We start from the raw sequence: 57671 nt of genomic DNA, 5'->3' as shown, positions 1-57671 counted from the left end.
GCGATCACGTGACGCGGTGGCGGCAGGAGCGCGACGGCGGTGCAGGTGTTCATGGTCGAGGCCAATCGGAGGAGGAGTCGTCCGGGTCGTCGGGGTCGTCGTCAGGTTCGGCGTCGGGATCGTCGTCGGACACGAGTCGTGCGGCGATCAGGTCGCCGAGCGGGTCCGTCACGCTCCAGGAGTGCGGCGCGGCGTGGCGGTCGAAGAACGCGCACCGCTGCACGACACCCGTACGGAGGTGGTGGAGGAGGGCGGGACACCAGGGTGCGGTCGCGACCCGGTGGACGCGGTCCGCGCCGCTGCCGGTCCAGAAGAACCACAGCGCCGGCGCGCTCGGCGTCTCGGCCGACCGGAGGTGCGCGGCGTGCTCGGTGCGCTCGTCGTGCTCGCCGAGGTCGCACAGGAGGTAGGAGCCCGGCTTGGGGCCGTCCTCCAAGGGGGCGGTGAGGGCGGCGGCCGGTACGTCGTCGAACGGGAGAAGGGTCACGGCGGTGCACTGGAGTACGTCGTTCATGTCCGTGTCGTGTCCCGGGCCTACCGGTCGGCCAGACGCCCGCGCCACCCGGCGAGCGTCACGCTCAGTCCGACGGCGGGGTCGAGGACCGTGAACAGCGCGGGAAATCCCGCCTCCAGGGCCCGTATCGCATGGTCCTGGTGCGCGCTGCCGGTGGCCCAGAGGCGCAGTACTTCCGGCGCGTCCGAACTGTGGAAGCGGACCGGTCGTACGTCACCGGTCGGCAGCCGCACGGGATCGGCGGCGGCCGGGAATCCGTGCCCGTTCGCCAGTCGGAGCGCCTGCCTGCGGAGCCACAGGAGCACCAGTCGGCGGTTCCGTACGGTGACACCGCCGAGCGAGGCGAACCGCTGTCCGTCCGTGACGGTGACCTCGGCGGCGTAGCTCGCGCGCCTCACGCGGCACGCTCGTGGTCGCCGCACGCGATCAGGGCCCGGAGCCGGTCGGCCGCCGCCTCGATCTCCTCCACCACGGCCGTGCGGGTGGCGAACCGGTTGTCGAGCGAGGCGTCCAACTCGGCGAAGAACAGGGCCCGGTAGGCAGGGTCGGACTCGATGCGTACGAGTTCGTCGAAGGGAGCGCTGCTCTCGGCCGGAGTCCGGGTGAGGGCCCACATCAGGCGCGGAAAGCGGAGCCGCAACCGGACTTCGGCCGCGCCGAGGGCGAGGGAGAGGGCAACCCGCAGTGGTGGGCGGGTCCGGGCGCTCACAGCACCTCACCCCGGCTCCGGGCGTTGAGGCGTGCGGTACGGGCCCGGAGCTGTTCCATGAGGAGCGCGGGGCGTACGTACCGGGGCTCGACCTCCCACTCGATCCCGCCGCCCACGGGGCGCAGCGACCAGTAGAAGCCGGCGACCCCTCGGAACTCGCCCACGCGGTTGTCACGGCTGGTGTCCACCATGAGGGTGCCGAGGGCGGGGGAAGGGGCGGGGCTGGGAGTGGGCGGAGGTTGCCGTGTATTCGGGCGTGCGTTCTCGTCGTACACCTGTCGCTCCTCTCTGTAGTCGTTTGACTACGAGGAGATTCAGGGTGGCCTAGGGTTGGTCTGTCTTCAACCTGCACGCTTTGCTCGAAGAATTAGGGGTCTCGACATGGTCAACCGCAAGGAACTCGACCCCGAAGACCCGGGGGTAGCGTTTGGCCTGCAACTGCGACAGCTCAGAGATGTGCGTGGCTGGACGCAGGATGAGCTAGGGGCGCGTATGGGGTGCTCGGGGACGCATATTTCTGCGGTGGAAACTGGTCGGCGACCCTCAACTCCTCGCTTTGCGAGGAGTGCTGACAGGGCCCTTGGAACGGTGGACAGGTTCCAACGGATGGTCCAGGCCATGAAGAACACGGCACTGCTTGAGGGATTCCCGGAGTTCGTGCGGCAAGAGACCCGGGCCGCAGAGATCAGGCTCTTCGAACTCGGGATCGTCCCAGGGCTGCTTCAGACTGAGGAGTACGCCGCAGCTATCGCCATGGGTGCAACGCGACGGGGAGCGATCACGGAGCAGCAGGCAGAGGAATGGCTCGCTCTGCTAGCGGAGAGGCAAGACTCCCTCGCCAGGACCCCACCGCCGATGGTCTATGCGGTGTTGGACGAAAGTTGCATCCGGCGATCCGTCGGCGGGTCCTCCGTCATGAAAGCACAGTTGGACAAGCTCGTGGCATTCGCTGAGTCGCCTTCCACAGTTCTCCAGCTCGCTCCGTTCGAGCTCGGAGAACGGCGGGCGTTCGATCTACCAGTGACCCTGCTGACTCTTCCGGACCGGTCGCAGGTCGTCTACTCCGAATCTGCGCAGCAAGGGCGGCTGGAGCGCGATACACACTTCGTCCAACCCTTGATGACGGCCTACCATCAGATGCAGGCCGAAGCTGCCTCACAGGCCGAGTCTGTGGCCATGATCAGCAAGTTACGAAAGGGTGCCTTGTGACGACCGAAACCTGGCATTGGTTCACGTCCTCCTACAGCAGCAACGGCGGCCAGTGCGTAGAGGTCGCCGCCAACCTCGCCGCCTCGCGCGGCATCGTCCCGGTCCGTGACTCCAAGAGCGTGGACGGCCCGGTCATCGACGTTGCGGCCGGCGCGTTCACCGCGTTCGTCGCGGGCGTGCGGGCTGGCAAGTTCGACACCGTCTGACGAGCCGACAACAGCGCTGCCCCACCATGCCCGGCATGGTGGGGCAGCGCTGTTGTCCGGAGAGAGGGAACCGTAGACGGCCCCCGACGCGGGCGGGCGTGAGCCTGAGTACCGCCAGACCGCGAACGCCACAGTGGGGTTCGGGGCCGAACCGCCTTCGCGGAGGAGGCTGCCGCCCGGTGGAGGCCAACGAGATGCCCTGGACGCGGCGGCCTGCATCCTGGAGTGCGACTTCGACGCGTGACGGCTCGGCGTTGTCCGAAAGGCGGGTCTGGCGTCGCTCTGCCGCGTCGTGCATGGTGGTGCTCCGGCTACGAAAGGGCACTCCCATGAAGGCTGACTCCCCTCGTTGGTTCACGTCCTCGTACAGCTCGAACGGCGGTGCCTGCGTCGAGGTGGCCGCCAACCTCGCCGCCTCGCGCGGCGTCGTCCCGGTCCGTGACTCGAAGGACCGGGGTGGCCCGGTGCTGAGTCTGCCTGCTGCCGCGTTCGTGGATTTCGTGGCGGGCGTGCGGGCCGGTGGGTTCGACACCGTGTGACGATCGGATGGAGCGCCGCCCCACCGTGTCGCGCCTGGTGGGGTTTCCTGCGACGAAGGAGTATCCCGTGACGACCGTATCCGCCCGTTGGTTCACGTCCTCGTACAGTGCGAACGGCGGCAACTGCGTCGAGGTGGCCGCCAACCTCGTTGCCTCGCGCGGCATCGTCCCGGTCCGTGACTCGAAGGACCGGAGTGGCCCCGTGCTGAGTCTGCCTGCTGCCGCGTTCGCGGATTTCGTGGCGGGCGTGCGAACCGGTGGCTTCGACACCGTGTGACGATCGGATGGAGCGCCGCCCCACCGTGAGGTGCATGGTGGGGTTTCCTGCGACGAAGGAGTATCCCGTGACGACCGTATCCGCCCGTTGGTTCACGTCCTCGTACAGCGCGAACGGCGGCGACTGCGTCGAGGTGGCCGTCAACCTCGTTGCCTCGCGCGGCATCGTCCCCGTCCGCGACTCCAAGAACACGGTCGGCGGCCCGGTGGTCGAGCTTCCCGCCCGCGCGTTCACCGCTTTCGTCGCGGGCGTGCGGGCCGGGAAGTTCGACGCTCCCTGACCGGCCGCTCCAGCGACGTACCGAACGCGCAGCCGTACACAACGAACCGCTGCCCGACCGACAGGGCATCCTCGGCGTCCTGCCGGCCCCGCCGCTCTGCCGCAGCGGTGGCGGCCTTTGCGGACCGGAGGCACCGTGGTGGCGACCACGGCCGAAGCTACGGTCGAAGGAGTCCACCGTGAGTGATCCCATAGTCGTTCCAACCGGCGGCAGGTCCTTGACCGGCCCTACGGGCAATCCGATGACGGTGAAACTCGGAGCGGAGGCAACCGGCGGCGCGTACTCCCTGATCGAGTACACACATGCCCCGCACACCGCCGGCCCCCCGCCGCACGTGCACCACGAGCACGAAGAGGCGTTTCACGTCACGGCCGGAGAGCTGACTCTCGACGTCGACGGAACCACGCTGACCCTGGGCCCGGGAGACTACGCGGTGGTGCCGCGCGGTGCCGTGCACCGTCCGTACAACACCGGCGACGTCCCGGTGGCGTTCTTCTTCCTTGCCTCCCCTGCCCTGGACGGCTTCTTCGTGGAGATGGCCGACCTGAACGCGGCGACGGACGGCTCCCCGAGCCCGGAACGGCTCCGGCGGATCGGAGAACGCTGGGACACCGAGTTCACCCGCCTTCCCGCGGCGCGCGTCGTCCGCCTGTTCAACGAGGAGTAGTCGGCGGCCCGAAGGGTCGCGGTCGCGATCAGCTTCGGGCGGAACTCTTCGCGCGCAAGGAACTCGACCCGGCGGCACCCCTGCGGCACCCCTGCGGGTCTGGCTCAATCCGGAACATGGGCGGGTTGCTGCTCCGGCTCGGTTTCGAGCGGCGCTGGGCCTCCCGGCGCGCCCTGAAGCGAACTCGATGATCAACCAACCGCACCACCCCAGACGTTCAAGCCATCCACGCCCCTGTGGCCTGCGGATAAACACGGCGAAAAGGGTTCGGTGGCGCACGCCGTCCGTTTGCCACGCTCCGGAGACGAGTACTACCGTGCGTAGTAGATCGTTATCTACGTGGGAGGCTGGACATGCTGCTCTGGATCGGGGCGGCGTTGGTCGCCATCGGCGCCTTCGAGTTCGCCCTGTTCTCCTACATGGCTCCACGCAACCCCGGCATCGCCAAGCGGAAGCGCTTCCTGGATCTCAACGCGGGGTTCAACGCTGTCCTCGGTGTGGTCCTCATCGTCGTCGGCTTCTAGGGCGCGCGAGCCGCGGGTCGTAGGCGTAACCAACTCCCCGCCGACCGGTGGTCCTCCTCGCGCGTCGCCTGCCGTCCGTCCCTCCGACCTCAGGCTTCAGGCTTCAGCGGGCGGGATCGCCGCCGCGCGAAGGAACGCCTCGGTGAAGGTCTCGATGGCGTCCTCCGGGTTCGGGAGGCTGACCTGGTTGAACCGCTCGTAGATGGGGCTCAGCAGGAAGTAGCTGAAGACGGGGCCGACCATCTGCTGGACCAGCGGCAGCAGGGGAAGGTCACGGAGGCGACCAGCGGCGATCTCAGCCGTGATCCACCTGCCGACGTTCTCGACCATGCGGCTGATGGCCTTGTGGTAGACGGCCTGAGCCGCAGGATCGCCCGGGCGGGCCAGGGCGTCGGCGATGATGGCCGGCAGGACGCGGGGCTCATGCTGAAAAGCGTCTGCCACGATGCGGAAGATGCTTCGCACGGTTTCCCTGAGTTCCTGCTGTGGGGCGTCAAGGACGATGTCCACGTCGACGTCGGGGCTGTACCGCTCGTAGACCGCGTACAGCAGTGCGTCCCGGCCTCCGAAGGCGGCGTAGAGGCTGTGAACGGAGCACTGGGCCCCATCGGCCACTCGTTCCAGAGTCACCGCCTTCAGGCCGTCGTGTCCGAGTAGTCCCGCGGTGGCTTCGATAGCGCGTTCCCGCACCGACAGCTGCCCCCCGGGGTCCACTCCCGCCGCGCGTACCGCATCGTCGAGGGCCGCGCGGCTCCCTCCGATGCGGCGCAGCAGCGTGCTGCGGGAGATACCTGCCTCTTCCGCCACCGCGACCAAGGGGACTTCGGCCACGGGAACGCCGCGCATCTGGGCAGCGCGCAGAGCTGCCTTGACCACATCTTCGGGCACCATCGTGCATCCCAATCTGAACTTGACACATGCTTCAGTGTTCATTGTAATGGAGTACCAAGAGCCTGGAGGGTCCGAGCGTCCCCGATCCTCGGGTCTTCCCCGTGGCATGGCAGTCGAGCCTGCCTCTCTTCATTCTCCTCGAAAGGTGTGATGACTGTGATCCCTCCTGCTTCCGCGCGGACAGGTGGTCCTTCGAAGTTCGGCAACAGCTCCGAAACCGTGGTGTGCGGCGAGTTCGAACCTGGATTCGAGCGCGTGCGTGATGCGTTTGAGGCGAACTTCCGCACCCGTGGCGAGGTGGGCGCCGCAGTCTGCGTGTACAGCAACGGGCGTAAGGTCGTGGACCTTTGGGGCGGCTTCGCCGACCCGGAGTCCCGCACGCCCTGGCACCGCGACACCATCGTGGGCATGATGTCCGTGGGCAAGGGCATGGCGGCGCTGTGCGTTCTCATGCTCGCTCAGCGAGGGCAGCTGGAGCTGGACGAACCCGTCGCGTCCTACTGGCCGGAGTTCGCGCAGGCGGGCAAGGCCCAGATCACCGTGCGGACCCTGTTGCAGTCCAAGGCGGCCCTGCTGTTCGCCGACGCGGCGCCCGACGGTTCCGGCTTCGACTGGGACACCATGATCCGCGCTTTCGAGAGTCAGGCTCCCGAGTGGGAACCGGGCACCAAGGGCGCCTACCACACGATGAGCGCGGGATTCCTGCTCGGCGAACTCGTCCGTCGCGTCGACGGGCGCCCCCTGGAGACGTTCTTCGACGACGAGGTCGCCGGCCCGCTGGGAGTCGACTACCGTTTCGGTCTTCGCCGCGCGGATTTCCCTCGAACGGCCAAGATCAGCGCCCCGCTCGATCAGACGCTCATCGAGCAGATGACGACACCGGGCACCAATCTTCATCGGGCATGGCGTATCCGCCCTCGCCCCGCGGACCTCCGGGCGAACCCGAGCAACGACCCCGACTACCTCATGGCCCGATTCCCTTCGGCCAACGGGCAGGGCAACGCGCGGGCCGTCGCGCGCGTCTACGCCGCGCTTGCCGAATCGGGCGAACTGGATGGCGTCCGCCTCGTCTCTCAAGAACTGGTCGACCAGGCCCGGATGCCGAGCTGGGAGGACGTCTGCCCGATGACCGGTACGTACACGCGCTACGGTGCGGGCTTCGTACTTCCGGACGAGACAACGGTTCCCTGGCCCGGTCGGCGGGCCTTCGGCCATCCGGGACTCGGAGGCGCTTTGGGAATCGCCGACCCGGAGGCGCGCCTCTCCTTCGCCTACAGTCCCAACCACCTCGACAACGGCTCGGGGCTCGGAGAGCGCTGTACTGCCCTCATCGACGCGCTCTGGAGCGACCGAGCCCAGTAGACCCGATGGCTCCCCGCCCGGGGCGACGGCATCAGCCCGTGCCCGCACAGCCGAGCGGCCCCCCCCCGGGCGGGGCGAGCCCGTCGGAGGGAGGGGGAAGGGGGGAGCGAGGCATCGTGCGTAGAGATCTCCATCGTGCGTAGAGATCTCCATCTTCCATGCTCAACGACAAGTCAGGTCCGGTCATGCCCCCATCCCCTCCGCCGCAGGCGGCCACCTCGCCGTCGGCGACCACGCCACGGATCCGACCGCGTCGGGACCGCGGCGGCCCGCAGCCCTCGCGGTCACGAACAGCAGACCTGCTCAAGGCCGTGCTGATGCCCCTGGTCACCGTCGTGGCCACCGGCACCGTCTTCGTGAGCGTTTATCTCGCCGCCTTCCACGCCCCCACGCCGCGCGACCTGCCGGTGGCCGTGGTCGGCACCCCGCAGCAGGCCCGGCAGATAGCCGACGACCTGGATCGGAGCATGGCCGACGGATTCCAGGTACGGCGCTTCGCCACCGAGGGGGCCGCACGCGACGCGCTGAAGAACCGCTCGATCTACGCGGCCTACGTCACCGGCACAGGAAGCTCCGCGGAAATGCTCTACGCGGGTGCCAACGGCCCGTCGGTCACCGCGACGGCGGGCGAGGCGTTCGCTGATGTCGCCTCGGCACGAGGTGATGCCCTCGGCCGGCAGGACATACTGCCCGCGCCTGCCGGCGACACCCGCAGCATGTCGGTCTTCTACGCCTCCTTCGGTGTGGTTCTCTCCGGTTTCCTCTTCGGGACGGCCACCTACCAATCGGCTCCCCGTCTGCGGTTCCCCTGGCGCATGGCCGGCCTCGGGCTCTTCGGAGCCGTCGCCGGAACGATGGTCGCCCTGCTGACCGGAAGCCTGGGTTTCGACGCCCTTCCCGGCCCGTTCCTGGGAATCGCGGGGGTCGTGGCCCTTCTCGGGACCGCCGTCGGCGGCGCGACGATGGCGCTCACCCGGCTCCTCGGCCCAGCCATCGGCACACCGGTAGCCTCCGTGCTCCTGCTGACGTTGGGCAACAGTACGAGCGGCGGCAGCATGCCACCGCACTACCTGCCCACATGGCTCAACCCCCTCTCGGACGTCCTGCCGGTGGGCGCCGCGGTCCGCGCCGTCCAAGGCATATCCCATTTCGAGTCCGACGGGCTGGTGTCGGGCGTCATCAACCTGACCCTGTGGACCGTGGTCTGCGTGGGTGTCGTCTACGCATGGGAGACACGCTCTCCGCGAGAAGGGCGGTCGCCATCTCCGCGGCGAACACCCTCGGCAGCCTCGGGCTGAAGCCGCTCGTCGCACGGATTGCCCGACGCGAGACCGTCGCGGTCCCCGCCGCAGACGGGCCGTCAGGCGCTTCGGAGGCGAGACCCCTTAGCTCCCGATCGCGGATCCGATGCTCAAAGGGACGGCAAAATCAGGGGACTTGAAGCTTTCTTGACCATGATCGACAGGTCACCCGAGGGTCCGCGAGGTGAACACCGGGGATCTTCACGGTTCCTCGCGAGAAACCATTGATCAGCCAATTCCCTTACCTTATCGTCACGTTCATCGCACGGCCGTTCCCGGTCGCGAGTGCACCACCAGGAGCCCAGCCGCCCCTCGGACGGCGTGGAAAAAGGGAGACCCGTCATGGTCAAGCACTACGTCAAGTACGCCTTCAGCACGCTCACCGCGACGATGTTCGTCGGCATGGTCTAAAGCTCCGCCCCGGCCTGGACCGGGAAGACAACCCGGTCCAGGCCCCAGGAGACACCTTGTTCGGTACCGCTCTCAGCCAGCTCCGCTACGGTATGGCGATCCTGCGCAACCGTCGCATCCGTCCGCAGGACCTCGAACGCATAGCCCGCGACCTCGTCGCGACCCTGGCCGAGTTCGGCGAGCCCGGGGCGGACTCGGCTCTGCTGCCCGGTCAGGCCGGGGCCGTCGACCCCGCCGTACGACGGACCGTCATGGAGCGCAGCCTGCGGGCCACGGCGCAGGCCGCCGGCCGGCACACGGCCTACTACCGGCGGACCTTCGACACCCTGGGAATCGACCCCGGCACGCTCACGCCGGAGACCTGGGACCGCATACCGGTCACACCGAAAGAGGCCCTGCGCGGGCTGCCCGCCGCCTTCGTGTCCGCCGCGGCCACCCCCGCCCTGCTGGCCCTCACCACCGGGACCAGCGGCACCCCCACCGGCGTCTGGTACTCCAGGGCCGAGGTGGAGGTCTCCGTCGCCATGAGCACCATCTCGGCCGTGCTCGGCATGGGGCTGCGGTCCCACCACACCATGGCGTACGCGGGCTGCTCCCGGGCGACCCTGCCGCTGCTCAACGTGGAGGAGTCGGTGACCCGGATCGGGGCCTCGTTCGTCCAGATCGGCACCGTGGACCCGGCCGTGGCGCTCGACCGGCTGGCCGCCCCGCTCGGCCTGCGCGGCAAGGCCCCGCAGATCACCCACCTGACCATCTCCGCGTCCTACCTCTCCGCCCTCGTCGAAGAGGCGGAGAGGAACGGCTGGCAGGCGAAGGACTTCGGCCTGGAGTCCATCGGCGTCGGCGGCGAAGTGCTCTCCGAACCGCTGCGGGAACGGGCCGAAGCCGCCCTGGGCGCACGGATCTCCACGCCGTACATGATGACCGAGGCCGTCCCCTCCGGCGGCACGCCCTGCACCGAGGGACATCTGCACCACACCACCGAGTTCGGACACATGGAGATCGTGGATCCCGTGACACACCAGCCGACGCCGCCCGGTGCCGTGGGCATCATCGTGCAGACGCCGTACGTCCCCTACCGGGACTGCACCCTGCTGCTGCGCTACGCGACCGGCGACCTGGTCCGGCGTCCCGAGGCCGAGCCGACCTGCGAGCTGGCCCATCTCCCCGCGACCTCGCTCATACTCGGCCGCTGGTCGGGTCCGCGCAGCGTCGCCGTACCCACCCGGTCGGTGCTGAACCTCCTGGAGTCCGAGCCGGACATCCCACTGCCCGCCCGTTACGCCCTCGTCGACCGGCCCGCGGGCCCCGTCCTCCACGTCCTGGTCCGCCGAACGCCCGCCGCCGCCCTGCTCGGCAGGCTGCACGAGCGGGCCACGACGGCGGGCCTCGCGCTGGACGGCATCGTCCTCCACGACGATCCGGCCACCCTGCCGCCGACCGGGCCGGTCCGCGCCGACCTGCGCGAACACACCTTCGAGTCGGTCCGCCCCGCCGCCGTACGCGTAGCGAGGTCGGCATGAGCACGCCCCTGGCCCTGGTGGTCCTCAACTGCGCCGTCGCCGCGATCGTCGCGGCGGGCGTCGGCTACTTCACGCGGGTCCGGATGCCCCGCCCCCCGGTCGGCCGGTACGAACTGCCCGACGTCGCCGTGATGGGCGCCGTCGTCGTGGCCGCGCCCCTGGTCTACCTGGCCGCGCCCCGGACCGCGGTGGCCGTCGTCTTCGGCCTGGTCCTGTGCGCGGCGCTCCAGTTCACCCTGGCCCCGCTGATCGGCGCGGGGCGGGCCTGGCCGGCCGCCGGGGCGCTGGTGGCCGTCACCGCCGGATGCGCCTTCGCGGACCTGCCGGTGGCCGTGACCGCACTCACCGACGTACTGCTCGGCGTCGCCGTGGTCGGGGTGGCCAACATGTGGGCGCAGAGCGGGATGCGCTCCGTCCACGCGGCGTGGTTCGCGGGCATGCTCTGCTGCTACGACCTGGTGGCGACGGGACTCACCTCCCTCATGGACCGGTTCGCCGCCCAGGTCATGGGACTGCCGTTCGCCCCGCTGCTCGCCGTCACCCAGGGCAGGCCGCCGGTGGCCCTCGGGCTGGGCGACCTGCTGCTCCTGGCACTCTTCCCGCTGGTGGCGCTCAAGGCTTTCGGGCGGGCCGCCGCCCTGGTCGCGGCGGGGGTCGGAGTGGCGGTGTCCTCGGGCATCAGTCTCCTGTTCGGCCTGGGCGTGCTGACGGGCGCCTTCCCCGTCCTGACGGTGCTGGGGCCGCTGATCGTGCTCCAGCACGTGCTGTGGTCGCGGGCCAAGTCCGGCGAGCGGACCACCGCCGAGTGGCGCGCGGGCGCACCGCGCCCGGCGGCGGCCGACACCTCGACGGACCCGGACCCGGCGCTGCTCCTGGCCCTGGAACCGGCCGGCGCGGACGATCTGCGGGCGGAGCCGGCCCCGGGCGACTGGCTCGCGGTCGTCGACGGCCGGGCGGTGGGGGCCGGGACGTCACCCGGTCAGGCGCGCAAGGACGCCCGGCTCCGCGGCTGCGGACCGGTGCCCGTGGTACGCCAGAACTGACCCGGGGAGCGACCTCTCCCCGTAAGGGCTGTCCCGCACTCCTCAGGGCCGGCCGTCATCGCAGGCCGTCATCGCAGCTCGTCGCTGACGAGCTTCGCGACATGCGGTGCCATCTTGGCGGCTTTGGCGCTCATCAGCCACCGCACCCTCTGCGATCCGTAGACGACGGTGCCGTCGTCCCCGTCGAGATCATCACTCATGAGGGAGCGGCAGTCCTCAGCGGCCGTCGCGGTGGGAATGAGCTGAGGCATGCGCTGCCGCACCAGCTGGTCGGTGAGAGGCCGCACCCGCGCTCGCCAGTCGGCGGCGGACACCTCGTCCACGCGCGGGGCCGCGAGGGAGTCGGAGAGCCCCACGGCATAGCCTCCGTCCGGGACGGGCAACGCGTAGAACCCCTGAGGTCCAGCACCGGAATCCCGGTGAATCCAGGCACTCCAGTCCGAGACGTCCACCCCCGGCCGAGGGCGATACGTGAACCGGGTGTGCCGATGCCACGTGCCGGGAATCGACAACCCACTACGGGAGGCGAGCTCCTGCGTGGCGCTTCCGGCGGCGACCACGGCGGCGCCTGCCGTCCAGGACTGTCCGCACGAGGTGTGGACCGTAACAGCGGAAGAGGACTCCGCGACGCGCGTCACGGTGGCTCGGCGAACAGTGAGCCGGGCCGCCAGCGCGTCCACCGCAACCCTCAGCGCCAGAGCCGCTCCGGACTGATCGGACAACAGGGTCCCTTCGACGGGACCGGGCAGCCGAGAGCCCAGCGTCTTGCCGTCCACCATCTCCGCGGGTGCGTTCGCTTCGAGGAGGCGGGCGTAGCGGGCCGCGGCGGCAGGCCCGCTGACGAGAAGACCGCACTGGCGCAACAGCGGTCTGCCGAACTCCGACTCCCAGGCCCGCCACCCGGTGAGCGCGCTCCGGGCCTCCGCGACGTGTCTGCCTCGGTCGTGCGCGAGCCGGAAGACGCGGGAGTCGCCGCCGCTCTGCCGAGCGCCAGGAGAGTCGGCTTCCAGGACGACCACTCTGAGCCCCCGGCGCGTGAGCTCGTAGGCGATTCCGAGGCCGATGACGCCCGCACCGACGGTGACCACATCCGCATCCCTGTCCATACCGCCACGCTACGTCCCAGCCGCCGGGGCCGGCGGGCCCATCGGGGAACGGTACGACTCTGGACGGACGTGACCAGGGGAGGGGCTATCCCTCCTCCCACGGGTCCGACGGCGGCTGCAATCCGAAGGCGCGGCGGAGTCTCGCTTCGGTGGCCTTGAGGCTCTTGAGCCCCTGGTCGAAGGTGTGCCACCCCCGTAACGCCTGTCCTGTCTCCGCGGGCGACTGGAACGTCCTGCCCTCCGGCGCCGAGTCCAGGACCTCACGCGTGCCTTCGTCGAGGCGTTCGATGGCGGCCGACCAGGTCTTCTGGGTCTTGGGGTCGGGGATCGAACCGAACAGCCGGGCTGTGCTCAGCGCATCCTGGAGACCGCCGAAGTCCAGGATCACGAGGTCGAATTCCTCTTTCTCGCTGGGACGGCCGGACTGGGCTTTGCCGGCTTCCTTGATCAAGCTGACCATCGCCGTCTCGCCTCCGTACGCGTACCACTGATTGACGGCTTCGGTGATCTCGGCGGCCGTGCTCGGTGTCGGGGAGGCGGTCGGAGACCGGCGGGCCGGACTCGGAGTCGGAGACGAAGCCGCTGTCGGGGTCGGGGTCGGGGTCGGTCGTGCGGACGGCGTCGCGCCGCTCGCGGCCGGGCCGGAGTCGGCTCCCGTGCAGGCGGTGAGCAGCCCGGCAGTGACGACCGTGAGCAGCAGCGGCACGAGGACGCGTTCCGGGCGGTTCATCGCAGCCTCCTGGCGGTGATCGGAGCAGCCGGTGCACGGCCGCCCGGTCGACGGTAGGGGGAGGTGGCGCGATCCACCAGCGACCGGGTGGCATGTGTGCCATGCGGGAGGGGAATGGGTCGGTACGCGGTGGTGGCCGCCGAGGTACACGGCCCGAGCCGCCGGAGCCCGCCACCCGTCCGGCGTACGCGACAATGGGGCCATGACCACGCTCGCCCCCGCCCTCCCGCAGCTCAGCATCGGCCCGCACACCGTGGAGCCGCCGGTGGTGCTCGCGCCCATGGCCGGCATCACCAACGCCCCGTTCCGGACGCTGTGCCGGGAGTTCTCCGGCGGCAAGGGGCTGTTCGTCAGCGAGATGATCACCACGCGGGCGCTGGTCGAGCGCAACGAGAAGACCATGCAGCTCATCCACTTCGACGCGAGCGAGACACCGCGCTCGATCCAGCTGTACGGCGTCGACCCGGTCACCGTCGGCAAGGCCGTCCGCATGATCGTCGACGAGGACCTGGCCGACCACATCGACCTGAACTTCGGCTGCCCGGTCCCCAAGGTCACCCGCAAGGGCGGCGGCTCGGCGCTCCCGTACAAGCGGCCCCTGCTGCGGGCCATCCTCAACCAGGCGGTCTCCAACGCCGGTGATCTGCCCGTCACCATCAAGATGCGCAAGGGCATCGACGACGACCACCTCACGTTCCTGGACGCGGGCCGCATCGCCGTCGAGGAGGGCGTCACCGCCGTCGCCCTGCACGGGCGGACCACCGCCCAGCACTACGGCGGCACCGCCGACTGGGAGGCCGTCGCCCGCCTCAAGGAGCACGTGCCGGAGATCCCGGTCCTCGGCAACGGCGACATCTGGTGCGCCGACGACGCCCTGCGCATGATGCGCGAGACCGGCTGCGACGGCGTGGTCGTGGGCCGTGGCTGCCTGGGCCGCCCCTGGCTCTTCGCCGACCTGGTCAGCGCCATGGAGGGCCGTGCGACCCGGCACGCGCCCGCCCTGCGCGAGGTCGCGGACGTGATGGTGCGCCACGCGACGCTGCTGGGGGAGTGGATCGGCGACGAGAAGCGCGGCGTGATCGACTTCCGCAAGCACGTGGCGTGGTACCTGAAGGGCTTCGCGGTCGGCTCGGAGATGCGCAAGAAGCTGGCGATCACCTCCTCCCTGGAGGAACTGGCGGGCCAACTGCACGAGCTGGACCTGGACCAGCCGTGGCCGGAGGGCGCCGACGGGCCGCGCGGACGCACCTCGGGCAACAACCGCGTGGTGCTGCCCGACGGCTGGTTGAAGGACCCCTACGACTGCGCGGGCGTCGGGGCCGAAGCGGAGCTGGACACCTCGGGCGGCTGAGCGGCGGCCCCTCAGCCCGGCGGGACCCTTCAGCCTCTGGCGACGCCGCCTCAGGCACCCGGACGCCGTCTCCGGCGCTCGAAGTCGGACGCCACCCCCGGCACTGGGTGCCTGCCCTGCTCGACTGCTCATCTGAGCGCAATCGATACGGAACCTCGGGGTCGTTTTCCTCCCGCGCGTCCTCGAACACGCCTCGAATCGCTCGGCTGATCGATCATGTCGCGAGAAGGCTGCTGTAAGGAGTCATGTCATTACCCGGAGTGTCCGAATGGGCGTCCGGATGGTGACATCTGAGCGCGGCCGGTAGCGTGATTCGCGCCACTCCTGAGGGGCTATCGGCTCAGATGAGCAGGAAGAGGGCCGGTGCACTACTCAAAGGGTGGCACTGGGTGCCAAGGTGCTGTGTTGTGATCGATCGACGCTATTGCTACGCAGAGTCGATGATTGAGGCGTAATGGCGCACAGTGCGTAGCTTTTCGTTCAAGTAATGAAAGCATCGTCCAGCCGGTAGAGCGCACCCGTGACTTTCGATCTGCTGGCGGACGAGTGGTTGCGACCGCATGACGACCAAGTGGACGTACCCAGGCACCTTCGATCTGGGTATGTTCCTCGCCGTCAGGGCAGCCACCGCGTCCTCAGGGAGTCGAGACCCGTGTCGGAAAACAAAGATCCCCAGAAGTTCGTCTACGACTTCACCGAGGGCAACAAGGATCTGAAGGACCTGCTCGGTGGCAAGGGTGCGAACCTCGCCGAGATGACCAACCTCGGGCTGCCCGTCCCTCCGGGCTTCACCATCACGACCGAGGCGTGCAAGGTCTACCTCGACAGCGGCGAGGCGCCGACCGCGCTGCGCGACGAGGTGAGCGCGCACCTCGCGGCCCTGGAGGAGCGGATGGGCAAGCGGCTCGGCCAGGCCGACGACCCGCTGCTGGTCTCCGTCCGCTCCGGTGCGAAGTTCTCCATGCCCGGCATGATGGACACGGTCCTCAACATCGGCCTCTCCGACGCCTCGGTGGCCGGGCTCGCCACCCAGTCCGGCGACGAGCGCTTCGCCTGGGACTCCTACCGCCGGCTCATCCAGATGTTCGGCAAGACCGTCCTCGGGGTCGACGGCGACCTCTTCGAGGAGGCCCTGGAGGCGGCCAAGAGCGCCAAGAAGGTCAGCGTCGACACCGACCTCGCGGCGGCGGACCTCCAGAAGCTCGTGAAGCGGTTCAAGAAGATCGTCGAGGCCGAGGCCGGACGCGCGTTCCCGCAGGACGCGCGGGAGCAGATGGACCTGGCCATAAACGCGGTCTTCGACTCGTGGAACACCGACCGCGCCAAGCTCTACCGCCGCCAGGAGCGCATCCCCGGCGACCTCGGCACGGCCGTCAACGTCTGCTCGATGGTCTTCGGCAACCTCGGCCCCGACTCCGGCACGGGCGTCGCCTTCACCCGCGACCCGGCCAGCGGCCACCAGGGCGTCTACGGCGACTACCTCCAGAACGCCCAGGGCGAGGACGTCGTCGCCGGCATCCGCAACACGGTGCCGCTCGCCGAGCTGGAGTCGATCGACAAGAAGTCCTACGACCAGCTGATGCAGATCATGCGGACGCTGGAGACCCACTACAAGGACCTCTGCGACATCGAGTTCACCATCGAGCGCGGCCAGCTCTGGATGCTCCAGACCCGGGTCGGCAAGCGCACCGCCGGCGCCGCCTTCCGTATCGCCACCCAGCTCGTCGACCAGGGCCTGATCGACGAGGCCGAGGCCCTCCAGCGGGTCAACGGCGCGCAGCTCGCCCAGCTGATGTTCCCGCGCTTCGACGACGACGCCGTCACCGAGCTGCTCGGCCGGGGCATCGCCGCCTCGCCCGGCGCGGCCGTCGGCAAGGCGGTCTTCGACTCGTACACCGCGATCAAGTGGTCCCGCTCGGGCGAGAAGGTCATCCTCATCCGCCGGGAGACCAACCCCGACGACCTGGAAGGCATGATCGCCGCCGAGGGCATCCTGACCTCGCGCGGCGGCAAGACCTCGCACGCGGCGGTCGTCGCGCGCGGCATGGGCAAGACCTGCGTCTGCGGCGCCGAGGACCTGGAAGTGGACACCAAGCGCCGCCGGATGACGGTCGGCGGCCGGGTGGTCGAGGAGGGCGACCTCGTCTCCATCGACGGCTCCACCGGCAAGGTGTACCTGGGCGAGGTGCCCGTCGTACCGTCGCCGGTCGTCGAGTACTTCGAGGGCCGGATGCACGCCGGGGCCGACGACGCCGACGAACTGGTCGCCGCCGTGCACCGGATCATGGCGTACGCGGACCGGATGCGCCGACTGCGGGTGCGGGCCAACGCCGACAACGCCGAGGACGCGCTGCGGGCCCGCCGCTTCGGCGCCCAGGGCATCGGGCTGTGCCGCACCGAGCACATGTTCCTCGGCGAGCGCCGCGAGATGGTCGAGAAGCTGATCCTGGCGGACACCGACGACGAGCGCGAGAACGCGCTGGCGGCCCTCCTCCCGCTCCAGAAGGCCGACTTCATCGAGCTGTTCGAGTCGATGGACGGGCTGCCCGTCACCGTACGGCTCCTCGACCCGCCGCTGCACGAGTTCCTGCCCGACATCACGGAGCTCTCCGTGCGCGTGGCGCTCGCGGAGTCCCGCAAGGACGCCAACGAGAACGACCTGCGCCTGCTCCAGGCGGTGCACAAGCTCCACGAGCAGAACCCGATGCTGGGCCTGCGCGGCGTACGCCTCGGCCTCGTCATCCCGGGCCTGTTCGCGATGCAGGTACGGGCCATCGCCGAGGCGGCGGCCCAGCGCAAGAACGCCAAGGGCGACCCGCGCCCCGAGATCATGATCCCGCTCGTCGGCACGGTCCAGGAGCTGGAGATCGTCCGCGAGGAGGCGGACCGCGTCATCGCCGAGGTCCAGGCCGCCACCGGCACGAACCTCAAGCTGACCATCGGCACCATGATCGAGCTGCCCCGCGCGGCTCTGACGGCAGGCCAGATCGCCGAGGCCGCGCAGTTCTTCTCGTTCGGCACGAACGACCTGACCCAGACCGTGTGGGGCTTCTCCCGCGACGACGTGGAGGCGTCGTTCTTCACGGCCTACCTGGAGAAGGGCATCTTCGGGGTCTCCCCGTTCGAGACGATCGACAAGGACGGGGTCGGCGCGCTGGTCCGCAGCGCCGCCGAGGCCGGCCGGGCCACCCGGCCCGACCTGAAGCTCGGCGTCTGCGGCGAGCACGGCGGCGACCCGGAGTCGGTGCACTTCTTCCACGAGGTGGGCCTGGACTACGTCTCCTGCTCCCCGTTCCGCATCCCGGTGGCGCGCCTGGAGGCCGGCCGCGCCGCCGCCCAGTCCCGGGGCAGCGACAGCCGCTGACCCGAGCCGACCACGCGGAGCCACGACTCCGGAGCCGCTGAACGGATGTGAGCCCGCACCCTCACCGGCTCACCGGTCCCTCACCGGCTCCGGAACACCCGGAAGCGGCGGCGCCCTGTGCGGGGGCGCCGCCGCTTCGCCATGGGTGGGCGGAATACGCGGCGACCGTGATTGGTGTGTCCTATCCCACATTGCTTCGTTTAAGCCGCAAAGAATTTCGGGTGACCGGACGGTGTACGGGGACCGGGGTGCGGCCCAAGGGTCCCCACCCTTGGGCCGCACCCGGCTTACCCCCGTCGGGTACGGAGCCGCACCGTCGCCCACCGCCGCCGAACACATAAAGCCCCCCACGGCCTTCACATGCTCATCCGGCGGGCACCGGATGCGTACCCGACGTCGTACAGCCTTTCGGGTGAAGAGGCGTGGGGCGAGACGTTTCACTTCTGGCCGAAACCCCGTGGTGACCTCCTGTGACGGTCCGCATACCCTTTGGTGGGGGCAATTGCGGATGCAACAGCTGGGGGAGCGGTGTTACGGATCCATGTGTCCAGGCTTGACCTTTCGCGCGTGCGGATGGCCACGAGACCGGACGCGCTGTGGGAAACCGTTCTCAGTTTTCACCGGCTCAGGGACCGGCGCGCTTCGACGGTGTTCGGGAAATGGCGTACGGAAACCCGGGCCCGGCTGAATGGCGAAGTGCGGCTGCTCGCGGCGCTCGTTCCGCCCCGCGGCTATTTCCCGGATTTCCTGACGCCTTCGCAGGAAGGCTCCGAGCCCTTCGGGCTGGACGTCGGAATGGAGGCCCTGCGCGACACCCCCGCCGACCGCATACGCCACGAGCTGGAGCTGCTGGCGGACGGGCGGCAGAGGCAGCGGGCCGGACGGGCTCCCGGGCCCCGGGACGACGGCGCGGGCCGCGCCGCCCTCGCCCTGCCCGCCGCGCTCTCCGACGGGCGCACCGAGCCGCTGGCGCGGCTGATCAGCGCCCTGCGCGGCTACCACCACGCCGCCGTCGAGCCGTACTGGCCGCACATACGGGCCAGCGTCGAGGCCGACCGCGCCGTCCGCGGCCGGGCCCTGCTGGACGGCGGGGCGGACGAGCTGCTGGCCACCCTGCCGCCCATGATCCGGTGGCGCTCGCCCGTGCTGGAGGCCGACTACCCGGTCGACCGCGACCTCCGCCTGGACGGCCGCGGACTGCTGCTCCAGCCGTCGTTCTTCTGCCGGGGCACCCCGGTCGTCTACCGCGATCCGGTGCTCCCGCCCGTCCTCGTCTACCCGGTGACCCACCCCGGCGCGCCGGTCTTCGCCGAGCCCGGACCCTGGCTCGGCCGGCTCGTCGGGCACACCCGGTCCGCCGTCCTCCAGGCCATCGGCAACGGCTGCACGACATCCGAACTGGCCCGCCGGGCAGGCGTGTCGATGGCCTCGGCGAGCCAGCACGCCTCGGTGCTGCGCGAGGCGGGCCTGGTCCTGACCCTGCGCCACGGCAGCTCGGTCCTGCACACGCTGACCCCGCTGGGCGGCTCGCTGCTGCGGGGCGGCGCTCCGCTCGCCCTGTCCTGAGCGCGGCGGTCCGCCGGTCGAGCCGGACCGGCGGAATCCGTGGGCGGTGCGGCGATGAGTTCCGGGCGGCCCGGCCGTCTACCTCTCGACACCACTCGACAGCACTCGACGGACCGCCGCGAAGCGCCGGAACGCACCAGGGAAGAAGGACGGCCATGCCTCAGATGATCTTCGTGAATCTGCCGGTGAAGGACCTGGAGACCACCAAGGGCTTCTTCGCGAAGCTCGGCTACGGCATCAACCCGCAGTTCAGCGACGACTCGGCCGCCTGCCTGGTCATCAGCGACACGATCTTCGCCATGCTGATGTCCGAGCCGCGCTTCAAGGACTTCACCAAGAAGGACGTGGCGGACGCCGAGAGAACGACCGAGGTCATCCTCTGCCTGAGCGCCGACAGCCGCGAGAAGGTCGACGAGATCGCCGACGCGGCCCTGGCCGCCGGCGGCTTCCCCGCGAACGACCCGCAGGACATGGGATTCATGTACGGCCGTTCGTTCCAGGACCCGGACCACCACATCTGGGAGGTCATGTGGATGGACCCGGCCGCGGTCGAGGGCGGGGCCGCCTGACCGACGACGGCCTCTGGCCGCTCCGGGCCCCCCTTGCCTCCGCGGCCCCTCCGAACGCGCCGGAGGGGCCACCGGGGCCGGTGTGCGCCCGCCCGCGCCGTTCCCGCGCCGTTCCCGCGCCGCTCAGGCGCGGAACGGCCCCGCGACCTCGTACGTGATGCCGCCGGTCGAACTGCCGCTGGTACCGCGCTGCGAGGAGAAGTAGAGCCGGGAGCCGTCCGGCGAGAAGGCGGGGCCGGTGATCTCCGATGCGGACTGGCCGGTGATCCGCAGGAACGGGGCCACCGTGTCGTCCGGTGTGATGAGGCAGATCTCCATGTTCCCGCCGTCCTCGGCGACGTAGAGGTCGCCGGAGCCGGACCGGGTCACGTTGTCGACGCCGGTCAGCGGTGCGGAGCCGCCGGTCACCAGCGAGTCGTCGTAGGCGAGCGAGATCGACGAGGCGCTCGCGTCGTACGCCCACACGCGGTTGTCGCCCTTGGTGGTGAACCAGCAGGTGCCCGCCGCGTAGAAGCAGCCCTCGCCGCCGTTGAACACCTTCGCGCCGGGGACCTGGTTGCGGGTCTGGGTGGAGGACGCGGCCGGATCGGGGATGTTCGCCCAACCGACCGGGCCCGAGGCGCCGGTACCGGCCACCAGCACCTGGAGGGTGCCGCTCGACAGGTCGCCCCAGGTCGTGGGCCGGAACCGGTAGAAGCGGCCGTCGGTCTCGTCCTCGGTGAGGTAGACGTACCCGTGGTCCGGGTCGGCGGCGGCGGCCTCGTGCTTGAAGCGGCCCAGCGCGGGACGCCGCACCGCCGCGTTCACACCCCACGGGTCCGTCTCGTAGACGTACCCCCGGGTGACCTCCTCGCAGGAGAGCCAGGTCTTCCACGGGGTGCTGCCGCCCGCGCAGTTGATGTTCGTGCCGGACAGGATCCGGTACGCCGACGTCACCGTGCCCGCGGAGTCGAACCGCACGGCGCTCGCCCCGCCGCCGCTGCCGGAGGAGACCTCGGCGTTGGAGACGTAGATCCAGCCCGTGCCGTCGGCGTACGTGGCCCCGCCGTCGGGGGCGCTGTGCCAGCGGTAGGAGGTGCCCGGCACCGCCTGGCCCGAGCGGGCCACGATCCGGCTGGTGAAGCCCGCCGGGAGCTGGACGCCGTTGCCGTCGGCCGCCTGGAGGGCGCCGTACGGTCCGGCGGCGGGCTGGGCCGGGTCGGCGAAGGCGGCGCCCCGCCACAGGGTGCCGCCGAAGGCCGCCGCCGAACCGCTGATCACCGCGCTGCGCAAGAAGGTCCGTCGTTCCACGATCACTCCACGCCTGACGTGAGGGCCCGCCGCCCGGTCGGACCGGCGGGTCGCGCTTGAGGACTGTAGGAGAAGGTAGTTGACGGAGCGTCAATTGAGGATGAACGATGCACGGCCGCCTTCGGTCCGGCGGTTCGGCCGGAGTGGGCGGTGTGTCGACGGGTACCGGCCGCGGGCCGGGCCCTGTGCGATCTTCCGGCGGGTCCGGCGCTTAGGGTCGTCATATGCCCGACATAACGCTGACCACGCTCATCCTCCTCTGCCTGGCCGCCGCGGCGGCGGGATGGATCGACGCCGTGGTCGGCGGCGGCGGCCTGCTGCTCCTGCCCGCCCTGCTCCTGGGCCTGCCGCAGGTGCCGGCCGCCCATGTCCTCGGGACCAACAAGGCCGTCGCGATCGTCGGCACCGTCGGCGCGGCGGTGACCTACGTCCGCCGCGCCCCGGTCCAGGTCGGGCTCGCGGTCAAGGTCGGGCTGATGGCCCTCGCGGGCTCGATGGCCGGGGCGTTCTTCGCCGCCGGGATCAGCAGCGAGGTGCTGCGCCCGGTCATCATGGTGGTGCTGCTCGGGGTCGCGGCCTTCGTGATGCTCCGGCCCTCCTTCGGCGCCGCCGCCGAGGGCGGCACGGCTCCGGCGGTCACCCGGGCGCGGATCGTCGTCGCCGTCGTCCTGGTCGGTGGCGGGATCGGCTTCTACGACGGGCTGTTCGGGCCGGGAACCGGCACCTTCCTGGTGCTGGCCCTCTCGGCGGTGCTCCACCTGGACCTGGTGACCGCCTCCGCCACCGCCAAGATCGTCAACGTGTGCACGAACGCGGGCGCGCTGGCGATGTTCGCCTATCAGGGTTCGGTGCTGTGGCAACTGGCCGCCGTGATGGCCGTGTTCAACCTGGCGGGCGGCATGGTCGGGGCCCGGATGGCACTGAGCCGGGGCAGCGGTTTCGTCCGCGCGGTCCTGCTGACCGTGGTCCTCTCGCTGGTCGCCAAGCTCGGTTACGACCAGTGGACGGCCTGAGGCGCGGGTCAGCTCACGCCGGTGAGGTGCGCGTACGCCACTACGTTGCCCTGGTAGCCGGTCTCCTCGGAGAACCCGCCGCCGCAGGTGATCAGCCGCAGCGAGGCGTGCGGGGAGTCGCCGTAGACGCGCTGGTCGGGGAAGTCGTCGTTGTCGTACACCTCGATCGCGTCGACCGAGAAGACCGCCGTGCGCCCGTCCTGGCGGACGATCTCCACCCGCGCGCCCTTGGTGAGGGCCCCCAGCGCGTAGAAGACGGCCGGGCCCTGCGCGTTGTCGACGTGTCCGGCGACGATCGCGGTGCCCCGAGCGCCCGGCGGCACCCCGTTCCCGTACCAGCCCGCGAGGTTGCGGTCCTCGTCCGGCGGTACGTCGAGGCTGCCGTCGCGGCCGAGGCCCAGCCGCGTCATCGGGGCGTCGACCCCGATGCCGGGGATGCGGACGCGGACGGGGTCGGAGCGCCGCAGCGGTGCGGCGACCGGGGAGCCGGGCTGGAGTCGGGGCCCGGCGGCGAACGCCTGCGCGCCGGACGGCTGGGGCGGGACCACCTGGTCGCCGGAGCCGTTCTGGACGAGCCAGACGCCGCACAGCACGGCGATGCCCACCAGCCAGCCCCTGGCCTTCTGCGCGCTCTGGGACACGTCGTCGTCCTTGGGTGAGGCGGGCGGGGCGGCGCGTCCGCCCGGTCGGTGCGCGGGAGCGGCCGTCAGCCGCCCTCGACGCCCTCGGTGCGGCGGCGCAGCAGCCACAGCCCGCCGACGGCCGCCATGCCGATCACGCCGACGCCGAGGGCGACCTGGGTGGAGTCCGGCCGGACGCTGCCGCCGACGCCGGTCCGCACGTGTCCGGACGGGCGCTCCTGATCCGGCCGTTCGTGGTCGGGCCGCTCGGGCCGCCCGCCGCCGATGACCTCCAGGTCGCCGACGGCCTCCTTGCCGTTGTCGCACGAGACGACGATCTCGTAGCTGCCGGGCCGGGTCTCGTGCGGCACGGTGAACCGGCCGACCGCGACCTCCTTCTGCTCGCCGGAGCGCACCTCGAAGTCCCCGGCGTCCAGCGCGTTCGCGTCGCCGATGCCCGATCCCCTGGGGCCGCAGGCGGTGGTGTTCACGGTGACCTTGGCGCCGGGGACGGCGGTCGCGGGCGTGAGCTCCAGCCGGCCGAAGTCACCGGCGTACGCGGACGGCGCGACGGCGAGACCGAGCGCGACGACAGTGATCGCGGCGGAAGCGGTACCGGTCACGAGGCGGGCGGGACTGCGCATGGGGGTTCCTCCGGGCAGACGGCGCGAGCGAGTGTGTCCTGTCCTCGACCTAAGGCGCACGCGGTCGCGACTGCCTGCTGACGCCGGGTCAGTTTTCACCCGTACGGACCGGCGCGGCACTCTTGCCGTACGGGATCGTCGCAGGTGGCGCGCGGTGCGGCTGGGCCGTTCGGTCCGCACTGCGGGCTCCGGTGCCGATCGGGTGAGCAGTCTCCGATGGCGCCCGATGATGTGACGCAGGTCACATGCATGACCTGCCGGGGTCCGGGCAGACGCAACACACTCCCCCCACGGGATGGCGCACGCCCCCCATGGCACCCGCCCTCACCGGCTCACCCCCCCGGGCCGATGGGGGCGGTGTCATGTCCGGCGCGAAGAGTCCCGGCCCGAGCGGCACGCCGATTCATGAGCCCGGCCCGAGGGGTGCACGCCCGGCTCCTGGAAGGCCGACCGCCCGGCTGCCCGACCGCCCGGCTGCCCGACCGCCCGGCTGCCCGACCGCCCGACCGGAAGGCCGCCCCCGGGGCCGCCCGGATCAGGCCCCGCCCGCCGCGCTCCATACGACCTGCTCCGGACGCACCCGGCCGCACAGCGGTTGCCCCTTCGCGTCGCTCAGCCCCAGCCGGGCGACGAGATGACCGGAGCGCACCGCGGCTTCCAGGACGTCCGGCGGGATGTCGCCGAGCATGAGTTTGGCCCGCCGGAACATGGTGAACAGCCCGGAACCGTCCACCGTGCCCCACGACAGGTAGACGAACCGTCCGCCCAGGCGGTTCTGCACGTACGGGCCCGAAACCTCGACGCCCTCCGCCGTGGCCGTCGCCGCGCAGTCCAGGGTCCACACGGCGGAGGGCGCGTCTCCCGCGTACGGGTCCAGCAGTTCGCCGGGCCGGTCCTTGCGCTGCACGCCGACATGGATGTCGTCGAAACCCGGGAAGTCGGAGTCCGGGCCGCAGCGGCGGCCGGGAAGCGCGAAAGCCTCGATGTGGATCTGCATGCACCCCATGGTCCGCCACGGCCGGCCGCGACCCGCTGTCGCCCGGCACGCCTGCCACGGCCCGGCACGCCTGCCACGGCCCGGCACGCCTGCCACGGCCCGGCGCGACCCGCTACGGCCGGCCCGGCCCGTCGGGCCGGCCCGTCAGACGGCTTCCGTCGGCGCGCCCGCGTACGCCGCCTCCAGACGCCCCATCAGCTCCGCGTCGACCGGGATCTCCGCGCCGTCGATCCTCCCGACCGGCGCGATCCCGCGTGAGCTGCTGACGAACGCCGCCCGCAGCCCGGCCAGCGTGTCCAGCGTCACCGGCCGCCGCACCGACGGGACGCCGAGCCGTGGCAGGCCCTCCTCCAGCAGCGCCATCGTGACGCCGACGAGCGCCGGGGCGTCCGGCCACACCACCGAGGTCCCGTCCCAGAAGCCGACGTTGCTGAACGCGCCCTCGGTCACCGCCCCGCCCGGCGCGGTCAGCAGCGCCTCGTCGAACCCCGCGCGCCCGGCGAGCCGCCCGTAGTACGTCTGCCCGAACTCGCCCGGCCGCTTGATGTGCGCCACCGGACGGGCGTACGGCACCGACATCAGGCTCCGCGCCCCGGACGCCGGCGGCGCGGGCTCGCGGACCGTGACCATCAGCGTCGTCTCCGCCGTCCCCGGCGGCAGGAAGCCGTGCACCCGCACCGAGGCGTCACGCACTCCGGCTCCGGTCAGCGCGCGGCCGATCAGCTCCCGCACCCGGCCGCCGTCCAGGGGCAGTTCGAACAGCTCCCGGTTCGCGGAGTCCAGCCGGGCCAGATGCAGCCCCAGCCCGCGCACCTCGCGGTCCTCGACCTGGAGGGCGGTGAAGTGGCCGAAGCCGTCGAGCGCCGGAATCCGCAGGCTCTCCTCGGTCGCGGGGCGGCCGTTCACCTCGACGTACGGGACCGGCGAAAGCCGTGTGTCGGTGGTCATACCGCCACCGTATGCCGCGACCGGGGGCGCGCAGGACCCGGAATGTACGGCACGTGACCCGTTTCGGGCCGACAATCGAAATCATGGGCAGGGCAGGAGCCCGCCGCAGGAGGAGGAGAACCGACGATGACAGCGCCGCCGGAATGGCTGACCGTACTCACCACGATCGACAGCGAGGACAAGGCCCACGCCCTGGCGCAGGGGGCGGTGGAGGCCCGGCTGGCGGCCTGCGCCCAGATCTCCGCGCCCGTCACCTCGGTCTACCGGTGGCAGGACGCCATCGAGACCAGTGAGGAATGGCAAGTCCAGCTCAAGACGACGAGCGTGCGCTACGAGGAACTGGAGAAGTACATCGAGCGGGAGCACGACTACGAGACACCGGAGATCATCGCGATCCCGGTGGTGCGGGGCAGCACCCGCTATCTCGGCTGGGTGACGGCGGAGACCGCGCCCGAGACCGCCCTGTGACCGCTGCCGAAGGGGCCTCCGTGCCCCGACCGCCGTCCGACGTGCACCTGCCGTTCTTCGTGTACGGCACACTGCTGCCCGGCGAGCCCAACCACGACCTGTTCCTCCGCGGCCGGACGGCGGCCGAAACGCCCGCCGTACTGCCGCGCGCCCTGCTCTACGACGGGCCGGGCTACCCGTACGCGATCGAGGGGCACGGGCGCGTGCAGGGAGCCCTGATCACCGCCGCGCCCGGCGTCCACCAGGAACTGCTGGGCCTCCTGGACGACCTGGAGGAATTCCTCGGCCCGGGCCACCCGCGCAACCTCTACGAACGGGTCGCCCGCGACGTCGAACTCCCCGCCGGGCCTCCCGCAGGACTTCCCGCCGGACCTTCCACCGGGCTCCCCGCCGGGCCTTCCACCGGGCTCCCGGTCGCGGAGCGGTCGCCGGACACCGCCGATCTTCGGCGTGACGCGCCCGGGACGACCGCGCGGGCCTGGGTGTACCTCGCCGCAGCCGCCGTCACCCGCTCCCTGCGCACCGGCGGCGTCCTCATACCCGGCGGGAGTTGGCTCGCCGCCCGGCCCGGGGGCGGCCCTTAGGACCTGTCAATCGGAGACGGCCGGTCGGCGACGGCGACGGCCCGGCCCGGCGCGGCCCGGCGAACACCGCGCCGCGCCCACCGGCCGCCGTCGGCCGACGCCCCGTCACCGGCCGCCGGCGCCTCCGTCAACCCGCCTCCCGTCACTCGACGCCGTCGGCGGCCAGCGCCTCCGTCACGCCCGGCTCCTCAGGCCCCAGGAAGCGCGGATCGGGCCGCAGCAGCGCGTCCACCGCCGCCTTGCCCGACGCGGCCAGCTCGCGGACGCCGCCGTAGTACCAGGTCGCGTCCCGTTGCGCGTCCACCCCGACCCCGTACGCGTCGATCCCCGCCGACCGGCACAGCGTGATCGCCCGGTGGATGTGGAAGCCCTGGCTCACCAGCACCGCCCGGTCCACCCCGAAGATCTTCCGGGCGCGCACGCAGGAGTCCCACGTGTCGAACCCGGCGTAGTCACTCACGATCCGCTCGCCGGGCACCCCGCGCCCGGTGAGGTACGTGCGCATCGCGTCCGGCTCGTCGTACTCCTCCCGGCTGTTGTCCCCGGTGACCAGGACGACGCGCACCTTCCCCGTCCGGTACAGCTCGGCCGCCGCGTCCAGCCGGTGCGCCAGGTACGGCGTCGGCCGTCCGTTCCGCAGCCCCGCGCCGAACACCACCGCGACGTCCCGCGCCGGGGCGTTCGCGACGGTCCGCACCCGCGCGTCGGAGCCGACCCGCATCCAGGTCGCGGGCAGCAGGGCCAGCACGCACACGGCCATCAGACCCTGTACGAGACGTCTTCGCCCACGCCGCCCGCGCGGCAGCCGCAGCGTCGGCAGCCGCAGGGCCGGCCGGCACAGGGGCGACAGCCGCACGGCCGACAGCCGTACGCGCGCGGCGCGCAGCCGTCCGCCGGCCGTTCCCGGTCTCTTCGCCGCCATCCGCGCCCCCCACTCGTTCCGCCGTGCCCCTTCCACCCGAACTGACGAGCGGGACGCCCGAAAGGTTCGCGGGCGGCGCATCAGCGGGCCGAGGGCCCGCCCGGCGCACCTCACGCGACACGTTGTCGGTCCCGGTCGCTACTGTCGGGACCATGGACGGCACACAAGGCGCACACGGGGACCATCGCACCAGCGGCACACAGACCACGCATCGGGCGTCGAACGCCGCGCCGAGCCCGTACGGTCCCGCGGACACCGAGCGCTGGGACCCCGAGCCGGACAAGCGGCCCGGCCGTACCGCCTTCCAGCGCGACCGGGCCCGGGTCCTGCACTCCGCCGCCCTGCGCAGGCTCGCCGGAAAGACGCAGGTGGTGACGCCCGGGACCCGCTCCAGCGCGTGGGACGCCAGCCCCCGCACCCGCCTGACGCACTCCCTGGAGTGCGCCCAGGTCGGCCGGGAGCTCGGCGCGGTCCTCGGCTGCGACCCGGACCTCGTCGAGACGGCCTGCCTCGCCCACGACATGGGCCACCCGCCGTTCGGCCACAACGGCGAGCAGGCCCTCAACGACTTCGCCTCCGACTGCGGCGGATTCGAGGGCAACGCCCAGTCGCTGCGCCTGCTGACCCGCCTGGAGCCCAAGCGCTTCGTCCGCGACCCCGCCACCGGCGAGCTGGTCAGCGTCGGGCTCAACCTCACCCGCGCCGCACTGGACGCCGCCACCAAGTACCCGTGGCCGCGCGGCGCCCACCCCACCGACCCGCACTCCGCGAAGTTCGGGGTCTACGCCGACGACCTCCCGGTCTTCTCCTGGGCCCGCGAGGGCGTCCCGCAGGACCGCACCTGCTTCGAGGCCCAGGTCATGGACTGGTCCGACGACGTGGCGTACTCGGTGCACGACTTCGAGGACGGACTGCACGCCGGGCACATCGACCCCAACTGCCTCCACGCCGAGCCGGAGCGCCAGGACATCTGGGCCGTCGCCATCGGCCGCTACGTCCCCGCCGGCACCGACCCGCAGGAGCTGTCCGACGCCCTGGACCGGCTCCTCGAACAGGAGTGGTGGCCGCACGGCTACGACGGCTCCGCCGTGGCCCAGGCCCGCCTCAAGGACGCCACCAGCCAGCTCATCGGCCGCTTCTGCACGGCGGCCGAGGCCGCCACCCGCCAGGTCCACGGACCGGGACGCCTCGGCCGGTACGGCGCGGAACTGGTCGTTCCGCGATCCGTGCGCAACGAGTGCGCGGTCCTCAAGGCCGTCGCCGACCGTTACGTCATGCAGCGCACCGAGCAGGAAGTGCTCCGCGCCGACCAGCGCGTCGTCATCGCCGAACTGGCCGCCGCCCTCACCACCCGCGCCCCCGAGGGCCTGGAACCGCACTTCCGCGCCCTGTTCGACCAAGCGCCCGACGACCACGCCCGCAAGCGCGTCCTGGTCGACCAGATCGCCGCACTCACCGACGCCTCCGCACGATCCCTGCACGCCGCGCTCACCGCACACCACCACTGACCGGCAGACTGGATCCCTGACCACCGGGTGTGTCCTGTCCCGGGCCACACCCTCTTTCGCCATCACGCGGCGCGCGGGACGCTCGCGGCGTGACGGCGCCGCGCAGCACAGCACTGAGGAGGCATCAAGTGGTCGAAGCACACCGGACGTTCGTCATCGTCGGAGCAGGACTCGCAGGGGCGAAGGCGGCCGAAACCCTCCGGGCGGAGGGGTTCACCGGCCGGGTGATCCTGATCGGCGACGAGCGAGACCACCCCTACGAACGGCCGCCGCTCTCCAAGGGCTACCTCAGCGGCAAGGAGGAACGCGACAGCGTCTTCGTGCACGAGCGCGCCTGGTACGCGGGAGCCGACATCGAGCTGCACCTCGGCCAGCCGGTCACCGCGCTCGACCGCTACGCCAGGACCGTACGGCTCGGCGACAACACGGTCATCCACTACGACAAGCTGCTGCTGGCCACCGGCTCCGAACCGCGCCGCCTCGACATCCCCGGCACCGACCTCGCGGGCGTCCACCACCTGCGCCGCCTCGCCCACGCCGACCGGCTGCGCAACGTGCTCGCCGCGCTCGGCCGCGACAACGGCCACCTGGTCATCGCCGGCGGAGGCTGGATCGGCCTGGAGGTCGCCGCCGCCGCCCGGGGTTACGGGGCCGAGGTCACCGTCGTCGAACCGGAGCCCACCCCGCTGCACCAGGTCGTCGGCCCCGAGGTGGGCCAGATCTTCACCGAGCTGCACGGCGCGCACGGCGTCCGCTTCCACTTCGGCGCCCGCCTCACCGAGATCGTCGGACAGGACGGCATGGTGCTGGCCGCCCGCACCGACGACGGCGAGGAGCACCCCGCCCACGACGTCCTCGCCGCGATCGGCGCCGCCCCGCGCTCCGCGCTCGCCGAGGCCGCCGGACTGCGGCAGGCCGAGCGGGCGCGGGGCGGCGGCATCGCCGTCGACGCCTCGCTGCGCACCTCCGACCCGCACATCTACGCGGCCGGCGACGTCGCCGCCGTGGACCACCCGCTGCTCGGCGTCCGGCTGCGCGTCGAGCACTGGGCCAACGCCCTCAACGGCGGACCGGCCGCCGCCCGCGCCATGCTCGGCCAGGACGTGACGTACGACCGCGTCCCGTACTTTTTCTCCGACCAGTACGACGTCGGCCTGGAGTACTCCGGGTGGGCGCCGCCCGGCAGCTACGACGAGGTGATCATCCGGGGCGACGCCGGGAAGCGCGAGTTCATCGCGTTCTGGCTGAAGGACCGTCGCGTCCTCGCCGGGATGAACGTCAACGTGTGGGACGTCACCGAGACGATCCAGGGCCTGATCCGGGCCGGCGGGCAGCACGACCCGGAGGCGCTGGCGGACCCCTCGGCGCCGCTGGACTCCCTGCTCTGACCGGTACGCCGCCCTTCCCCGGAGCGCCGAGCGCGGCGCCCCGGGGAAACGGGCGCGGAATCGGCTGTCCGACCTCACCCGTAGACTTCACGCGTGGCAGGCAGGATCAATGACGACGACGTGAAGGCGGTACGGGACGCGGTCCCGATCGACTCCGTCGTGTCCGAGTACCTCCAGCTGCGCAGCGCCGGCGGCGGAAACCTCAAAGGACTCTGCCCCTTCCACGACGAGAAGTCCCCCTCCTTCCAGGTCAGCCCCGCCAAGGGCCTGTTCCACTGCTTCGGCTGCCAGGAGGGCGGCGACACCATCGCCTTCGTGATGAAGATCGACCACCTCTCCTTCTCGGAGACGGTCGAACGCCTCGCCGCCAAGGCGGGCATCACCCTGCGCTACGAGGAGGGCGGCTACAACCCGTCCCACCAGCGCGGCGAACGCATCCGGCTGATCGAGGCCCACCAGGCCGCCGCCGCGTTCTACGTGGCCCAGCTCGACGGCCCCGAGGCCGAGATCGGCCGGAAGTTCCTCGCCGAGCGCGGCTTCGACCAGGACGCCGCGGCGCACTTCGGCGTCGGCTACAGCCCGGCCGGCTGGGACCACCTCACCCGCTTCCTGCGCGGCAAGGGCTTCAGCGACAAGGAGCTGATCACCTCCGGCCTCTCCCAGGACGGCCGCCGCGGCCCCATCGACCGCTTCCGCGGCCGGCTGATGTGGCCGATCAGCGACACCGCGGGCGAGATCGTCGGCTTCGGCGCGCGCAAGCTGCGCGACGACGACAACGGCCCCAAGTACCTGAACACCCCCGAGACGCCGATCTACAAGAAGTCCCAGGTGCTGTACGGCATCGACCTGGCCAAGAAGGACATCGCCAAGGCCAGCCGGGCGGTCGTCGTCGAGGGCTACACCGACGTCATGGCCTGCCATCTCGCGGGCGTCACCACCGCCATCGCCACCTGCGGCACCGCCTTCGGCAACGACCACATCAAGATCCTCCGCCGCCTCCTCATGGACAACGGCAGCGCCCGCGTGATCTTCACCTTCGACGGCGACGCGGCCGGCCAGAAGGCGGCCCTGCGCGCCTTCGAGGACGACCAGAAGTTCGCCGCCGAGACGTACATCGCCATCGCCCCCGACAACATGGACCCGTGCGACCTGCGCCTGGCCAAGGGCGACGACGCCGTCCGCGACCTGGTCGAACCGCGCACCCCGCTCTTCGAGTTCGCGCTGCGCCAGATCGTCGGCCGCTACGACCTGGAGACCCCGGCGGGCCGCGCGGCGGCGCTCGACGAGGCCGCCGCCGTGGTCGCCAAGATCAAGACGAGCAGCGTGCAGCGCGAGGTCGCCGTCCAGCTCGCCGGGTTCGTCGGCATCCTCGACCAGGAGTTCGTCGTCCGCCGGGTCGCCCAGCTCGCCCGCTGGGCCCGCGACCGGGGCGGCGCCGCGGCGGGCGAGCGCGGCGGCCGGGGAGCGCCCCGCACCCCGCACGCGGGCGCGGCGCGGCAGCCCGTCCAGGCGCCGCCCGCCACCTCCGGCCCCGCTCTCAACCTCCGCAGCCCCGCGCACCGCACCGAGCGCGAACTCCTCAAGCTCGCCCTCCAGAAGCCCGCCCTGGTCTCGCCCGCCTTCGACGCCTACGGCGCGGACGAGTTCACCGCCCCGCCCTACGCGGCGGTGCGCCAGTGCATCGAGGACGCGGGCGGCGCCGAACAGGGCCTCGGCGACAACCGCGAGTACCTGGTCGCCGTCATGGACGCCGCCCCCAACGACATCGTGCGCAACCTCGTCACCGAGCTGGCCGTCGAGGTCTTCCACGGCAAGAGCATCGACGAGACCTACGCGGGCATGCAGCTCGTCCACGTCCGGCTGCGCGCCGTCGACCGCCGCATCGCCGACGTCCAGGGCAGCCTCGCCCGCCTCGGCAGCCACGTGGCCCCCGAGGACCTGGCCGCCGCGCAGAACGAGGTCTGGGTCCTCCAGCAGTACGCCCAGTCCCTGCGCAGCGGGGGCGCCGACGCGCTCTGAGGGCCCGCCGCTCCTCTTCGCACCGGTCATCGGCTTTCGCACCGGTCATCGGCCGTAACCGACCGGACTCAAAAAGTCACCGCACGCCCCTCGTGGCAACCCCGTGCCGTGCCCCACACTGGTGGCGGTGCCAAAGCCATCGGAGCGCGACCGGTCCACCGAGCGCGGACCTCCATCCCGTCATCCGGCAGCGATCACTGGAGGTCGCCCCCGTGCAGACCCGGACCGTGACGACCACGACCGAGCACATGTCGGCGATTCCCGCGCAGAACCGGGCCGTCCACCACCCGGAGACGGCCGCCGGGTCCGCACCCGTACCCGAGGCCGTCATGGAGGAGGCCGAGCACGTCCCCGACCCCCGCCAGGCGCGCAGCCGGAGGGACGGCGCCTCCGGCCCCACCTCCGACCTGTTCCGGCAGTACCTGCGCGAGATCGGGCGCATCCCGCTGCTCTCCGCCGCCGAGGAGGTCGAGCTGGCCCGCCGCGTCGAGGCCGGACTCTTCGCCGAGGAGCGCCTGGCGACCACCCCGGACCCCGACTCGCGCCTCGCCGTCGACCTGGACCGGCTCGTGGTCCTGGGCCGCACCGCCAAACGCCGGCTCATCGAGGCCAACCTGCGCCTCGTCGTCTCCGTCGCCAAACGCTACGTGGGCCGCGGCCTGACCATGCTCGACCTCGTCCAGGAAGGCAACCTCGGCCTGATCAGGGCTGTGGAGAAGTTCGACTACGCCCGGGGCTACAAGTTCTCCACGTACGCCACCTGGTGGATCCGCCAGGCCATGTCCCGCGCCCTGGCCGACCAGGCCCGCACCATCCGCGTCCCGGTCCACGTGGTGGAGCTGATCAACCGCGTCGTGCGCGTCCAGCGCCGGCTGCTCCAGGAACGGGGATACGAGCCGACCGCCGACGAGGTCGCCGCCCAGCTCGACCTGACCCCGGAGCGGGTCACCGAAGTGCTGCGCCTGGCCCAGGAACCGGTGTCCCTGCACGCGCCGGTCGGCGAGGAGGACGACGTCTCCTTCGGCGACCTGATCGAGGACGGCGACGCCGCCTCGCCCGTCGAGTCCGCCGCCTTCCTGCTGCTGCGCGAGCACCTGGAAGCCGTCCTCTCCACCCTCGGAGAGCGCGAACGCAAGGTGGTCCAGCTCCGCTACGGGCTGGACGACGGGCGGCCCCGCACCCTGGAGGAGATCGGCCGGATCTTCGGCGTGACACGCGAACGCATCCGCCAGATCGAGTCCAAGACCCTCAGCAGGCTGCGGGACCACGCCTTCGCCGACCAGCTCCGCGGCTACCTCGACTGAGCCGACGACGGGCCCGGCCCCCGAGCCTCCGGGCCCCGGCCGCCCTGCGGCCCCCGCCCCTCAGTCCACCTCAGCCCCTCAGTCCACCTCGGCCAGCGCCTCGGCGAACTGCGCCGCGTACAGCCGGGCGTACGCGCCCCCGGCGGCCAGCAGCTCCTCGTGCGTGCCCTGTTCCACGATGGAGCCGTTCTCCATCACCAGGATCACGTCGGCGTCCCGGATCGTGGAGAGCCGGTGCGCGATCACGAACGACGTACGGCCGTGCGCGAGGCGCGCCATCGCCTTCTGGATCAGCACCTCGGTGCGGGTGTCGACGGAGCTGGTCGCCTCGTCGAGGACGAGGATCACCGGATCCGACAGGAACGCCCGCGCGATGGTGATCAGCTGCTTCTCGCCCGCGCTGACCCCGGAGCCCTCGTCGTCGATCACCGAGTCGTAGCCGTCGGGCAGCGTCCGGACGAACCGGTCGGCGTGGGCTGCCTTCGCCGCCTCCTCGATCTCCGCGCGGGTGACCTCGCGGTCCGCGCCGTACGCGATGTTGTCCGCGATCGACCCGCCGAACAGCCAGGTGTCCTGGAGGACCATGCCTATCCGCGAGCGCAGGTCGTCCCGGGACATCTTCGCCACGTCGACCCCGTCGAGCGCGATCCGCCCGCCGGTCACCTCGTAGAACCGCATGAGGAGGTTGACCAGCGTGGTCTTGCCCGCCCCGGTAGGCCCGACGATCGCGACCGTCTGGCCCGGCTCCACGCTCAGCGACAGATCCTCGATGAGCGGCTTCTCCGGGTCGTAGCGGAAGGACACGTTCTCCAGGGAGACCCGGCCCAGCAACTCCTTCGGACGCTCGCCGCGCTCCGGGTCCGCGTCCTGCTCCTCGGCGTCCAGCAGCTCGAAGATCCGCTCGGCCGAGGCGATCCCCGACTGCACCAGGTTGGCCATGGAGGCCACCTGCGTCAGCGGCATCGAGAACTGCCGCGAGTACTGGATGAACGCCTGCACGTCACCGATCGACAGCGCGCCCGAGGCGACCCGCAGCCCGCCGACGACGGCGACCAGCACGTAGTTGAGGTTCGAGATGAACATCATCAGCGGCTGCATGACCCCGCTGGCGAACTGGGCCTTGAACCCCGCCTCGTACAGCGCGTCGTTCTGCTCCTCGAAGTCCCGCGCCGACTCCTCCTGCCGCCCGAAGACCTTCACCAGGCTGTGCCCGGTGTACATCTCCTCGATGTGGGCATTGAGCTTGCCCGTCACCCGCCACTGCTGCACGAACTGCGGCTGCGACCGCTTGCCGACCTGCGTCGCCACGACCACCGACAGCGGGATCGTCACCAGCGCGACCAGCGCCAGCAGCGGCGAGATCCAGAACATCATGATCAGCACGCCGACGATCGTCAGCAGCGAGTTGATGAGCTGGCCCATCGTCTGCTGCATCGTCTGCGAGATGTTGTCGATGTCGTTCGTCGCCCGGCTCAGCACCTCGCCGCGCTTGGCCCGGTCGAAGTACGACAGGGGCAGCCGCGCCAGCTTCGTCTGAAGGTCCTCGCGCAGCCGGAACACGACCCGGTTGATCACCCGGATCGACAGCCGCGTGGAGACCAGCATCAGCAGCCCGGCCCCGACGTAGATCACCAGGGCCAGCAGCAGGACGTCGCCCACCGCGCCGAAGTCGATGCCCGCGCCCGGGGTGAAGTCCACGGTCGAGAGCATGTCGGCCATCGTGCCCTCGCCCCGCTCGCGCAGGCCCGCGATCGCCTGGGCCTTCGTGGCCCCCTCCGGCATCCCGCGCCCGACGACGCCCGCGAAGATCAGGTCGGTGGCCTTCCCGAGGATCTTCGGGCCTATCACCGACAGGGCGACGCTCAGCGTCACCGCGACCATCATCCAGGACAGCGAGGACTTCTCCTGCCCGAACCGCCTCAGCAGCCGCTTGCTCGACCCCTTGAAGTCCATCGACCGCTCGGTGGGCGCGCCCCCGGCCATCATCCGTCCGCCCGGACCGGCCATTACGCGGCCTCCGCTTCCGTCAGCTGGGAGAGCACGATCTCCCGGTACGTTTCATTGCCGCCCATCAGCTCGTGATGGGTGCCGCTGCCCACGACCCGGCCCTCGTCCAGCACCAGGATCCGGTCCGCGTCGCGGATGGTGGACACCCGCTGCGCCACGATCACCACGGTGGCCCCGGCCGTCTCACGGGCCAGCGCCGCCCGCAGCGCCGCGTCGGTCGCGTAGTCCAGGGCCGAGAACGAGTCGTCGAAGAGGTAGATCTCCGGACGCTGCACCAGCGTGCGGGCGATGGCCAGGCGCTGGCGCTGCCCGCCGGAGACGTTGGTCCCGCCCTGCGCGATCGGCGCGTCCAGCCCGTGCTCCAGCGCCCGTACGAACTCCTCGGCCTGCGCCACCTCCAGCGCGTGCCACAGCTCCTCGTCGCTCGCGTCCGGGTTCCCGTACCGCAGGTTCGTCGCGACCGTCCCCGAGAAGAGGTACGGCTTCTGCGGCACCAGGCTGACGGTCTTGGCCAGCAGCACCGGGTCCAGCGTCCGCACGTCCTCGCCGTCGACCAGCACCTCGCCGTCCGTCACGTCGAACAGCCGGGGCACGAGCCCGAGCAGCGTCGACTTCCCGCTGCCCGTCGACCCGATGATCGCGGTCGTCTCGCCGGGCCGCGCCACGAGCGAGACCGCCCGCAGCACCGGCTCCTCGGCGCCCGGGTAGCGGAACTCCGCCTCGCGCACCTCCAGATGACCGTGCCGGCGCAGCTCGGTGACCGGGGCGAGCGGCGGCACCACGCTCGAATCGGTCTCCAGGACCTCCTGGACACGCTCCGCGCAGACCTCGGCGCGCGGCACCATCATGAACATGAAGGTGGCCATCATGACGGCCATCACGATCTGCATGAGGTAGGCGAGGAACGCGGTCAGCGCGCCGATCTCCATCCCGCCGCTCTCGATGCGGTGCGCGCCGAACCACACCACCGCGATGGACGACAGGTTCACCACCGTCATCACGGTCGGGAACATCAGCGCCATCAGCCGTCCGGTGCCCACCGACACGTCCGTCAGCTCGGTGTTCGCGCGCCGGAAGCGCTTCTCCTCGTAGCCGTCGCGGACGAAGGCGCGGATCACGCGGTTGCCGGTGATCTGCTCGCGCAGCACCCGGTTCACCGTGTCCAGCCGCTCCTGCATCGTGCGGAACAGCGGTCGCATCTTCCGCACGATGAGGCTCACCGAGATGCCGAGCACCGGCACCACCGCCAGCAGCACCGCGGAGAGCGGCACGTCCTGGCCGAGCGCCATCACGATGCCGCCGACGCACATGATCGGCGCCGACACCATCAGGGTGAACGCCATCAGGACCAGCATCTGGACCTGCTGCACGTCGTTCGTGGTCCGGGTGATCAGGGACGGCGCCCCGAAGCGCCCGACCTCGCGCGCGGAGAAGGACTGCACCCGGTCGAAGACGGCGGCCCGCACGTCCCGTCCGAGCGCCGACGCGGTACGCGCCCCGTAGTACACGGCGCCGATGTTGCACAGCACCTGCACCACGCTGACGGCGATCATGATGCCGCCGAACTCCAGGATGTAGCCGGTGTCGCCCGCCACGACGCCGTTGTCGATGATGTCGGCGTTCAGGCTGGGCAGGTAGAGGGTGGCGCAGGTCTGGAGGAGCTGGAGGAGGACCAGCAGCACGATGGGTTTCTTGTACGGGCCCAGATGGGTCCGCAGGAGTTGTATGAGCACGCGTGTCTCTCGGAGGTCGGCGGAAGGCGGAGGCCGACCCAGTTTCGCGTACGCCGTACATCAGCGGCGAACCGTTTTCCCCAAACCCCGGTCAAACCTGGACCGCGCCCGGCGCGCCGCGCGGCGCACCCCGGCGCGCACTCACCCGCACGCCCTCTTCCGACTCCGGAGGGTCACCGCCCCCGCGCCCTCACTCCGCCCGCGCGCCGCCGAACGCCCCGGGGTGGATCTGGTCGCGGGTCGCCCCGTACTGCTGGCGCACCGCCCGGCCGATCGCCAGCTCCTCGCCCGGCTCCAGCACCTGGGCGGCGGCTCCGCGCCAGGCCGGGGGAGTACGCGGGTCGAGCGAGCCCTGCGACACCCCGAGCGCCCACGCCGCCTGCCGTGCCGCGCCGAGCGCCGCGTACTGGGCGGGCTCCGGCACCACGATCTGGGTGCCGAACACGGCGGGAGCCAGACCCCGGACGGCCGGCAGCTCCGCGGCGGCCCCGAGCAGGAACACCCGGCGCACCTCCACCCCGCGCCCGCGCAGGACGTCGAGGGCGTCCGCCAGCGAGCACAGCATCCCCTCGAACGCGGCCCGCGCCAGGTGCTCCGGCTTCATCGACTCGCGCCGCAGCCCGCTCAGCGTTCCGGCGGTGTGCGGGAGTTGCGGGGTGCGCTCGCCCTCCAGGTACGGCAGCAGCACCAGGCCCGACGCTCCCGGCGTCGACTTCAGCGCGAGCGCGGACAGCTCCTCCAGCCCGTCCACGCCCAGCATCTCGGCGGTCCCGCGCAGCGCGCGCACGGCGTTGGAGGTGTGCACCACCGGCAGGTGCATCCCGGTGGCGTCGGCGAACGAGGTGATCATCCCGCTCGGATCGGCTAGCGCCTCGTGGTGGACGGCCATCACGGACCCGGAGGCCCCGAGCGAGACCACCGCGTCGCCCACCGCGACCCCCAGCCCGAAGGCGGCGGCCATCGTCTCGCCGGTGCCGGCCGAGATGAGCAGCCCTTCGGGCGTCGTCCCCGCGGCGTCGGCCGGACCGAGGACCTCGGGCAGTGCGGCGGTGCGGCCGAGGGCCAGCTCCACGAGATCGGGCCGGTAGGAGGCGGACCCGGCCGACCAGTAACCGGTCCCCGAGGCGGCGCCCCGGTCCGTGGTCCGCCGGGCGGGCCGGCCCAGCAACTGCCAGACGAGCCAGTCGTGCGGCTGGAGGACGGCGGCGACCCGCTGCGCGTTCTCCGGCTCGGTCCGCGCCAGCCAGCGCAGCTTCGCCACCGGCTGCGCGGCCTGCGGCACCGCCCCGACCGCCTCAGCCCAGGCCTGCCGCCCGCCCAGCCCGTCGACGAGGTCGGCCGCCGCGACCTGCGCGCGCCGGTCGTTGCCGAGGAGCGCGGGCCGTACGAGATTGCCCTGGCCGTCCAGCGGCACCAGGCCGTGCTGCTGCGCGGCGACGCCGATGGCCTGCACGCCTTCGAGCAGCCCGCCGGAGGCCGCCTCACCGAGGGAGAGGAGCCACACCTGCGGATCGACCTCGGACGCCTTGGCCTCGACCGGGTGCGCGGCATAGCCCTCCCGCAGCACGGTGCCCGTGTCCGTGTCGCAGACGACGATGTGCGTGAAGGCCGATGAACTGTCCAACCCCGCGACTATGCCCATACGCAGATTCTGCCGCACCCCGCGACGATCCCGTAACCGGCTCCGGGCCCCGGTCCGGGCGGCGGGCACGGCGGCGAGCCGCGTCCGCCGCCCGGACCGGTCCGCAGCCCGGACCGGAGTCAGGTGTTGGTGGTGCCCCAGTCGTCCTCGCCGTTCTGACTGCTGCGGTCCCGGAGCGACCGCACCCGGTCCGCCACGGAGGCGGGCACCCGGTCCCCGACCTTGTCGCTGACCGAGTGGTACGCCTTGCCCGCGATGTCCCGCCCGCTGTGGGCGGCGGTCTCGGCGGCGTTGCGGACGGCCGGATTCCCGGCGAACTGCCGGGCCGACTTCTTCAACTGCTCGTAACGCTCGCGCCCGGCTCGCGTGCCGAGCACGTAACCGAGGGCCACTCCGGCGATGAACGTGAGCCGGTACCGCATGGCTGCCACCCTTCTCCTACGCTCCGTGCGACGTGTGCAGGCCGCCTACCCGCGACCGCCCGAGATCACCCCGGGCGTTACCGATTGGCGGAGCACCCCCCTGCTTGCGCTAATGTATGTGTCGCAGCGAACGCGCGCCGCCCGGCATCCGCCAGGCAGGTGCGATTCGATGCGACGCAGCAATCCCCTGTAGCTCAATTGGCAGAGCAGCCGGCTGTTAACCGGCAGGTTACTGGTTCGAGTCCAGTCGGGGGAGCGCGATCCCCTGTAGCTCAATTGGCAGAGCATTCGGCTGTTAACCGGAGGGTTACTGGTTCGAGTCCAGTCGGGGGAGCGGACGTGAGAGGGCCCCTCGGGGCCCTCTTTCGCGTGCCCGCACACCGACCCGCAGGGGCCCGCCGTGACACTTTCGGGTCTCCTCGCGCCGACCCGGAACCAGGCAGCACGCAGCGAAGTCTCCATGGTCAGGCGAAGTCGACCATCCGAAGCGAGAGATCGTATGACCGGCTATGCTGCGGCAGACGGTGCGCACACTTGTACGCGCCACGCCGATACGGGGCGGTAGCTCAGCCGGTTAGAGCAGCGGACTCATAATCCGTCGGCCGTGGGTTCGAGTCCCACCCGCCCCACCAGTTTTACCCTGCGGAAACGTTCTGACCTGCGGAAACGTGAATTTCACGGCTGTTTTCGGTGCGGTACTAACCGCGTACGGTGCGGTACTGACCCGCTGTCGCAGCGTGTCAGATCACTTCAGATGCCTCTGACCTGGCCTTTTGCGGCGCTTGTCCGAGGGAGTGGAGTGGCGCGGTCCCACGGCTGCCATCTGGGCGGCGAGATGTCCTGGTGATCCACCTTTCTGGCCCCGTTGTTCTCCTGGTGGCGAAGAGGACATCTTCGCCGGGGAGGTACTGGCGCTTGTCGGGACCCGTCGGGTCTGCCCAAACGGAGCGTGGCCCCGGCAGAGCGCCGAGGCCAGGGGTTCGGGACTGGTTCAGCTGATGGCTTGGTAGTCGGCCAGTTCTTTGGATGCGATAAGTACTGCGGTGTGTCCGGCTGTTGTGTAGTCGGCGAAGATTCGGAGGCGTCCGGAGTTGTGTGTGGTGGCCCAGAGGTCGAACTTGCCGTTGTTCTGGGCGTCGGGTGCGGCGGTGAACTGGGGCACGGTGCTTGTGCTCCAGTTGGCTCCGATCTCGGTGCGGTCGCTGATGTCGTAGCCGTAGTCGTCCTCATGCCCGTGGAAGACGTAAGGCCCGCCGACGTCTGGGCGGTCGTAGCGGACGACGAGATCGGCCTGTCCGTCGCCGTTGAAGTCGCCGGGGCGGCGAGCGTCACCTCGTTGACCTTGGAGTCGCCTGAGGCGATGGGATCGTCGGGGCCGGCAAGGAGGACGGGGTCGCGGTCGCTGCCAAGGCGCAGATCGCGGTTGCCGTAGTAGCGCCAGATGTATTCACCGTCGTTGACGATGATGTCCGGGTAGCCGGGAACGTCTTCGGTGCCGTCGCCGTCGGTGTCGGTTCCGCCGCCGACGTCGCCGACCGCGAGGATCTGCTTGGCGCCGGTGGACCAGTGGTTGTTGGCGGAGTCGTAGACGCCCAGTTCCTGGGCCTGCTCGCCGGTGACGCAGTCGGCACAGGCGTAGCCGGTGCCGGTGTTCGGATGCATCCACAGGCGGCTGGTGGCGGATTCGCTGCGCAGCGTGATGAGGTCTTCGTAGCCATCGTGGGTCCAGTCGCCGCGGTGGCTGATCTTCGCGCCGGGGACGCCGACCGCTCTCCGGACCCACACTCATAGCTGCCCCGGCTGGCTCCCCGACCAGCCGGGGCTTTCGCGTCAGAGAGACCGGGAGCCGGATCGCTTCTTGCGGGGCGCGGGCAGCCTCAAAATCGCCCGACGGTGTCGGTTGTGGTGGCCCATTGGCCAGCGAGCCAGAGATCAGCGGTGAGGCGGGTGGTCGGACCGAAGCTGCCGACAGGACGGGGCAGCCGCCTGCTGTCACCACAGGGGACGACCGTTTACACGCTGGCATCTGGGAGGCGCATACGCCATTTCAGACGCAGGCCTCGGTCTCGACCACCAAGCGGTCAGGACCGGCTCCTGTCTCCCATACCGGGGCCGGGCATGAGCTGCTGCGCTGTTGGGGTCAGTGAGTTGCTGCGCGTCGCTCGTAGGCCGTTACACGCCTGCCGCGGACCTGCTCGTCGGCTACTACCGTGAAGTACGTCGTCAGCACGGAGGTCTTGAGTTTGTCCCGCTTGGCTGTCACCGGTTTTGCCACTTGAGATGCGTCTGTTACCAGCACGATTCTGTGCTGGGCAAGCATTGCGGCGCGAATCTGGTCCGGGTCTGCTTCCACACCCTTGAGTGTTCCGGATTCCTCCGGGCTCTGTGCCAGAGCGATGTCCCGCAGGCCGGCAAAGGCGCTGGGTGAGACGGATTTGGTGTCCCGCCGGGCCGACGGGATGAAGAGCACTGCACTTCCAGGTTCGTTCATCAGCCGTACTTCTGACGCCGCCGCCAGGACGTCGTCCACCCGGCTTGCCGGCGAGCGTTTTGCCAGCGCCTGCGGCAGCAGCGCCATCACCGCGAGGGCGACCACTGCGGGGAGAATCCACCTCGATGCCCTCGGGAACCTGGGGGCGGCTGCTTGTACGGCCGAGCCGATGATCGAACCGATCAGCAGCGCCAGTCCCAGCAGGCTGAAGAGTATGTACCGGTCCAAGAACAGTGGCTGAATCAGGGAGAGGCCGGCCAGGCCGAGTTGTGGTACAGCCAGCAGGGGGAGTCCGACGGCCGCAACCGACAGGTCGCCCGCCCTGGGCCGATCCAGTGCGGCTCCGATGCCGCCGATCAGCAGAAGGACCGTCGGTCCGATCAGCATGTGCCAGGTCAATGGCGGGATCCATGAGACCTGTACGGACTGGCTGTGACTGAAGAGCATCAGGGGCAGTACACACGCCGTCGCGGCCGCGGAAGCGGCTGCCCAGCGTACGGATATGCGGAGCGTGGGTCGCGTCCAGAGCAGCGTGAGCAAGTGCGCCGGCAGGATCATCAGCGAGAGCCAGTTCAGCAGCCCGCACGCCAGGACCGTCCCACCGTAGGCGAACCAGTGCGGCATCTGAGTGCGCCCCTGCAGCGCGGTCACGAGCAGCAGGGTCGAGATTCCGGCTCCGGCCGCGACCAGCGCGTACGGGCGGCCCTCCTGGAGATAGAACTGCACGGCGGGGAGGAGCCCGAACGCCAGTCCCCCCGCCAGGCCCACGGAAAGCCCGGCTAGCCGGTGTCCGATGGCTGCCACGCAGGCAGCCGCCACTGCTGTGGCCAGCACCGAAGGCAACCGCAGTGTGGTGGTGCTGGGGCCGAAATATTCGAACAATCCGTGCATAAAGAGGTAATAGCAGCCATGTACGACATCGACGTTCCCCAGCATGCTCCATATCTCGGCCGTGGAGCGTTGGGCCACCTGCCAGGTGGCCGCTTCGTCCCGCCACACGCTGTCCTGCCGGGACAGTCCCCAAAGGCCGAGAGCCAGTGTCCACACCATCGGGAGCAGGCAGACGAGAACGCGGTGACGCGCGGGGGTCGTTGGGGAGTTCATCAGCGTTTTCAGACCCTCGGGTAGGGGTGCGGCGGGCGGCATGCGGTCCTGGACGTGAGCGAGGGCTTCTGTGGCGGCGGGGCGTCCCAAAGCGACGGACGGATGATGCAGCTAGTCCCCGCGATGCGCGGCCCGATGAAATCCAGCGCGCTTCAGGATGCCATCGCAGTGGCCACTGATTCCTTCTTTCTGGCCGGAATCATGCCCTATGGCTGAGACCATTCCAGTGCTTAGGTTGCTAAATAGCCAGCGTTGGCTTGAACGTGCATCTTCATTAGCTGAAAATGTCCTTCGACCCTCCGGTGAGGTCACCCCATACCCTCAACGCCAGTCGGCGCGAGCGTAGTTGTATGTATTATAAAGTTACTTTCGTCACATGCACTCAGGGTTGAGGCTGGACCGCTCTCCGTAGCAAGATCTTGTTTGTCCGCGAACAAGGTCATGATGAAAAGGGGAACATTCATGAACAAGCGCACCGGGGCTAAGGCAGCCATTGCGACAGTGGGTCTCGTCCTCGCCGCGGCCACTCCCGCGCTGGCGACCACCGTCAATGTCGGTGGGGGTACCTGGAGCTACGACCAGGGCGCCAACACGGCGTGGTCGAACTACAAGCACGCCTCGAACTACCACGCTTCTTCGGTGTCGATCGGCGGCCAGCTTTCCAGGAGTGGCTGCACGTCGCCGGGTTCGTGGTCCCTGGCCTCCGGGTCCAAGAACGGTGGCAGTATCAACTACTACTACGACCCGAGCTGCTAGTTCGTCCGGTCGAATACTGAGTTACGGCACGTGCGAGTGGCGCCGCTCCAACATGCCTAACTCAATTTAGCTGTGAGGGCGAGTACCTCTCGCCCTCACAGCTGTTTTTTCAGCTGAGCCTATTCGGATGCGTGCTCCCCGAGCACCCTCAACCTAGGTAATAACCGATGCTGCACCGAGGTATAAGATTCGTCCACGCCGCCATATTGGCCTTCTCCGTAGTACTGAGTTTTCTGTTTCTGCGGGGGCTGGATGAGAGCACGGTTCTAGGGAACTCGGCTTTGGTCACCGTGCTCGACTCGGACGATTCGGTGAGTGCTGCTCAAGCCGTTCGACTCGTCGAGTCTTTCGCGACCGAGCACGGGGTCGCGGTGGGTCGCGAAGTGCCGGATCTGAAGAACCCTGACGGGCGTCGGCATCTGTACTTGGCGACGGGCGACGCCGGCACCGTGACAGCATCATGGCTAAGTAAGGGCTATCCGGCCTTCAGTGAGAAATATGACACACGTGTGCATCCACTATCAGAGATCGGGCATCAGGATCCGCGAGGCTCGTACTATGTGTTCGGGTCTTCCGAGGCAGCCGATGCTCTGGTATCCGATTTCAGTGACCGTGGCATGGTCGCAAGCGTCATACACCCTCTGTCATACGAAGAGTTGTCCAAAACGTACACGGACGACCCCCTGTTTCGTGCCCTCGGAGTAGTTGCCCTCGCTGCACTGACGATGACCGGCGCGAGCGTGCTGCTCAATGTGAAGACCTACGCAGTCCTCCGAATGCAGGGCATGTCCTTCACCGGCATCCTTCTCCATGACCTGCGACAGTTGAGGGTGTCCTGGCTAATGGCAGCTGGCGTTGTGGCGACTACCACGCTGGGCTTCCTAGGCCTCTACAACGGTTTCGCCTGGCTGGGACTGTTCACGTCGGTAGCTGTTGTGATCGCCGTCCTGCTCAGCGCCCTGGTGCTCGCCACACATGCGGCCGTGCTCGCCTTGACGTGCAAGGTCGACGTGCTGCCTGCCCTCAAGGGCGAACTGCCATCACGGGCGGCATCCATCAGCGTCTACCTGGTGCGTATTCCCGCTCTGCTACTCGCCCTGAGCATCGCCGGCCATGTCAGCTTCGCGGCCAGGGATGTTCTCACGCGGCAGGAGAACCGAGAGGTCTATGACACTGTCGGCGATGCAGTCTCAATTCGCCTCAATGGCGCCTTTGCAATGCAACTTGACGAATTGGACAAGCACGTGGGGCCGTGGCTACGTCAGGCCGACCAGCGCGGTGAGGTCATTGTTTCCGGACGTAGAGACCTCCAACTGTCCGTTCCCGAAGCGCATCTGCCGGCCGGTGAGATTCTTATCGTCAACGACACCTATCTTGGTGAACAGTCAGTTATCGGCATAAATGGTCGACGTTATTCTGCCACGTCCGGAAATGGTAATAGCAAGTCGAGCCAGGTCCGGGTTATCGTTCCTGAGTCTCTGACCTCGCACACGCCCGACATCGCACAAGCGGCCTCTCGGATAATTGACCCGCATCTCAGTCGGAACATCCCGCTCGAAACGCTCACCAGCAAAACAGGGCAACGTGTCTTCGGATACAACACCGGTACCAACGTTTACAGCGCGGCACACAGCGCGGACGAAGACAGATCATTGGTGGACGACCCGGTCCTTATCGTAGTCCCCAATGGATCATTCCTTACGAACGATGCATACGCGACATTCGCTACTCAGGGGGGCGTAGTATTTCCTGACCCCAACGACGCGTTGAATGGTATCAGGTCCCAATCCCTGCGAAACTATGTGAGCTCCGTTAGCCCGGTCGGACAAAAAGCTGCACTGGACCTCAGGGAAGCGTCGAATAAATTCCGACTGCACACATTCAACCTCATCATCGCCATGATAGTGCTGCTTGTCGCAGGTGCAGGTGTGTGCATTATTTACTCGCGGAAGAACGCCCAAAATATTTTCGTGCGACACATCAGTGGTTGGAGGTATAGTGCTACCCACCGCTTCATACTCGCTGTAGAGGTGGCAATCGCGATAATCTTTGCCAGTAGAGTGCCTTTCGAAAATTGGCAGCAGAACAGAGAATTGCGCGACCTTGCCGCGGCCGGTGCGCCTGCCCCCTTCGAGGCCGTTCACATCACTGCATTGGATACCAGCGTCATCACCGGCCTCGTCGTCTTCGAACTGGCAGCCGTGCTTCTCGCCCTTGCCTTCTTTCACCGCCGCATAATTAAAGAAGGGGCGACCGAGGGGTGATGCCTTTCGTTACGGAATTCCTCACTAGTCGGAGTGCGTCGTGATCGATATAAAGAATCTATCGAAATCATTCGGAGCCCGCACCGTGTGGAGCGACATCAGCTTCACCGTTAACGGCGGTGAAATGCTGGCCCTCATCGGCCCAAGTGGATCGGGTAAGTCAACTCTCCTCAACTGTCTAGGGCTGCTCGAGCGACCGGACAAGGGGGAAATCTGTTACGAAGGGAAAGATATTACCCGATTCGGTCGGCGTGATATCCGCCGATACCGCCGCGATACCCTCGGCTACCTGTTCCAGCACTATGCCCTGATCGAGACCGCGACAGTGCATGAGAACCTGGAAGTAGTCACCAAACTGCGGCGTTCGTCGCAGCGCCCTGACAACACGTCCCTAGCTGAAGTACTAGACCGCGTCGGTCTGACCGGGCGGGAAGAAGAGAAGATCTCCCACCTCAGCGGAGGAGAACAGCAGCGCGTGGCTCTGGCCCGCCTCATGATTCAGCAGCCAACCGTCGTTCTCGCAGACGAGCCGACCGGCGCTCTCGACGATGCCAACAGCACGATGGTCATCGACATCCTTGAGGGCATGAGTAAGTCCGGATGCTCAGTGGTCATCGCGACCCACGACGACAGCGTCCGTAGCCGATGTGATGCGGTGTTCGCGGTACACGACTCATCTCTCGTGGGTTCGCTATAGACCCGTCAGCCCCTCCCGCGGACACCGACTACAGCCAAGCTTTGGGCGCACGGCTGTCCCACTTAAAGTTCGAACGCCCATACTGGCAGTAACAGTAAAGGTGACGCCCGTGTCCTGGCCGCTGAGGCGTGCGGGCGGGTGCCAGCGCGAAGCGCCCGAGTCGTGTTCGGCCGGAAGCCGGAACCGATACGCTCCCGGCTTCCGGTGCCCGGTCGATACGGAGTATGACTGCACCTGTCAAGGGGCGGGGTGGCAACGGAGTCTGAGGCATGCGCTGCGGGTGCGCCGTCGGCTTGTCTGTTGCAGTAGATGTGCCGGGCGGATCGTCTCCCACTACAGGCGCAGGGGCCGCCAGGTAGCCGTGCGGTACGTACCGCACCGCAGTGCGGTTGCCGGGGATCGAGGCGGATGCAGCGGGATCCAGCAGGATGTGAATGTCCGCCTCTGTGACGTTTCCGCAGGTGAGAGGCGTCACGCTTTTGGGTTCGAGTCCCACCCGCCCCGCCGAGCGGCCCCAGGCAGAATCGTTCTGACCTGGGGACACTCGTTTTCCGGCGTGCTTCGCGCCAAGGGACGTTCCAGGGAGCGGGGCGAGGGGAGCCGGAGTCGGAGTCGGAGTCGGAGTCGGAGCCGGGGTGGGCCGCCGGCCGGCGAAGCGGGTTACGGGGTGTCAGGCCGTGGGGGTGCCGGGGTGTACCCAGCCGTCCTCGCGGACCCGGGTCGCGAGGTCGATCTTGGTGTAGGTCGGGCGCCCCGCTTCCTGGTATTTCGTCTTCACCCGGTCCACGTAGTACTTCGCGGTGTTGACCGTGATGCCGGCCCGGCGGGCTGTCGCCTTCAGGGTGAGCCCGGACGCGTAACCCACCAGCACCTCGCGCTCCTTCGGGGAGAGCCGGGGGCGGGCGCCCCGGTCGTAGGCGAGGGCGAAGGCCAGCTCCGGCGAGTGCGCGGTGCGCCCGGCGGCGACCTCCCGGACGGCCTCGACGAGCACGGACAGATCGTGGTCCTTCGTGATGAAGCCGTCGGCTCCGTCGGCGACGGCGGCCACGATCCGGTCGCGGTCCGGAACCACGCTGATCATCAGCACCCGGCTGCCGGACTCCCGCAGCCTGCGGATGTTCTCCGCGGGCGGGCGGCCGTCGCGCAGCATGAGGTCCAGCAGGACGACGTCCGGCGGCTCCCGCCGTTCCGCGAGCAACTCGTCGACGGTGCGCGCACAGGCCACGAGGCGCAGCCCCGCGGCGCCGTCGAACCACGACCGGATACCGTCGAGGAGCATACGGTCGTCGTCGACCACGGCGACGGTGATCAGCTGGGCCATCTCAACTCCACTCTCACGCCCTCGCCCGGAGCGGCGTCCACGGATGCCAGGCCGCCTATGGCGCGCATACGCGTGTGCACGGACCGGTCGAGCCCGAGGCCGCCGGTGAGGTCCCCGGCGTCGAAGCCCCGGCCCCGGTCGACCACGGTGACGACCAGTCGGCCGGCGTCCCCGGTGGCGGTCAGGTAGGCGTGATCGGTCCCGGCGTGGCAGCGGACGTTGTTCAGGGCTTCGGTCGCCGCCTGCGCGACGATCAGCGCGATGTCGCCGGGGACGGCGGGCGGCTCGTGGTAGCGGGCGGTCACCCGCAGGCCGAGTGCCTCGGCGGCCCGGACGGACTCCTCCAGTGCCGCTCGTATGTCCGAGTCGGGTGTTTCGCCGTCCGTGTGCTCGACCAGTCTCCGCAGGTAGGCGGCCTCGCGGGCGCACCGTTGGCGCATCACCGCGGTGTTGGCGTCCACACCGCCGCGGGCTATGGCGGTCAGGGTGGCGAGGACCGTGTCGTGCAGAGCGCTGTAGTGGGTGATGCGCTCCGCGTACCTCGCCCGCTGGGCCTCCGCGGTCAACGCCCGGTGGTTGGCGGCGTCGAGCCGCGCGCCCTGGCGGCAGAGGTACCACGCGAGCACCCGGGCTACGACGGCCGAGAACACCAGGGCGTTCAGGTGGGTCGCGGTCACAGCGGCGTCGGCATGGACGAGCAGGTAGCCGACGAGGTGTGTCGAGACCAGGAGGGCGACGGCGATCGCGGTTCCCCGCACTCCGAAGGCCACAGCGGCCAGGGCCGAGGCCGAACCGCCCAGCAGCATGGTCCAGGCGATCGTCTCCGGTTCCCGGGCGCCGCCCCACGCGTACGCGCCGAAGGGGAGCAGGCAGCCGACGACCAGGGCGTCCAGGCCCACGGCTCGGCGCGTGACCCGTCCCCGCCGCCTCGCCGCGGTGCAGACGAGGGCCGTGGAGGCGATGGCCGTGCCCAGGAGCAGCCACTGGATCGGGCGGTCGCGCTGGTGCTGGGAGACGTTGACGACGCCCGCGACGAGGTGGCTGCCCCGGTAGAGAGCGGTGGCCAGCACCATCGAGTTCCGGGCGCGGTCGAGCCCGCTGTCCTTGTTGTGGATCCGTCGGCCCCCCTTGATCGCAACCCCCCAGAACGGGTGGTGCCCCGGCCCCTCGGCGCACCGCTAACGTCACCCGTGGAGATCAAGGGATCGCTCGCGGCCACGATAGGCACAGCTGGTCGAGGGGTGACCCGAGATTCTCGGACATCTCTGCGTGTTTCCCATCGAATATGCCCGGTTCCCCTATGGCGTTCCATCGACTCATGTGATTAGCCATCAGGTGTTTTGCGCCCGAAACGCCTTGCCGAACACGGCCGCCTCCGTCCTCCCGGACGGTGTCCGGCCACGGCCACCGCCCGGGAGCGGTGTCCGGCCACGGCCACGCTCTCCCGCACCCCTCGTGGGACCTCTCTGCTCCGAGCTCCGCACCGGAAGGATCTTGCCCCGTGACCGCTGACCGCGCCGCACACGGCACCAGCAGGTACTTCGCCGTGGACACCGGCCTGCTTCCCGGCATCGTCGACGGCGTGCTGCGCCGGCGGGGCGCTGCGGAATGGGCAGTCGAGCAGGGGGACTTCTGGTGCTCGGTGCGCCCGGCCGGCCACGAGAGCGGGGAGCAGGGCTGGAAGCTCCACCTGTCCGCCACACCGCTGTCCGCGGCGCTGGTCCTGGCGGTGGCGGCTGATGTCCTGGTCGAGGAGCGGGCCTCCTTCAAGTTCGCCGGTGCGCTGGACCGCGTCGCGCTGCTGACGGGCGGCCGGGCGGACCGGGGCGGCGGCGGCAAGTTCGTCACGGTGTACCCGGACGATCCCGACCACTTCCGGCGACTGGCCCGACGACTGCACCGCGCGACGACGGGGCTGCGGGGCCCGCGCATCCTGTCCGACCGGCCCTACGCCGCGGACAGTCTCGTGCACTACCGCTACGGGGTGTTCCGCGGTGTGCGCGTGACGACGAACGACGGGGAGTCGGACGTCCGGCTGCGCAGGCCCGACGGGGTGTTGGAGAAGGACAGGCGCAAGGCGTGGGTGACCACTCCGCCGTGGGCGCCCGAGCCGTTCCCCGACGAGCCGGGCCGTGACGACACGCTCGCCGCACCGCCCGCACCGCCCGCGTCGGCCGGGGCCTCGGACTCCGGGACCGCGGGTACGGCGGCGTCGGCCCCGGCGAGGCGGAAGGCGGTCCGCCTCAACGACCGCTACGTGGTCCGCAAGGCGATCCGGCACGCCTTCAAGGGCGGCGTCTACCTCGCGACGGACGAACTGACGGGCCGGCAGGTCGTCGTGAAGGAGGCCCGCGCCCATGTCGGGGTGCGCGTGGACGGCAGCGATCTCCAGGACACCCTGCGCCACGAGTCCGAGATGCTGGGCAGGCTGGCGCCGCTGGGCTTCACCCCGGCCGCGATCGACCTGTTCGCGCAGGGCGGCAACCTGTTCCTCGTCCAGGAGCACGTACCGGGGCGGACGCTGCGCGACCGGCTCGCCGAGCGGCCGGTAGGGGGCCTGGAGGAGTTCCTGTCCCTGGCCCGGCAGGTGGTGGACGTGGTCGACGCCGTCCACGGCACCGGCCATGTGCTGCGGGACCTCTCCCCGAACAACCTCATGGTCACCCCGGACGGCCGGGTGCGCCTGATCGACGTCGAGTACCTGGTCCCCGACGGCGTCCCGGTCCGACGCGGGTACACCCCGGGATACGTCGGGCCCGAGGTCTCCTCGCTGACCGACTTCGACGTCACGGCCCCCACCCGCGCGGGGGACCTCTACAGTCTCGGCGCGGTGCTGCTGCACCTGGCGGTGGGCGTCGACATGCTCCTGGTTCCCGACGACCGTCCGGTCGGCGACCGCACGGAGGCGCTGATCGCCCTCGCCGTGGCCGACCGGGCCTGGACGAAGCCGCTGCTGCCCGTACTCCTCGCCCTCTGCTCCTCCCGGCCCGAACGTCGTTGGGACCTCTCCCGGGTGCGGGAAGCCCTCGCGGACGTGGAACGGGAGAAGGCCGTGGCGGCGCCCGCGGGCTCCGGGTACGCGGCCGAACCGGGGCGTCCCGCCGGGGCGGGGACCGTCGCGGACTCCGGCATCACCGACGAGGACGGCGAGCGGCTGATCGCCGACGGCCTCGCCCACCTGCTGCGCACCCGCCGCGAGGGCGGCGGGCACCTCTGGGAGCTCAGCGGTTTCGGCGCGACCACCGACCCGCTCAACGCGCAGTACGGCGCGGCCGGCGTCCTCGCCGTCGTCACCCGGGCCGCCGCGGCCCGCGGCGGCGTCGAACTCCACCGGGGGGTGGCGGAACTCGCGGAGTGGACGCGGCGACGGCTGACCGATCCCTCCGCGGGGCGGACAGCCGACGGAACCGTCCTGCCGGGGCTGTACTTCGGCCGCTCGGGCACGGCCTGGGCGCTGCTCGACGCGGCCCGCCTGCTGGGCGACGACGACGGTGTCGAGGAGGCGTGCGCGCTGGCCCGCGCCGTCCCCGTCGACTGGCCCAACCGGGACGTCTGCCACGGCGCCGCCGGGGCGGGCATGGCCCAGCTGCACTTCTGGCACACGACGGGAGACCCCGTTTTCCGCGACCGGGCGGCGGCCTGCGCCGAGGCCGTCCTCGCGGCGGCCGAGGACCACCCGGCCGGGGTGATCTGGCCGATCCCGGCCACCTTCGACTCAAGCCTCGCGGGGGCCCGCCACTACGGGTTCGCGCACGGCATCGCGGGCATCGGAGCCTTCCTGCTGGCCGCCGGACTCGCCGCGGAGCGGGAGGACTTCGTCAGCGCGGCCCGCACGGCGGGCGACACCCTGGTGGCCCTCGCCCGCGTCGAGGACGGCCGTGCGGCCTGGCCGGCCGGCGACCGCGCCGCCGACGGGCCCGTGGGACAGACCCACTGGTGCAGCGGTTCCTCGGGGATCGGCGCCTTCCTGATCCGGCTGTGGCGGACATCGGGCGACGTACGCCACCGCGACCTCGCCGCCCTCGCGGCGGTCGCGGTCAGGCAGGCCATGTGGGCCTCCTCCCCGGCCGCCTGCCACGGGCTCTCCGGCAACGCCGAGTTCCTCCTGGACATGTCCGCGGTGCTCAAAGACTCCCGCTACCGGGACCGGGCCCGCGAACTGGCCGCGTGCATCGCCACCCGGGCCGTGCTCCGCGACGGCCTCCTGGTGGTGCCGGACGAGTCCCTGGAGGCGGTCACCGCCGGCTACCAGACCGGTCTCTCCGGAACCGTCGGGATGCTGCTGCGCCTGCGCTACGGAGGTTCCCGACTGTGGATGCCGGACCCACCGGATCTCCACGCCGCCGCCGCCGGACGCGACGCCGTCGAAGACCGCCGCACCCCCGCCGGGCGGAGCATCCCCGCCGGGCGGAGCATCCCCGCCGGGCGGAGCATCCCCGCCGGACCGGACGCCCGCGTCGTGGCGGGTACGGCGTGAAGCGGCGACCGGAACGCCTCAGCTTCCGCTTCTCGGAGCGATCCCGTTACGCGGCCTGCTTGGTGACCGCCGCCGACGGCGGGCTGGTCCCGGGATGGTGGGACCTGGACGGCACGGGACCCCGGTACCGGGAGGGCTCCTCCGCCGAGTCCACGGCCACCCAGGTCCTGCCGACCGAGGACGGCGGGCTGCTGCGGCTGCGCGGCGCGGCGGGCAGCGGACGCCACCTGCTGATGCTGTCCCACCCCACCGAAACCGCCGACCTCACCGAAACCGCCGACCCCGCCGGAACGGACGGCGCGGAGGACGCCGGGGAGCGCACGGCGGTGGAGGCGAGGGGCCTGCGGCTGGTGGCCGGCGGCCCGCAGGACGTGCTCGCGCTGGCCGTGGAGACTGATCCGCACGGCCGCACCCGGGTGTGGCAGGTCCGCCCCGCTCCCCTGCGCCTGACCGATCCCGTGGCGTTGCCCGGCCGGGTCGGCGGACTCCTGCCGCTGGACGCGACGGGTCGCCGCTACGCCACCGACCTCGCCCCCGACGGCCGCTACCGTCCCGGTCTCGGCCGGACCGACGACTGCCGCCCGGTCGTCCTGGACCTCCGCGACCGTACCTGGCATCCGCTGGCTTCCCCCGCCGGTGGCCGCGTCCACCGACTGCTCCTCTCGCTCCCGGGCTCCGGGGCCCTGCTGGCAGCGGCCGACGCCGGGGACGGGCGGCTGCGGATCGCCCGCACCAGCCTCGACGGCACGGCACGGCTGGACTTTCCGGAAGGGCTCAACTCCCTGGACGGCGCGGTCTTTCCGCTCGCCGCCGACCCGTCGGGCGAACGCGTGGCGCTGCGGGTCTCCCGGGGAGCGCAGGCCCGCCTGTTCCTGTACGACCTGGCGGACGACCTGCCCCGACCCGCGGAGCTGGCCCCGGGCGCGCTCCACTCCGCCGCCGGGTGGAGCGAGGGCGGGCTGCGGGTCGTGTACGCCACCCCGGACCGGCCCGCCGACATCGTCACCGTCCCCGGGACCGTCGCATACGGCCGGGAGCGGCCCGCCCACCCCGCCGCGGGGTGGAAGGACCCGGCCCCCACCTACGCCTCCACCGCCACCTCGGCCTCCACCGAGTGGTTCCCGACGCCGTCAGGAACGTTCGAGGCGGTCTGCCTCGGCGACTGGCGCACCGCGAGCACCGTCGTCGTCGCCCTGCACGGCGGACCGGAGGGCCGCTGGACGCTGGACTACGACCCGGTGTTCGCGTCGCTGTCGCAGGGCGGTATCGCGGTGGTGGCGCCCAACCAGCGCGGGAGCACGGGATACGGCCGCCCGCACGCCGCGGCCGTCCACGGCGCCTGGGGCGTGCCCGACCTGGCGGACATCCGGTCACTGGTCCGCACGCTGACGGAACACCGCCCGCCCGGCTTCGAACCTCCCGCCGTACTCGGCGTCAGCTACGGGGGATTCCTCGCCCTGCTGGCCGTGTGCGCCGACCCCGACGCCTGGTCCCGCTGCGCTGTCATCGCACCCTTCCTGTCCGCGCGCGGGCTCCACGAACGCGCGACGCCCGCGGTACGTGCGCTGATCGACCGGCACGGACTGGGCGAACCTCCGGACGACGACCTCGGCCCCCGGGACGTCGAACGCCTCGCCCACCGCGTCCGCGTGCCGCTGCTCGCCGTGCACGGCGCCGATGACCCTCTGGTGCCGGTGGACGAGACGAGGCGTCTGCGGAGGCGGCTGGCCGAAGCCGGCCGCACGGAACACGTCCATTTCGACTGCCTCGAAATCACCGGAGCGGGCCATCACCCGCTCCAGGAACGGGGCGGCGCCGAACTCACCGACCGACTGGTGACGTTCCTGGCGGCCGGACTCCCGGCCCGCCGCACCGCCGCCGCCCACCCCTGACCTCGCGGTCGCTCCCGCGGCCGTGTGGCACCGCCGGACCCGGCGGTGTATCGCGATCACTCATGACGAGAGGACGACACCATGACCGTCGACGTTGACGAGCTGCAGACCCTGGAGGGCGAGGAGTCCGTGGCCCTGGCCGGCTGTACCGCCACCTGCGCCTGGACCTGCGCCATCACCAGCATCGAGCAGCAGTAGCACCCGTGCGCCGGGCGTGCCGGATCCCGGCACGCCCGGCGCGACACCTCGGCACCGCACGCCGCGCCGGCCCACCGGCCGGATTCCCGGGAGGAGAGCCATGACGTCCCCGCAGGGCCTGCTGAGGGACGCGACCGCCGAGGCACGCGGCTGGTTCCTCCTCACCGTCGCCACGGCCGTCATCGGCTCCGCCGGAACCCTCGCCCTGCCCTGGGCCATGGCACGGGCCCTCGACGCGGTCGTCGCGGGACAACCGGCCTCCGTCCCCCTGGCGGCCTTCGCCTGCCTGCTCGCCGTCGTGGTGACCGCGGGGGCGCTCCAGACCCTGGCCAACGGAGGGTACGGCTCCGCGACGGTGGCCGCGCTGCGCCGGACCCTGGCCCGGCGCGCCCTGGACGCGGGCGTCCCGGGCGCGGCCAGGTTCCCGGCGGGCGATCTCGCCGGGCGTCTATCCGCGGGCTGCGCGCAGGCGGGCTCGGCCGGGGTCACCGTCGTCACGACCGCGGCCTCGCTGCTGACATCCCTCGGCGGAGTGGTCGCGCTGTGGCTGCTCGACTGGCGGCTCGGCCTCTGCTTCTCCCTGGGGGTGCCGCCCCTGGTACTCATCGCCCGCCTGTTCATGAACCGCAGTTCCGGGCTCTTCCTCCACTACCAGCAGACCCAGGGCAGGATCTCCGCCCTGCTGCTCGAAGCACTCGGCGGCGCACGGACCATCGGCGCGAGCGGCACGGCGCGGGCCGAGGCCGCACGCGTCCTCCAGCCCCTGCCGGAGCTGTCCCGCACCGGCCACCGCATCTGGCGACTGCAACGGGACACCGGCTGGCAGGTCGGCCTGCTGGCCCCGGTCGTGGAGGTGCTGGTGCTCGGCGTCGGAGGTCTCGCCCTGCTGAACGGCGACATCAGCGCGGGGGAGCTCGCCGCGGTGGTGGCGTACGCCGCCGTGGCGATGTCCGCCCTCGACCAGCTCGACGCCCTCTTCGCCCTCGGCGTCTCGGTCGCCGGCGCGCGCCGGGTCGCCGAAGTGGTCGACCAGCCCGCCGCGACGCCCGGCACGCGGGGCCGCGTCGCGGGCCGCCGCGGCAGGGTGACTCTGTCCGGGGTGACCGTCCGCTCCGGCCCCCGCCTCGTGCTCGACGCGGTCGACCTCGACGTGCCGGCGGGTACGACCCTCGCGGTGGTCGGCAGGTCCGGTGCGGGCAAGAGCAACCTGGCCGCGCTGATCGGGCGGCTGCGGGAACCGGACGGCGGAACCGTCGCCGTCGACGGCGTACCGCTGCGGGAACTGGCCCCGCACGCCCTGCACGCCGCGGTCGGCTACGCCTTCGAACGGCCGGCGCTGCTCGGCGGGACGGTACGCGGCATGATCGCCTTCGCCCGCCCGGACGTCTCCGACGAGGCCGTGAGGGCAGCCGCCGCGGCGGCTCGCGCCGACGACTTCGTCCGACGGCTGCCCCACGGCTTCGACACGCCGCTCCACGATGCGCCGCTCTCCGGCGGAGAGATCCAACGACTGGGCCTGGCACGCGCCTTGGTCCACGATCCGGACGTGATCGTCCTGGACGACGCGACGTCGAGCCTGGACACCGCCACCGAGGCGCGGGTCGACTCCGCCCTCGCCTCGGCCTGGTCCGACCGGACCCAGGTGGTGATCGCCCACCGGGCGTCCACCGCCGCCCGCGCCGACCTGGTGCTCTGGCTCGACGACGGACGCGTCAGGGCCCTGGGGACACACCGCGCGCTGTGGCGGCGGACGGCCTACCGCGAGCTGTTCGCCGCCGCGCCCGCCGCCCCCGCCCCGCGGCGGTCCGCGACGCGGCAGGAGACGGCATGAGCGCCCCGCCCGAGGCCCCCGCCCCCATCGACCGGCGCATGCTCGCCGGGTTCCTCCGCCGGCACCGCCGCGCGGCGGTCGCGGTCACGGGGTGGTCGGTCCTGGAGGCGGTTCCGGCGCTCAGCTCCGGTCTGCTGGTCGCCGCCGCCCTCGACCGGGGCTTCCTCGCGGGGCGGCCCGGCGCGGGGTTCTTCTGGATCGGGCTGCTCGGGGCCGCGATGGTGCTGCGCGCCCTGATGACGCGCGCGCTCACCCCGTGGCTGGGGCGGCTCGTGGAGCCGCTCCGGGACGAGTTGGTCACGGCGGTGGCATCCGGCGCGCTGCACCGGGCCGCCGGCGGCGCCCGGGGACCCGCTGGTGCGGGAGTGGCGCGGCTGACCGTGCAGGTGGAGACCGTGCGTTCACTGGTCTCGGCGCTTCTGCGCTCCGCCCGGCAACTGGGCGTCTCGCTGCTGATGGCCTTCGTCGGCCTGGCCGCCCTGTCCGCGCCGGCGGCGGCCGTCACCCTGCCGCCGGTCGTCCTCACCCTCCTGCTCTGCGTTCCGCGCCTGCGCACACTCGCCCGGCGACAGCGCGGACAACTGCGGGCCGAGGAGCGCCTGACGGCCCTCGCCGGCGAGGTGTTCGACGGCATCCGGGACGTCGTTGCCTGCGGTGCCCGCGACCGGGTGGCGGCCGAACTCGGCGTACGGATCATCGAGCACCGGGACGCGTGCCGCGGCGTCGCCCGGACCGCCTCGGCCAACACCCTCCTGGTGTCGTTCGGCAGCCATCTGCCCCTGCTCGCCCTCATCGTGGCGGCCCCCGCCCTCCTGCGCGGCGGCACACTGTCGGTGGGCGAACTCCTGGGAGCCACCAGCTACCTGCTCAGCGGCGTCGCGCCCGCCCTGCGTTCGCTCGTCGCCGTGCTGGGGTCCTGGGGAGTTCAGCTGACCACCGTGCTGGGCCGGTTGGCCCGGTCCTCCGCCCCCGCCTCCGCCCCCGCCTCC

53 protein-coding genes and 3 tRNA genes (1 of these 56 running past the window's edge) are annotated in these 57671 nt (G+C 70.8%); 34 read left to right on the top strand and 22 right to left on the bottom strand.

Going from position 1 to position 57671, the window contains the following annotated elements; translation table 11 throughout:
• The 5 genes in view from EES43_RS08455 to EES43_RS08435 are tightly spaced (at most 20 nt apart) and all read right to left on the bottom strand, a layout consistent with a single transcriptional unit that may run on beyond the window.
• A protein-coding gene (locus EES43_RS08455) for a hypothetical protein (RefSeq protein ID WP_124268154.1) crosses the window boundary here: on the bottom strand, positions 1-53 show its start. The gene continues 292 nt to the left of window position 1, outside the view; 53 of the gene's 345 nt are visible here — the first part of the coding sequence; it begins with the start codon at positions 51-53; its stop codon lies beyond the left edge, outside the window.
• Positions 50-514 carry a hypothetical protein gene (locus tag EES43_RS08450; protein WP_124268153.1) on the bottom strand — a complete coding sequence of 155 codons (465 nt, stop codon included), beginning with the start codon at positions 512-514 and terminating at the stop codon, positions 50-52. The genes EES43_RS08455 and EES43_RS08450 overlap by 4 nt, the downstream gene beginning before the upstream one ends.
• A gap of 20 nt (positions 515-534) precedes the next feature.
• Positions 535-912, bottom strand: coding sequence for a hypothetical protein (locus tag EES43_RS08445; protein WP_124268152.1), 378 nt, complete (start codon positions 910-912; stop codon positions 535-537).
• Positions 909-1223 (bottom strand): hypothetical protein, encoded by a 315-nt coding sequence (locus EES43_RS08440; RefSeq protein WP_241192351.1) that lies wholly within the window; start codon positions 1221-1223, stop codon positions 909-911. Before EES43_RS08440 ends, EES43_RS08445 begins: the two co-directional genes overlap by 4 nt.
• A complete protein-coding gene (locus tag EES43_RS08435) occupies positions 1220-1498 on the bottom strand; it encodes a hypothetical protein (protein ID WP_124268151.1) in 279 nt (92 codons plus the stop codon). Before EES43_RS08435 ends, EES43_RS08440 begins: the two co-directional genes overlap by 4 nt.
• A gap of 106 nt (positions 1499-1604) precedes the next feature.
• On the opposite strand from EES43_RS08435, the gene EES43_RS08430 reads away from it, so the two are divergent.
• The 7 genes from EES43_RS08430 (at position 1605) to EES43_RS30545 (ending at position 4925) form a co-directional block, all read left to right on the top strand.
• Complete coding sequence (locus EES43_RS08430; protein WP_124268150.1) at positions 1605-2432, top strand: helix-turn-helix domain-containing protein; 828 nt, start codon at positions 1605-1607, stop codon at positions 2430-2432.
• On the top strand, positions 2429-2638 hold the full coding sequence (locus EES43_RS08425; RefSeq protein WP_124268149.1) for a DUF397 domain-containing protein: 210 nt from the start codon (positions 2429-2431) through the stop codon (positions 2636-2638). Before EES43_RS08430 ends, EES43_RS08425 begins: the two co-directional genes overlap by 4 nt.
• 329 nt (positions 2639-2967) lie before the next feature.
• Positions 2968-3177, top strand: a complete 210-nt coding sequence (locus tag EES43_RS08420) for a DUF397 domain-containing protein (RefSeq protein ID WP_124268148.1) — start codon at positions 2968-2970, stop codon at positions 3175-3177.
• 67 nt (positions 3178-3244) lie between these two features.
• Positions 3245-3454, top strand: a complete 210-nt coding sequence (locus tag EES43_RS08415) for a DUF397 domain-containing protein (protein ID WP_124268147.1) — start codon at positions 3245-3247, stop codon at positions 3452-3454.
• A gap of 67 nt (positions 3455-3521) precedes the next feature.
• Entirely contained in the window at positions 3522-3734 is a 213-nt protein-coding gene (locus tag EES43_RS08410) for a DUF397 domain-containing protein (RefSeq protein WP_124268146.1), read from the top strand.
• Between the two features lie 241 nt (positions 3735-3975).
• A complete protein-coding gene (locus EES43_RS08405) occupies positions 3976-4401 on the top strand; it encodes a cupin domain-containing protein (protein WP_124268145.1) in 426 nt (141 codons plus the stop codon).
• A gap of 353 nt (positions 4402-4754) precedes the next feature.
• Positions 4755-4925: a hypothetical protein gene (locus EES43_RS30545; protein WP_164493135.1), complete on the top strand. Its 171-nt coding sequence runs from the start codon at positions 4755-4757 to the stop codon at positions 4923-4925.
• Positions 4926-5021: 96 nt separating this feature from the next.
• Here the strand turns inward: EES43_RS30545 and EES43_RS08400 are convergent, their stop codons facing one another.
• Positions 5022-5816, bottom strand: coding sequence for a TetR/AcrR family transcriptional regulator (locus tag EES43_RS08400; RefSeq protein ID WP_164493134.1), 795 nt, complete (start codon positions 5814-5816; stop codon positions 5022-5024).
• A 150-nt stretch (positions 5817-5966) separates the two neighbouring features.
• Here EES43_RS08400 and EES43_RS08395 point away from each other — a divergent pair, with 150 nt between their 5' ends.
• The 4 genes from EES43_RS08395 (at position 5967) to EES43_RS08380 (ending at position 11456) form a co-directional block, all read left to right on the top strand.
• Positions 5967-7178 (top strand): serine hydrolase domain-containing protein, encoded by a 1212-nt coding sequence (locus tag EES43_RS08395; protein WP_206430010.1) that lies wholly within the window; start codon positions 5967-5969, stop codon positions 7176-7178.
• A 317-nt stretch (positions 7179-7495) separates the two neighbouring features.
• Complete coding sequence (locus EES43_RS08390; protein ID WP_124268144.1) at positions 7496-8476, top strand: ABC transporter permease; 981 nt, start codon at positions 7496-7498, stop codon at positions 8474-8476.
• A 470-nt stretch (positions 8477-8946) separates the two neighbouring features.
• The gene (locus EES43_RS08385; protein ID WP_124268143.1) at positions 8947-10413 is read left to right on the top strand and encodes an AMP-binding protein; all 1467 of its coding nucleotides are present in this window, start codon (positions 8947-8949) and stop codon (positions 10411-10413) included.
• Positions 10410-11456, top strand: a complete 1047-nt coding sequence (locus tag EES43_RS08380) for a hypothetical protein (protein ID WP_124268142.1) — start codon at positions 10410-10412, stop codon at positions 11454-11456. The genes EES43_RS08385 and EES43_RS08380 overlap by 4 nt, the downstream gene beginning before the upstream one ends.
• Positions 11457-11524: 68 nt before the next feature.
• On the opposite strand, the gene EES43_RS08375 is transcribed toward EES43_RS08380, so the two are convergent.
• Together EES43_RS08375 and EES43_RS08370 are read right to left on the bottom strand one after the other, a co-directional pair.
• Positions 11525-12562, bottom strand: a complete 1038-nt coding sequence (locus EES43_RS08375) for an NAD(P)/FAD-dependent oxidoreductase (protein WP_124268141.1) — start codon at positions 12560-12562, stop codon at positions 11525-11527.
• An 85-nt stretch (positions 12563-12647) separates the two neighbouring features.
• A complete protein-coding gene (locus EES43_RS08370; RefSeq protein ID WP_164493133.1) occupies positions 12648-13292 on the bottom strand; it encodes a hypothetical protein in 645 nt (214 codons plus the stop codon).
• 202 nt (positions 13293-13494) lie between these two features.
• Between EES43_RS08370 and dusB the strand changes: the two genes are divergently transcribed.
• The 4 genes from dusB to EES43_RS08350 all read left to right on the top strand — a co-directional run bounded on the left by dusB (position 13495) and on the right by EES43_RS08350 (position 20142).
• On the top strand, positions 13495-14643 hold the full coding sequence (gene dusB / locus EES43_RS08365; protein ID WP_124268140.1) for a tRNA dihydrouridine synthase DusB: 1149 nt from the start codon (positions 13495-13497) through the stop codon (positions 14641-14643).
• 652 nt (positions 14644-15295) lie between these two features.
• Positions 15296-18007 carry a pyruvate, phosphate dikinase gene (ppdK, locus tag EES43_RS08360; RefSeq protein WP_124268139.1) on the top strand — a complete coding sequence of 904 codons (2712 nt, stop codon included), beginning with the start codon at positions 15296-15298 and terminating at the stop codon, positions 18005-18007.
• A gap of 528 nt (positions 18008-18535) precedes the next feature.
• On the top strand, positions 18536-19573 hold the full coding sequence (locus EES43_RS08355) for an ArsR/SmtB family transcription factor (RefSeq protein WP_124268138.1): 1038 nt from the start codon (positions 18536-18538) through the stop codon (positions 19571-19573).
• 155 nt (positions 19574-19728) lie between these two features.
• Positions 19729-20142 carry a VOC family protein gene (locus tag EES43_RS08350; RefSeq protein WP_124268137.1) on the top strand — a complete coding sequence of 138 codons (414 nt, stop codon included), beginning with the start codon at positions 19729-19731 and terminating at the stop codon, positions 20140-20142.
• A gap of 123 nt (positions 20143-20265) precedes the next feature.
• On the opposite strand, the gene EES43_RS08345 is transcribed toward EES43_RS08350, so the two are convergent.
• Positions 20266-21432 carry an alkaline phosphatase PhoX gene (locus EES43_RS08345; RefSeq protein WP_124268136.1) on the bottom strand — a complete coding sequence of 389 codons (1167 nt, stop codon included), beginning with the start codon at positions 21430-21432 and terminating at the stop codon, positions 20266-20268.
• Positions 21433-21656: 224 nt separating this feature from the next.
• Here EES43_RS08345 and EES43_RS08340 point away from each other — a divergent pair, with 224 nt between their 5' ends.
• Positions 21657-22445, top strand: a complete 789-nt coding sequence (locus EES43_RS08340) for a TSUP family transporter (RefSeq protein ID WP_124268135.1) — start codon at positions 21657-21659, stop codon at positions 22443-22445.
• Positions 22446-22453: 8 nt separating this feature from the next.
• On the opposite strand, the gene EES43_RS08335 is transcribed toward EES43_RS08340, so the two are convergent.
• The 4 genes from EES43_RS08335 to EES43_RS08320 all read right to left on the bottom strand — a co-directional run bounded on the left by EES43_RS08335 (position 22454) and on the right by EES43_RS08320 (position 25654).
• Positions 22454-23086, bottom strand: a complete 633-nt coding sequence (locus tag EES43_RS08335; RefSeq protein ID WP_124268134.1) for a class F sortase — start codon at positions 23084-23086, stop codon at positions 22454-22456.
• A gap of 65 nt (positions 23087-23151) precedes the next feature.
• A complete protein-coding gene (locus EES43_RS08330) occupies positions 23152-23709 on the bottom strand; it encodes a hypothetical protein (protein ID WP_124268133.1) in 558 nt (185 codons plus the stop codon).
• A 535-nt stretch (positions 23710-24244) separates the two neighbouring features.
• Positions 24245-24706, bottom strand: coding sequence for a DUF5990 family protein (locus EES43_RS08325; protein WP_124268132.1), 462 nt, complete (start codon positions 24704-24706; stop codon positions 24245-24247).
• A 144-nt stretch (positions 24707-24850) separates the two neighbouring features.
• Positions 24851-25654 carry an aminotransferase class IV gene (locus EES43_RS08320; protein ID WP_124268131.1) on the bottom strand — a complete coding sequence of 268 codons (804 nt, stop codon included), beginning with the start codon at positions 25652-25654 and terminating at the stop codon, positions 24851-24853.
• A 126-nt stretch (positions 25655-25780) separates the two neighbouring features.
• On the opposite strand from EES43_RS08320, the gene cutA reads away from it, so the two are divergent.
• Together cutA and EES43_RS08310 are read left to right on the top strand one after the other, a co-directional pair.
• Entirely contained in the window at positions 25781-26122 is a 342-nt protein-coding gene (gene cutA, locus EES43_RS08315; RefSeq protein ID WP_124268130.1) for a divalent-cation tolerance protein CutA, read from the top strand.
• 20 nt (positions 26123-26142) lie between these two features.
• Positions 26143-26706: a gamma-glutamylcyclotransferase family protein gene (locus EES43_RS08310; protein ID WP_241192350.1), complete on the top strand. Its 564-nt coding sequence runs from the start codon at positions 26143-26145 to the stop codon at positions 26704-26706.
• 142 nt (positions 26707-26848) lie between these two features.
• On the opposite strand, the gene EES43_RS08305 is transcribed toward EES43_RS08310, so the two are convergent.
• On the bottom strand, positions 26849-27628 hold the full coding sequence (locus EES43_RS08305; protein WP_124268129.1) for a SanA/YdcF family protein: 780 nt from the start codon (positions 27626-27628) through the stop codon (positions 26849-26851).
• Between the two features lie 152 nt (positions 27629-27780).
• On the opposite strand from EES43_RS08305, the gene EES43_RS08300 reads away from it, so the two are divergent.
• From EES43_RS08300 to EES43_RS08285, 4 genes are all read left to right on the top strand, one after another.
• The gene (locus tag EES43_RS08300) at positions 27781-29136 is read left to right on the top strand and encodes a deoxyguanosinetriphosphate triphosphohydrolase (protein ID WP_124268128.1); all 1356 of its coding nucleotides are present in this window, start codon (positions 27781-27783) and stop codon (positions 29134-29136) included.
• A 128-nt stretch (positions 29137-29264) separates the two neighbouring features.
• On the top strand, positions 29265-30524 hold the full coding sequence (locus EES43_RS08295; protein ID WP_124268127.1) for an NAD(P)/FAD-dependent oxidoreductase: 1260 nt from the start codon (positions 29265-29267) through the stop codon (positions 30522-30524).
• A gap of 93 nt (positions 30525-30617) precedes the next feature.
• The gene (gene dnaG, locus EES43_RS08290; protein WP_124268126.1) at positions 30618-32543 is read left to right on the top strand and encodes a DNA primase; all 1926 of its coding nucleotides are present in this window, start codon (positions 30618-30620) and stop codon (positions 32541-32543) included.
• A 212-nt stretch (positions 32544-32755) separates the two neighbouring features.
• On the top strand, positions 32756-33847 hold the full coding sequence (locus tag EES43_RS08285) for an RNA polymerase sigma factor (RefSeq protein ID WP_124268125.1): 1092 nt from the start codon (positions 32756-32758) through the stop codon (positions 33845-33847).
• Between the two features lie 78 nt (positions 33848-33925).
• On the opposite strand, the gene EES43_RS08280 is transcribed toward EES43_RS08285, so the two are convergent.
• From EES43_RS08280 to EES43_RS08265, 4 genes are all read right to left on the bottom strand, one after another.
• Positions 33926-35854, bottom strand: a complete 1929-nt coding sequence (locus EES43_RS08280; protein WP_124268124.1) for an ABC transporter ATP-binding protein — start codon at positions 35852-35854, stop codon at positions 33926-33928.
• Positions 35854-37587 (bottom strand): ABC transporter ATP-binding protein, encoded by a 1734-nt coding sequence (locus EES43_RS08275; protein WP_124268123.1) that lies wholly within the window; start codon positions 37585-37587, stop codon positions 35854-35856. The genes EES43_RS08280 and EES43_RS08275 overlap by 1 nt, the downstream gene beginning before the upstream one ends.
• Before the next feature lie 190 nt (positions 37588-37777).
• On the bottom strand, positions 37778-39229 hold the full coding sequence (locus EES43_RS08270; protein ID WP_124268122.1) for an FGGY family carbohydrate kinase: 1452 nt from the start codon (positions 39227-39229) through the stop codon (positions 37778-37780).
• Positions 39230-39348: 119 nt separating this feature from the next.
• Complete coding sequence (locus EES43_RS08265; protein WP_124271847.1) at positions 39349-39651, bottom strand: YtxH domain-containing protein; 303 nt, start codon at positions 39649-39651, stop codon at positions 39349-39351.
• 183 nt (positions 39652-39834) lie between these two features.
• On the opposite strand from EES43_RS08265, the gene EES43_RS08260 reads away from it, so the two are divergent.
• From EES43_RS08260 to EES43_RS08250, 3 genes are all read left to right on the top strand, one after another.
• Positions 39835-39907, top strand: a tRNA-Asn gene (locus tag EES43_RS08260).
• Positions 39908-39912: 5 nt separating this feature from the next.
• A tRNA-Asn gene (locus EES43_RS08255) sits at positions 39913-39985 on the top strand.
• Between the two features lie 221 nt (positions 39986-40206).
• A tRNA-Ile gene (locus EES43_RS08250) sits at positions 40207-40283 on the top strand.
• A 359-nt stretch (positions 40284-40642) separates the two neighbouring features.
• Here the strand turns inward: EES43_RS08250 and EES43_RS30540 are convergent.
• The gene (locus EES43_RS30540) at positions 40643-40813 is read right to left on the bottom strand and encodes a hypothetical protein (RefSeq protein WP_164493132.1); all 171 of its coding nucleotides are present in this window, start codon (positions 40811-40813) and stop codon (positions 40643-40645) included.
• A 978-nt stretch (positions 40814-41791) separates the two neighbouring features.
• The gene (locus tag EES43_RS08245; protein WP_164493131.1) at positions 41792-43192 is read right to left on the bottom strand and encodes a glycosyltransferase family 39 protein; all 1401 of its coding nucleotides are present in this window, start codon (positions 43190-43192) and stop codon (positions 41792-41794) included.
• A 108-nt stretch (positions 43193-43300) separates the two neighbouring features.
• On the opposite strand from EES43_RS08245, the gene EES43_RS30535 reads away from it, so the two are divergent.
• The 4 genes from EES43_RS30535 to EES43_RS08230 all read left to right on the top strand — a co-directional run bounded on the left by EES43_RS30535 (position 43301) and on the right by EES43_RS08230 (position 46963).
• A complete protein-coding gene (locus EES43_RS30535; protein WP_164493130.1) occupies positions 43301-43462 on the top strand; it encodes a hypothetical protein in 162 nt (53 codons plus the stop codon).
• 246 nt (positions 43463-43708) lie between these two features.
• Positions 43709-44002 (top strand): lactococcin 972 family bacteriocin, encoded by a 294-nt coding sequence (locus EES43_RS08240; RefSeq protein WP_164493129.1) that lies wholly within the window; start codon positions 43709-43711, stop codon positions 44000-44002.
• A 206-nt stretch (positions 44003-44208) separates the two neighbouring features.
• Complete coding sequence (locus EES43_RS08235; protein WP_124268121.1) at positions 44209-46266, top strand: bacteriocin-associated integral membrane family protein; 2058 nt, start codon at positions 44209-44211, stop codon at positions 46264-46266.
• A 40-nt stretch (positions 46267-46306) separates the two neighbouring features.
• Positions 46307-46963, top strand: a complete 657-nt coding sequence (locus EES43_RS08230; protein ID WP_124268120.1) for an ABC transporter ATP-binding protein — start codon at positions 46307-46309, stop codon at positions 46961-46963.
• A gap of 670 nt (positions 46964-47633) precedes the next feature.
• Here the strand turns inward: EES43_RS08230 and EES43_RS08225 are convergent.
• Both EES43_RS08225 and EES43_RS08220 read right to left on the bottom strand, forming a co-directional pair.
• Positions 47634-48284, bottom strand: coding sequence for a response regulator (locus EES43_RS08225; RefSeq protein WP_124268119.1), 651 nt, complete (start codon positions 48282-48284; stop codon positions 47634-47636).
• Positions 48272-49357 (bottom strand): sensor histidine kinase, encoded by a 1086-nt coding sequence (locus tag EES43_RS08220; RefSeq protein ID WP_124268118.1) that lies wholly within the window; start codon positions 49355-49357, stop codon positions 48272-48274. The genes EES43_RS08225 and EES43_RS08220 overlap by 13 nt, the downstream gene beginning before the upstream one ends.
• A 428-nt stretch (positions 49358-49785) precedes the next feature.
• Here EES43_RS08220 and lanL point away from each other — a divergent pair, with 428 nt between their 5' ends.
• The 5 genes from lanL to EES43_RS08200 all read left to right on the top strand — a co-directional run.
• Complete coding sequence (lanL, locus tag EES43_RS08215) at positions 49786-52761, top strand: class IV lanthionine synthetase LanL (protein ID WP_124268117.1); 2976 nt, start codon at positions 49786-49788, stop codon at positions 52759-52761.
• Positions 52762-52823: 62 nt separating this feature from the next.
• Positions 52824-54653: an alpha/beta hydrolase family protein gene (locus EES43_RS08210; protein WP_241192627.1), complete on the top strand. Its 1830-nt coding sequence runs from the start codon at positions 52824-52826 to the stop codon at positions 54651-54653.
• 81 nt (positions 54654-54734) lie between these two features.
• The gene (locus tag EES43_RS30965) at positions 54735-54851 is read left to right on the top strand and encodes an ALQxL family class IV lanthipeptide (protein WP_206430007.1); all 117 of its coding nucleotides are present in this window, start codon (positions 54735-54737) and stop codon (positions 54849-54851) included.
• 100 nt (positions 54852-54951) lie between these two features.
• The gene (locus EES43_RS08205; protein WP_124268115.1) at positions 54952-56682 is read left to right on the top strand and encodes an ABC transporter ATP-binding protein; all 1731 of its coding nucleotides are present in this window, start codon (positions 54952-54954) and stop codon (positions 56680-56682) included.
• Positions 56679-57671 (top strand): ABC transporter ATP-binding protein (locus EES43_RS08200; protein ID WP_164493128.1); only part of this gene is annotated, 993 nt, incomplete at its 3' end. The genes EES43_RS08205 and EES43_RS08200, both read left to right, overlap by 4 nt.

It is taken from the genome of Streptomyces sp. ADI96-02, from assembly GCF_003846185.1.
GTDB lineage: Bacteria > Actinomycetota > Actinomycetes > Streptomycetales > Streptomycetaceae > Streptomyces.
Note: the sequence above shows the minus strand (reverse complement) of the source record. Positions and strands in the feature narration are given on the sequence as shown.

What these genes read in the sequence shown, in the direction of transcription:
- EES43_RS08450 (WP_124268153.1), bottom strand. Translation starts at nt 514, where the DNA reads ATGAACGACGTACTCCAGTGCACCGCCGTGACCCTTCTCCCGTTCGAC.
- EES43_RS08430 (WP_124268150.1), top strand. Translation starts at nt 1,605, where the DNA reads ATGGTCAACCGCAAGGAACTCGACCCCGAAGACCCGGGGGTAGCGTTT.
- EES43_RS08420 (WP_124268148.1), top strand. Translation starts at nt 2,968, where the DNA reads ATGAAGGCTGACTCCCCTCGTTGGTTCACGTCCTCGTACAGCTCGAAC.
- EES43_RS08405 (WP_124268145.1), top strand. Translation starts at nt 3,976, where the DNA reads ATGACGGTGAAACTCGGAGCGGAGGCAACCGGCGGCGCGTACTCCCTG.
- EES43_RS30545 (WP_164493135.1), top strand. Translation starts at nt 4,755, where the DNA reads ATGCTGCTCTGGATCGGGGCGGCGTTGGTCGCCATCGGCGCCTTCGAG.
- EES43_RS08400 (WP_164493134.1), bottom strand. Translation starts at nt 5,816, where the DNA reads ATGGTGCCCGAAGATGTGGTCAAGGCAGCTCTGCGCGCTGCCCAGATG.
- EES43_RS08395 (WP_206430010.1), top strand. Translation starts at nt 5,967, where the DNA reads ATGACTGTGATCCCTCCTGCTTCCGCGCGGACAGGTGGTCCTTCGAAG.
- EES43_RS08390 (WP_124268144.1), top strand. Translation starts at nt 7,496, where the DNA reads ATGCCCCTGGTCACCGTCGTGGCCACCGGCACCGTCTTCGTGAGCGTT.
- EES43_RS08380 (WP_124268142.1), top strand. Translation starts at nt 10,410, where the DNA reads ATGAGCACGCCCCTGGCCCTGGTGGTCCTCAACTGCGCCGTCGCCGCG.
- EES43_RS08375 (WP_124268141.1), bottom strand. Translation starts at nt 12,562, where the DNA reads ATGGACAGGGATGCGGATGTGGTCACCGTCGGTGCGGGCGTCATCGGC.
- EES43_RS08370 (WP_164493133.1), bottom strand. Translation starts at nt 13,292, where the DNA reads ATGAACCGCCCGGAACGCGTCCTCGTGCCGCTGCTGCTCACGGTCGTC.
- dusB (WP_124268140.1), top strand. Translation starts at nt 13,495, where the DNA reads ATGACCACGCTCGCCCCCGCCCTCCCGCAGCTCAGCATCGGCCCGCAC.
- EES43_RS08350 (WP_124268137.1), top strand. Translation starts at nt 19,729, where the DNA reads ATGCCTCAGATGATCTTCGTGAATCTGCCGGTGAAGGACCTGGAGACC.
- EES43_RS08340 (WP_124268135.1), top strand. Translation starts at nt 21,657, where the DNA reads ATGCCCGACATAACGCTGACCACGCTCATCCTCCTCTGCCTGGCCGCC.
- EES43_RS08330 (WP_124268133.1), bottom strand. Translation starts at nt 23,709, where the DNA reads ATGCGCAGTCCCGCCCGCCTCGTGACCGGTACCGCTTCCGCCGCGATC.
- EES43_RS08325 (WP_124268132.1), bottom strand. Translation starts at nt 24,706, where the DNA reads ATGCAGATCCACATCGAGGCTTTCGCGCTTCCCGGCCGCCGCTGCGGC.
- EES43_RS08320 (WP_124268131.1), bottom strand. Translation starts at nt 25,654, where the DNA reads ATGACCACCGACACACGGCTTTCGCCGGTCCCGTACGTCGAGGTGAAC.
- cutA (WP_124268130.1), top strand. Translation starts at nt 25,781, where the DNA reads ATGACAGCGCCGCCGGAATGGCTGACCGTACTCACCACGATCGACAGC.
- EES43_RS08305 (WP_124268129.1), bottom strand. Translation starts at nt 27,628, where the DNA reads ATGGCGGCGAAGAGACCGGGAACGGCCGGCGGACGGCTGCGCGCCGCG.
- EES43_RS08300 (WP_124268128.1), top strand. Translation starts at nt 27,781, where the DNA reads ATGGACGGCACACAAGGCGCACACGGGGACCATCGCACCAGCGGCACA.
- EES43_RS08280 (WP_124268124.1), bottom strand. Translation starts at nt 35,854, where the DNA reads ATGGCCGGTCCGGGCGGACGGATGATGGCCGGGGGCGCGCCCACCGAG.
- EES43_RS08270 (WP_124268122.1), bottom strand. Translation starts at nt 39,229, where the DNA reads ATGGGCATAGTCGCGGGGTTGGACAGTTCATCGGCCTTCACGCACATC.
- EES43_RS08265 (WP_124271847.1), bottom strand. Translation starts at nt 39,651, where the DNA reads ATGCGGTACCGGCTCACGTTCATCGCCGGAGTGGCCCTCGGTTACGTG.
- EES43_RS08245 (WP_164493131.1), bottom strand. Translation starts at nt 43,192, where the DNA reads ATGGTGTGGACACTGGCTCTCGGCCTTTGGGGACTGTCCCGGCAGGAC.
- EES43_RS08240 (WP_164493129.1), top strand. Translation starts at nt 43,709, where the DNA reads ATGAACAAGCGCACCGGGGCTAAGGCAGCCATTGCGACAGTGGGTCTC.
- EES43_RS08225 (WP_124268119.1), bottom strand. Translation starts at nt 48,284, where the DNA reads ATGGCCCAGCTGATCACCGTCGCCGTGGTCGACGACGACCGTATGCTC.
- EES43_RS08220 (WP_124268118.1), bottom strand. Translation starts at nt 49,357, where the DNA reads ATGGTGCTGGCCACCGCTCTCTACCGGGGCAGCCACCTCGTCGCGGGC.
- EES43_RS30965 (WP_206430007.1), top strand. Translation starts at nt 54,735, where the DNA reads ATGACCGTCGACGTTGACGAGCTGCAGACCCTGGAGGGCGAGGAGTCC.
- EES43_RS08205 (WP_124268115.1), top strand. Translation starts at nt 54,952, where the DNA reads ATGACGTCCCCGCAGGGCCTGCTGAGGGACGCGACCGCCGAGGCACGC.